Here is a 55,641-nt window from a genome sequence, read left to right as displayed (position 1 = left end):
GGCGTTGGCGCTACAGGTGAGCCTGGGCCTGGCCAATGTGGTACTGCACCTGCCACTGGCCGTCGCCGTGGCTCACAACGCTGGCGGGGCGCTGCTGCTGCTGACCATGGTTTTCCTGAACTACCGCATCCGGGTGGCTGACCAAATTCATATCAGCCATGGCTGGCGCCTGACGCCGATGGCCGGCGCGGGCGTCGCCCCACACCCGAGGAATGCACTGTGGCGACGCTTCTGAAAGCACAGGGACAACGTGCCGGCTGGCGCGACTACCTGGAACTGACCAAGCCCAAGGTGGTGGTGCTGATGCTGATCACCTCGCTGGTGGGCATGTTGCTCGCCACCCGTGCCGGGGTGGCCTGGCAGGTGCTGATGTTCGGCAACCTGGGTATCGGCTTGTGCGCGGGCGGGGCGGCGGTGGTCAATCACGTCGTGGACCGGCGTATCGATGCCCTGATGGCGCGCACCCACAAGCGCCCTCTGGCCCAAGGGCGCGTCGAGCCGCTACCGGCGCTGCTGTTTGCCTTGGGCCTGGCGCTGGCGGGCATGGCCTTGTTGCTGGTGTTCACCAACCCCCTCACGGCCTGGCTGACCCTGGCTTCGCTGGTGGGCTATGCGGTGATCTATACCGGCTTTCTCAAGCGTGCCACGCCCCAGAACATCGTCATCGGCGGCCTGGCCGGGGCCGCCCCGCCGCTGCTTGGCTGGGTCGCGGTCACCGGGCATGTCAGTGCCGAACCGCTGTTGCTGGTGCTGATCATCTTTGCCTGGACGCCACCGCATTTCTGGGCCCTGGCCATTCACCGCAAGGCGGAATACGCCAAGGCCGACATCCCGATGCTGCCGGTGACCCACGGCGAGCGCTACACCAAGCTGCATATCCTGCTCTACACCCTGGTGCTGCTGGCGATCACCCTGCTGCCCTACGTCATTCACATGAGTGGCCCGCTGTACCTGGCCTGTGCCGTCCTGCTGGGTGCGCGCTTCCTGCAATGGGCCTGGGTGTTGTACCGTGGCAGCCGGCCGCACGCAGCGATCGGCACCTTCAAGTACTCTATCGGCTACCTGTTCGCGCTGTTCATCGCGTTGCTCGTTGACCACTACCTGTTGCTGAACCTATGACCCGAACCCAGAAAACCGTCTTCATCCTCGTTGCCCTGGTCGCGCTGATTCTGGGCCTGACCGTCAACAAGGTGCTCAATGGCCGCGGCCAGCCCAACCCGACCGAGCTGATCGATGCCGGCATCATCCTGCTGCCGCAAAGCCGTGCCGTGGCCGACGTCACCATGACCAACCAGGAAGGCCAGCCGGTGCGCCTGGATGACCTGAAGGGCAAATGGTCGCTGCTGTTCTTTGGCTACACGTATTGCCCGGATATCTGCCCGACCACCTTGGCACAGCTGCGCCAGGTCAAGAGCGAGCTGCCCAAGGAGGCGGTCGATCGGCTGCAGGTGGTGCTGGTGAGCGTGGACCCGAACCGTGACACACCGAACCAGCTGAAACAGTACCTGGGTTATTTCGACAGGGACTTCGTCGGCGTGGCGGGGTCGATCGAGGATACCCAGAAGCTGGCCAATGCCTTGAGCATTCCGTTCATTCCGGCGGATACCAGCAAGCCAGGCTACACCGTGGACCACAGCGGCAACCTGGCGGTAGTGGGGCCGGACGGGCGCCAGCGCGGGTTCATTCGGGCACCGTTCAACAACCAGAAGCTGGTGGCGCAGTTGCCGGGGCTGGTCAAGCGGGATTGAGTTGGCCCCAAAAGCTCCGCGGGTAAACCCGCTTCCACAGGTACAGCGTAGGCCGTGAGCCTTGCGCTATCCCTGTGGGAGCGGGTTTACCCGCGAAAAGTCCAGCGCGATGTGACGGCTTAGAACGCCGGTACCACAGCGCCCTTGTACTTCTCGTTGATGAACTGCTTGACCTCAGGCGAGTGCAGCGCCGCGGCCAGCTTCTTCATCGCATCCGAGTCCTTGTTGTCCGGGCGGGCGACCAGGATGTTCACGTACGGCGAGTCGCTGCCTTCGATCACCAGCGCGTCTTTTTCCGGGTTCAGCTTGGCTTCCAGCGCATAGTTGGTGTTGATCAGGGCAGCATCGACCTGGGTCAGCACGCGTGGGATGGTGGCGGCTTCCAGCTCACGGAATTTCAGGCCTTTCGGGTTCTCGGCAACATCCTTCACGGTGGACAGGATGTTCTTGTTGTCCTTGAGCTTGATCACGCCGGCCTTGTCCAGCAGCAGCAGGGCGCGGCCACCATTGGTAGCGTCGTTGGGGATGACCACGGTGGCGCCGGCGGACAGCTCGTCCAGCTTCTTGACCTTGGCCGAGTACACGCCCAGTGGTTCGATGTGCACGCCAGTCACGCTGACCAGCTGGGTGCCCTTGGCCTTGTTGAATTCATCCAGGTACGGCTGGTGCTGGAAGAAGTTGGCATCCAGGCGCTTTTCCGCCACTTGCACGTTGGGCTGGATGTAATCGGTGAATTCCTTGACCTTCAGCTCCACGCCCTCTTTTGCCAGGGCAGGTTTGACGAAGTTGAGGATCTCGGCGTGTGGCACCGGGGTGGCGGCGACGGTCAGGGTCTCGGCGTGGGCCGAGAAGGCCGCGACAGCGGCGACAACAGCAAGCAGCTTCTTCATGGAGCACTCCTTGTGAGGGCCGCGACGGCCCCCGAACGGGTCGGCCTGGCCGACCCCTGGGGTTATTTACGGGAAAAATGCACGACCAGTTTGTCGCCCACGCTTTGCAGTACTTGAACCAGTACCAGCAGCAGGATCACGGTTACCACCATCACATCGGTCTGGAAACGCTGGTAACCGAAGCGGATGGCCAGGTCGCCCAGGCCGCCGGCACCCACCACACCGGCCATGGCGGTGTACGACACCAAGGTGATGGCGGTCACGGTAATGGCCGCGAAGATGCCTGGGCGGGCCTCCGGCAGCAATGCGTTGGTGATGATCTGGCGGGTGGTGGCGCCCATCGACTGGGTGGCTTCGATGATGCCGCGGTCTACTTCACGCAGGGCGGTTTCCACCAGGCGCGCGAAGAACGGTGTGGCACCGACGACCAGCGGCGGGATGGCACCCGCGACGCCCAGCGAAGTGCCGGTGATCAGCACGGTGATCGGGATCATCACGATCAACAGGATGATGAAGGGCAGCGAACGCAGGATGTTCACGACCAGCGACAGCAACGCATAAACGCCCTTCTGTTCGAACATCTGCCTGGGCCCGCAGAGGAACAGCAGCACGCCCAGCGGCAAGCCCAGCAGCACGGTGAAGAACAGCGAGCCGAACAGCATGATCAGGGTATCGACGGTGGCCAGCCAGATTTCGGCCCAGTCGACGTTGGCGAAGAAATTCAGGGCGTCCATCAACGCAGTACCTCCATATGTACGTCAGCTGCCTTGAAGCGGGTGAACGCCGCTTCCATGTCACCGCCGATCAGGGCGAGGGTCAGCTGGCCATAGGGCACGTCCTTGATGCGGTCGATGCGCCCGGCGAGGATGCTGTAGTCCACGCCGGTCTTGCGGGCGACGGTGCCCAGCAGCGGCGCGTAGGTAGCGTCGCCCTGGAAGGTCAGGCGTACGATGCGTCCTGGCACATGGGCGAAGTCGTCGCGTTGCTCGCCCTCGTCGACCTGCTCGTCTTCCTGGACGAAACGCTTGGTGGTGGGGTGCTGCGGGTGCAGGAACACCTCGGCTACCGGGCCTTGCTCGACGATCTGGCCGGCATCCATCACCGCCACGCGGTCGCAGACCCGGCGGATCACGTCCATTTCGTGGGTGATCAGTACGATGGTCAGCTTCAGCTCGCGGTTGATCTCGGCCAGCAATTGCAGGACCGAGGCCGTGGTCTGGGGGTCGAGGGCGCTGGTGGCCTCGTCGCACAACAAGATCTTCGGGTTGGTGGACAAGGCGCGGGCGATGCCGACGCGTTGCTTCTGGCCGCCGGATAACTGCGCCGGGTACTTCCTGGCGTGGTCGGAAAGGCCGACCCGGGCCAGCAGCTCGGTGACCCGCTTGTCGATCTCGCTGCGCGACAGTTCGCCCGCCAGGGTCAGCGGCAGGCCGACGTTGTCGGCGACAGTCTTGGAGGCCAGCAGGTTGAAGTGCTGGAAAATCATCCCGACCTGCTGGCGGAAGCCGCGCAACTGGCTGGCGTTGAACGCGGTGACGTCTTCGCCGTCGACGATGATCTTGCCGCCGGAAGGCTCTTCCAGGCGGTTGATCAGGCGCAGCATAGTGCTCTTGCCGGCGCCGGAATGGCCGATCAGGCCGAACACCTGGCCATTCTCGATGGTCAGGGTGGTCGGATTCAGTGCGGGAATTTCCCTACCGGCAACGCGGTAGGTCTTGTGTACCTGTTGGAACTCGATCACGTAGCGAACCTTGTGGGGCGCATGGAATTTGGGGTCAGCGGTTGGCTGGGGTCGCGCATTTTAGCCTTTTCCAATAACTGTTCTTAGCATTTATTTCGTATTGCACCAATCCTTCGGGCATATCGCGACAACCGGTAAAGTCAATTGAACGCAACCAAGCGGCCTCCAGTCACTACTTGAACATGCCCTGAAGGGCGGCCTGAAGACGGATGAGGAGAGCCAACGATGCCCAGCAAGAAGACGGATTCGCCAAGACACAGCCAGCTCGCCGGCACCGACACGCCTGACCGTGCCAATACCAATGCCAAGCTGCAAAGCCTGGAAGACGTGCGCAGCGACGCCACTGGCCAGGCGCTGCGTACCAACCAGGGCGTGCGCATCGCCGACAACCAGAACACCCTGAAGGCTGGCGACCGTGGCCCCTCGCTGCTCGAAGATTTCATCATGCGCGAGAAGATCACCCACTTCGACCACGAGCGTATTCCGGAGCGTATCGTGCATGCCCGGGGCACCGGTGCGCATGGCTATTTCCAGAGCTATGGCGATCACGCAGCGCTGACCAAGGCAGGCTTCTTGCGCGACCCAGCAAGAATCACCCCCGTTTTCGTGCGCTTTTCCACGGTACAGGGCCCGCGGGGGTCGGCCGACACGGTGCGTGACGTGCGCGGTTTTGCGGTGAAGTTTTACACCGATGAAGGCAACTTCGACCTGGTAGGCAACAACATGCCGGTGTTCTTCATCCAGGATGCGATCAAGTTCCCGGATTTCGTTCACGCCGTGAAGCCGGAGCCGCACAACGAGATTCCCACCGGAGCCTCGGCCCACGACACCTTCTGGGATTTCGTCTCGCTGGTACCGGAGTCGGCCCATATGGTGATGTGGGCAATGTCGGACCGCGCGATTCCGCGCAGCCTGCGGATGATGGAAGGGTTCGGCGTGCATACCTTCCGCCTGATCAATGACCAGGGCGTGGCCAGTTTCGTCAAGTTCCACTGGAAACCGCGTCAGGGCGTGCATTCGCTGCTCTGGGACGAAGCGCAGAAGCTGGCCGGGAAAGACCCCGACTTCCAGCGCCGCGACCTGTGGGAAGCCATCGAGACGGGCGACTACCCGGAGTGGGAACTGGGCGTGCAGATCGTGCCGGAGGCCGACGAGCACAAGTTCGACTTCGACTTGTTGGATCCGACCAAGATCATCCCGGAAGAACTGGTCCCGGTTACGCCGCTGGGCAAGATGGTGCTGAACCGCAACCCGGACAACTTCTTTGCCGAGGTGGAACAGGTGGCGTTCTGCCCGGGCCATATCGTGCCTGGTATCGACTTCACCAATGACCCATTGCTGCAGGGCCGGCTGTTCTCCTACACCGACACCCAGCTCAGCCGCCTGGGCGGGCCGAATTTCCACCAGATCCCGATCAACCGCCCGGTTGCCCCCAACCACAACAACCAGCGCGATGCCTTGCACCAGCATGTGGTGCACAAGGGGCGCGCCTCGTACGAGCCAAACTCCATCGATGGCGGCTGGCCGAAAGAAACCCCGCCTGCTGCGCAGGATGGCGGCTTCGAGAGTTACCAGGAGCGCATTGACGCCCACAAGATTCGCCAGCGCAGCGAATCGTTCGGCGACCATTTTTCCCAGGCGCGGCTGTTCTTCCAGAGCATGAGCCCGACCGAGCAGCAGCACATCATCAAGGCCTACAGCTTCGAGCTGGGCAAGGTCGAGCGTGAGGCGATCCGGGCGCGGGAAGTGAACGAAATCCTGGCCAACATCGACCTGAAACTGGCGGCGGCGGTGGCGGCAAACCTCGGCCTGCCCGCACCGACGGCGGGTACCGTGCAGGTGAAGGGCAGCCAGCTGGCTCAGTCGCCCGCGCTGAGCCAGCTGAATCACCCCGGTGTGGTCGGTATCAAGGGGCGCAAGATCGCAGTACTGGTGGCGGATGGCGTGGACGCCGGTAGTGTCGACCGGCTGGTGAAGGCGCTGGAGGCGCACAGTGCCCGGCCGCTGCTGCTGGGGCCGACTTCCGCGCCGGTGAAAGCGGCGGATGGCACGCAGTTGCCGGTTGCAGCTTCGATGGAAGGCATGCCATCGATCATGTTCGATGGGATTGTCGTACCGGGTGGCAAAGCCTCGACCGATGCGCTTGCGGCCAGCGGGCTGGCCAAGCATTTCCTGCTCGAGGGTTACAAGCATCTGAAGGCCATGGTGCTGACCAGGGAGCTTTCTGGCAGCCTGGGCCTCAAGGTAGACAAGGGCTTGCTGCTAGGGGATGACCAGAGCGCGGTGGACGCCTTTGTCAAAGCGGTCGAGGGGCATCGGGTGTGGGAGCGAGAGGCGGCTGCAGAGGCTGTACCGGCCTGACGCTGTGCAGACTATCGCGGCACAAGGCCGGTCCTTATAGAGGATCGCGTTGCTCTGCAGGAGCGGCCTTGTGTCGCGAAAGGGGCGTGAAGCGCCCCTGCTTTTCAACGCTGATGTGGAACCAGAACCACTTGCGCCGGCAGCGCGCGCTGGATTTCATGCTTCTGCTTCAGCTCGAACCCGCTGTCGATCTTGCGTACGCGCTTCTCCAGCAGGGTCTTCAGCCAAGGCCCATCCTCGGTACGCGGCACCTGGAACACCACGTCACACTGGTAGCTGACCACGTCGGCGGCGATATCATCCAGCTGGCGGCGCATGGCGCGGCTGTCGGTCGTCTTCAAGGCCACTACAGTGCTGGGGGCGGCCGGGTCGATGATGCGTGCCTTGGGCTTGGCTTCGGCGGCCTTCAACGCTGCCTCGGCTTTCTCCAGCTCGGCTTTGCGGGCCTGGGTAACGGCATCGCCACCGGTGACTGCCGGGGCCTGCGGCATCAGCGCGCGGGCGCGGGCCAGGGCGGTGGCCGCAGCGTTCACATCGCCTTTTTGCAGGAACACCTGGCTGCGCTGCAGGTAGGCTTCGGCCAACTGGCGCTGGTATTGCTCCAGGCGCGCGTCATTCGGCGACTGGGCCTGCAAAGCGGCCAGCTGGTCTTCGGCGGTTGCCAGCTCGTTGCTGGCGATGTTCTGTTGCAACTGCTGCCAGGCATCGGCTTGGGCAGGTACGGCGGCCTGTTCGACCGGCGCGCTGGAACAGGCAGCCAGGAACAGGGAAAACGCGGCAACAAGCAGATAACGGGAGGCGAACGGCTTCATTCCTGCGACTCTCTATTTGCGCAAAAAGCGAGCAAGTCTACACCCAGGTGCGCACGCTCGAAAACAAGTCTTACAGACCCTTTACGTGCGAAAAGGTTGCAGGGCGCGCCTATACACGCCCTGTTTTTCAGCGTTTAGGCAGGGCCAGGCTCAGCAAGAATAGCACCGCCGCACAAACCACGATCGACGGGCCGGCAGGGGTATCCTTGAACCAGGACATGGCCAGGCCACCGCATACCGCAGTCACGCCCAGCAGGCTCGCGCCGAGGGCCATCTGCTCCGGGGAGCGGGCGTGGCGCTGTGCCGCAGCGGCGGGAATGATCAGCAGCGAGGTGATCAGCAACACGCCGACGATCTTCATGGCCACGGCGATCACTACCGCGATCAGCAGCATCAGCGCCATGCGCAGACCGGCTACGGGCAGGCCTTCGACCATGGCCAGCTCTTCGTGCACGGTGATGGCCAGTAGCGGCCGCCAGAGCATGGCGAGCAGCGCCAGGACCAGCACGCTGCCGCCGAGGATCCAGGCCAGGTCGGTGGTGCTGATGGCCAGCAGGTCGCCGAACAGGTAGGCCATCAGGTCGATGCGCACGTCATGCATGAAGCTCAGCACCACAAGGCCCAGCGACAGGGTGCTGGGGGCGAGGATGCCGAGCAGGGTGTCGGAGGCCAGCGGCTGGCGTTGCTGCAAGGTGACCAGCAGGATCGCCAGCAACAGGCAGCCCACGGTCACCGCCAGCGCCGGGCTGACGTCAAGGGCAAAGCCGAGGGCTACACCGAGCAGGGCGGCGTGGGACAGTGTGTCGCCAAAATAGGCCATGCGCCGCCACACCACGAAGGAGCCCAGCGGGCCGGCCACCAGCGCCAGGGACAAACCGGCAAGCAGGGCGTAGAGAAGAAAATCAGCCATGCTTGCAGTGCGCTCCGTGAACATGGGTGCCAGGGGCGACCACCGAGCCGTGCAGGTCGTGGCTGTGGTCGTGATGATGGTGGTAGATGGCCAGGCTGGGTGCTGCGGCCTGGCCGAACAGCTCGACGAATGCCGGGTCGCCGCTGACTTGCTCGGGGTGGCCTGAACAGCAGACGTGGCGGTTCAGGCACACCACCTGGTCGGTGGCGCTCATGACCAGGTGCAGGTCGTGGGAAACCATCAGCACGCCACAGCCGTGGCGGTCGCGCAAGCGGGTAATGAGGTTGTACAGCTCGGCCTGGCCGACCACGTCGACGCCCTGCACCGGCTCGTCGAGCACCAGTAACTGGGGTTCGCGCAGCAAGGCACGGGCCAGCAGCACGCGCTGCATCTCACCGCCCGAAATGGTCTGGATCGGGCTGTCGATGACCTGCTCGGCGCCCACTTCCTGCAGTGCCGACAAGGCGGCCGCGCGGTCTACCCCGGGAACCAGGCGCAGGAAGCGCAGCACCGACAGCGGCAATGTGGCATCCACCTGAATCTTCTGCGGCATGTAGCCGATGCGCAGCTTCGGCTTGCGCCATACCTTGCCATGATGCGGCTTGAGCAAACCGAGCACGGCACGCACCAGGGTGGTCTTGCCCGCGCCGTTCGGGCCGATCAGGGTAACGATCTGGCCGGGCGCGACCGACAGGTCGATGCTGTCGAGCACCGCCTCGCCGCCGAAGGTGACGCCGACCTGCTCCAGGCGGATCAGTGCATCGCTCATGCCGCGCTCCGGCAGTTGCCGCACAGGCCGACCACTTCCACGGTCTGGCTCTCGACCGTGAAGCTTACGCCTTTGGCGCTGTCGACGATGGCTTGGCTGATGCTGTCCTGCTCCAGCTCGATGGCCACATGGCAAGCCCTACAGATCAGGAACTGGCCCTGATGCACGTGCTCGGGGTGGCTGCAGCCGATGAAGGCGTTGAGCGAGGCTATGCGGTGCACCAGGCCGTTTTCCAAGAGGAAATCCAGCGCACGGTACACCGTGGGTGGTGCGGCGCGGCGGCCATCCTGCTCGCTGAGCACGGCGAGGATGTCGTAGGCACCCAGCGGCTTGTGGCTTTGCCACACCAGTTCCAGCACGCGGCGGCGCAGCGCGGTCAGGCGCAGGCCCTGGCGGGTGCACAAGGCATCGGCTTCAGCCAGTGCGCTGTGGACGCAATGGGAGTGGTCGTGAGGACGGTTGGCCAGCGGCGTGATGGACATGGGCAGCGACGGTTCTGGATGGAGACGTTATTATGTTACCTGTTTCTGACGAATCGAGTACTCACCGTGTCCCGATTACTAGCCCTGTTTGTCGCTTTCATCGCATTTTCCGCCCAGGCCGACGTGCGCGTGCTGACCACGATCAAGCCGCTGCAGCAGATTGCCGCCGCGGTGCAGGAGGGGCTCGGCAGCCCTGAGGCTTTGCTGCCGCCGGGGGCATCGCCGCACCACTATGCACTGCGCCCTTCGGATGTTCGACGGGTGGCGGACGCCGACCTGCTGTACTGGATCGGCCCGGACATGGAGAACTTCCTGCCACGGGTGTTGGGCAATCGCAGCAAGCCCACAGTGGCCGTACAGTCGCTGCCGGGCATGAAGCTGCGTCATTTTGGCGAGGACAGCCAGTCTCATGAAGAGGAAGACCACGACGACCATGACCACGACCACCGCCCAGGCAGCCTGGACGCGCACTTGTGGCTATCGTCGGTCAACGCACGGGTAATCGCTGCGAAAATGGCTGCGGATTTGGCGCAGGTCGACCCGGCCAATGCCGCGCGCTACCAAAGCAACCTGAAGGCCTTCGATGAACGCCTGGACGCTCTGGACGGGCGGATCAAGGCGCGGGTGGCCGGTATTGCCGGCAAGCCGTACTTCGTGTTCCACGAAGCGTTCGATTATTTCGAAGCCGAGTACGGCCTGAAGCACACCGGGGTGTTCACCGTGGCAGCCGAGGTGCAGCCCGGCGCGCAGCACGTGGCCGCCATGCGCAAGCGCCTGCAGGAAGTAGGCAAGACCTGTGTGTTCAGCGAACCGCCGTTGCGGCCACGCCTGGCCGAGACGCTGGTTGCCGGCCTGCCGGTGCGCCTGGCCGAGCTGGATGCCCTGGGCGGTAGCGACCCGGTGGATGGCAAGGGTTATGAGCGTTTGCTGGAAAAGCTGGGGGGCGACCTGGCCGGGTGCCTGGAACAGCTGTAAGCCTGCGCCGGCTGCTTCGCGAGCATGCCCGCGAAGCAGCCGGCGCGGTCTAGAGGGCGAATGGCAGGTGCAAGGTCACTTGCTGGCGCTGCGCGAGGCGCACTTCGAACTCGCTCGGGTCGTGAATCATCACATCCATTCCGGCAAACGACTCGGCGGCAATCAGGCGCGACAGCCAGAAGCGCACGCACCCTACCCGCAACATTTCCGGCCACAGCTCAGCCTCGGCAGCGGTAAACGGCCGCAACGCCGCGTATGCGGCCAGCAGCGCCTGGGCGCGCGGTACATCCACAGCGCCGTGCTCATCCAGGCACCAGTCGTTCACGGTGATGGCGATGTCGTACAGCATCGGCCCGGAACAGGCATTGTAGAAGTCGATCACACCAGTCAGGTGGGTGCCTTCGAACATCACGTTGTCGCGGAACAGGTCGGCATGCAGGTTGGCGCGTGGCAAGGCCAGAATCTGCGCCTTGTGTGCACGGATTTCAGCCAGTGCCGGTTGCAGCAGCGCGGCTTGCTCGGCGGTCAGGCGCGGCAGCAGTTCGGCACCTGAGGCCAGCATCCAGTCCAGGCCACGGTCGGTACGGCGCTCGATGATGTGCTCGCGGGTAGCCAGGTGAATGTGCGCCAGCAATTCGCCTACCTGGGCGCAGTGCTGGGCATTCGGTACCTTGATGTGCTTGCCCGACAGCCGTGGCTGCAGCAGTGCCGGCTTGCCACACAGTTCACGCAGGCCGTTGCCGTGGCGGTCCCGTATCGCATAGGGCACAGGCATGTCGGCGGCGTGCAGGGTGTCGAGCAGCTCGATGAAGAACGGCATGTCCTCGCTGGGCCCGCGCTCGATCAGCGTCAGGACGAACTCCCCCTGTTCGAGGCTGACGAAGAAATTGCTGTTCTCGGTGCCGGCGGCGATGCCCTGGAAGTCGAGCAGGCGGCCCAGCTCGTACGGCGCCAGAAAGGTTTCCAGCTCAGGCCGGGTCACGGGGGTGAAGACTGACATGATGAAAGGTTGCCCATACGGGCACTTCCGCCGGGAAGTGCCAGGTTGATGTGAACGGTGCGCGTCAGATTACCACTCGAAGATCTTCCAGGACGGAATCAGCATGTCCGGCTGGTCGGATCGAATGAAATTGCCATCAGAGCCATCGGCGCGTACCAGGAAATAAGGCTTGCCGTTTTTCGGCGTGATCTTGATCGCATACAGGAACCCGTTCTGCCGGTACTCCTGGATGGTTTTGTCGCCTTCCGTGCGAATGGTCACCTCGGGATCGGCCGAGGGGGCGTCTTCCGCCGCCAGGGTGACGACAGGCATGGTTGCCAACAGACCGAGCAGTAACAGGCGATTGAGTGTACGCATGATAACCTTGTCCCTTTGTCGTCAATGATTCTGGCTATTCTAGCGCCGGACCCGTCGAAAAGGTTGATTCTGCTCATGAGCCAAGCGCCCCTCGTCCTGGTGGACGGTTCCTCCTACCTGTACCGCGCCTTCCATGCGCTGCCGCCGTTGACCACCTCCAAGGGCATGCCGACCGGCGCGGTGAAAGGGGTGCTGAACATGCTCAAGAGCCTGCGCAAGCAATACCCCGACAGCCCGTTCGCGGTGGTATTCGACGCCAAGGGCGGCACCTTCCGTGACGCCATGTTCGCCGAATACAAGGCCAACCGCCCGAGCATGCCGGACGACCTGCGCTTGCAGATCGAGCCGTTGCACGCCAGCGTCAAGGCGCTGGGCTACCCGCTGCTGTGCGTCGAGGGTGTCGAGGCCGACGACGTGATCGGTACTCTGGCGCGCAGCAGTGCGGCCCTCGGGCGCCCGGTGATCATCTCGACCGGTGACAAGGACATGGCGCAGCTGGTGGACGGGCACATTACCCTGGTCAACACCATGACCGGAAGCGTGCTGGACGTCGCTGGCGTGCACGAGAAGTTTGGCGTCGGCCCGGAACACATCATCGATTTCCTGGCGTTGATGGGTGACAAGGTCGACAACATTCCCGGCGTACCGGGCGTGGGCGAAAAAACCGCTGTGGGCTTGCTGACCGGCATCGGTGGTGGCCTCAGCGACCTCTATGCCAACCTGGACAAGGTACCGACGCTGGCCATTCGCGGCGCCAAGACCCTGCCGGCCAAGCTCGAGGAGCACCGCGACGCAGCGTTCCTTTCGTATGAACTGGCCACCATCAAGGTCGACGTACCGCTGGATATCGAAGTCGATGCCCTGGTATGCGGCGAGCCTGACCGCGAAGCGCTGCTGGCGCTGTACACCGAAATGGAGTTCAAGAGCTGGATTGCCGAAGTGCAGCGCGACGCGGCCGAGGCCGGTGACGACATCGCATCGATCGCCGAACCGGCGGCCAAGGTCGAGGCCAGGTACGAAACCATCCTCGACCCGGCCCGTTTCGAATTCTGGCTGGAGAAGCTGCGCCAGGCACCGCTGTTCGCGTTCGACACCGAGACCACCAGCCTGGATGCCCAGCAGGCGCAACTGGTTGGCCTGTCGTTCGCCGTCGAGCCGCATGAAGCAGCCTACGTACCGCTGGCCCATGATTACGAGGGTGCGCCAGCGCAGTTGGACCGCAACACCGTGCTGCAGGCACTCAAGCCATTGCTCGAAGACCCGGCCAAGGCCAAGGTCGGGCAGAACGCCAAGTACGATATCAACATCCTCGCCAACGGCTCGCCGGCCATCGAGATGCGCGGTGTGGCCTACGACACCATGCTCGAGTCGTATGTGCTGAACTCCACGGCTACCCGCCACGACATGGATAGCCTGGCGCAGAAGTACCTCGACCACACCACCATCGCCTTCGAGGACATCGCTGGCAAAGGCGCCAAGCAGCTGACCTTCAACCAGATCCACCTGGACAAGGCCGGCCCCTACGCCGCCGAGGACGCCGACATCACCCTGCGCCTGCACCACGCGTTGCAGGCGCGCCTGGCGCAGACACCCAGCGTGCAGCCGGTACTGATGGACATCGAGATGCCGCTGGTGCCGGTGCTGGCCAAGATCGAGCGCCAGGGGGCGCTGGTCGATGCTGCGCTGTTGCGGGTGCAGAGCGGCGAGCTGGGGGTGAAGATGGCCGAACTGGAGCAGCGCGCCTACGAGCTGGCGGGTGAGGAATTCAACCTCGGCTCGCCCAAGCAGCTGGGTGCGATCCTCTATGACAAGCTGGGCATGCCGGTGCTGAGCAAGACCACCAAGGGCCAGCCGTCCACTGCAGAAGCGGTGCTCGACGAACTGGCCGAACAAGGCTATCCGCTGCCCGAGGTATTGATGCAATACCGCAGCCTGAGCAAGCTCAAGAGCACCTATACGGACAAGCTGCCGGGGCAGATCAACCCGCGTACCGGGCGTATCCACACTTCGTACCAGCAGGCGGTGGCGGCTACTGGCCGGTTGTCCTCGAGCGACCCGAACCTGCAGAACATCCCGATTCGTACGGCCGAAGGGCGGCGCATCCGCCAGGCCTTCGTCGCCAGCCCGGGCTACAAGTTGCTGGCGGCTGACTACTCGCAGATCGAGCTGCGCATCATGGCCCATCTGGCCAAGGACGAAGGCTTGCTGCATGCCTTCCGCAACAACCTGGACGTGCACCGCGCCACGGCGGCGGAAGTGTTCGGCGTGGCCCTGGAAGACGTCACCAACGACCAGCGCCGCAGTGCCAAGGCCATTAACTTCGGCCTGATCTATGGCATGAGCGCGTTTGGCCTGGCCAAGCAGATCGGTGTCGATCGCAAGCAGTCGCAGGACTATATCGACCGCTATTTCACTCGCTACCCTGGCGTATTGGCCTACATGGAGCGCACCCGCGCCCAGGCTGCCGAGCAAGGCTTCGTCGAAACCCTGTTTGGCCGCCGCCTGTACCTGCCAGATATCAATGCCAAGAACCCGGCCTTGCGCAAAGGTGCCGAGCGCACCGCGATCAACGCGCCAATGCAGGGCACTGCGGCGGACATCATCAAGCGGGCCATGGTCAATGTGGATAACTGGCTGGGCCAAAGCGACCTGGATGCGCGAGTGATCCTTCAGGTCCACGACGAACTGGTGCTGGAAGTGCGCGAGGACCTGGTAGACCAGGTGAAAGATGAAATTCGCCAGCACATGAGCCAGGCGGCGCAGCTGGATGTGCCGCTGCTGGTCGAGGCAGGCGTTGGCGCGAATTGGGACGAAGCTCACTGATCACGCAGGCAAGGCTGGGCAGGATCTGCGCTGTAGTGTCGCGGATCCTGGCACCGCTCAGCGCCGTTGATGCTGAAGCTTCATGAAACTATCGCAAATAGTTTCCAGGGCTCCGGAACTAAACCGGTGAAGCGCAACTCAGAGTAACTGAATGGCTGGTGAAGCCCTTCGATGCTCCTATGTTGTGTTAAGTGTTGGCAGATATCTGGACCCCGCCCTAGCGGTCCGGACTTGGACCCCGAACTTCCCCCTCCCCATACGAAGTCCGGGGTTTTTTTTGCCCGAAATTTGGCCTGGGTCTGGTGAAGAACACTGTGGGAGCGGGCGGGCCCGCGAACCTGGGCGAAGCCCAGGCCATGCTCCGCGCTGAATTCTTCGCAGGCTCGCCCGCTCCCACGTTAATGTCCCCCAGAGGGGACGAAGCAGGCCTCAAGCTACTGGCTTGTCTTCCAGCTCCATCCAGTCTGCGAGCACCCGATAGGCGTCTTCCACGCCCAGCCGCTTGGGTGCCGAGAACAGCTGGATGGTCACACCATCGCCCCAGCCCTTGCGAATTTCCGACTGCACCTTGAGCAGAGTGTTCTTGCCCGCGCCGTGGGTCAGCTTGTCGGCCTTGGTCAGCAGGATGTGCATCGGCATGCTGCTGGCCTTGGCCCAGTCGAGCATCATCTTGTCGAAGTCGGTCATCGGGTGGCGTACGTCCATCATCAGGATGACGCCACGCAGGCATTCACGGCTGCCCAGGTAGGCTTCCAGGTGTTTCTGCCAATGTTGCTTCAGCGGAATCGGCACTTTTGCATAACCGTAGCCCGGCAGGTCGACCAAACGCCGTTCATCGTCCAGACTGAAGAAATTCAACAGCTGGGTGCGCCCGGGGGTTTTCGAGGTACGCGCCAGGCTGGCATGAGTCAGGGTGTTGAGGGCGCTGGATTTGCCGGCGTTGGAGCGGCCGGCGAAAGCCACCTCGTAACCCTGGTCGTCCGGGCATTGTTCGACCTTGGCTGCGCTGAGGGCGAATTTGGCTTTCTGGCAGAGGCCGAGGATGGGGTTCTTGACTTGCATGGGATATCCGATGTGGGTGTTGCCTGACTCTGTAGGCCCGAGCCGGGCAAGCGGTGTCGTTTCCGTTTGGATGGCGGAAGTATATAATGCCCCAGTTTTTGTGTGCTCATTCTCCCAGCGAAGGGGAACGAGCATGGGGTGTCGAACAATAGCTCGCGCAACAGAACGCAGCGCGGCCCCCAACCCTGAAGGTCGTTCCGCATGGCGAAATGGCTGCTTGCTGTCGGTATGTTCCTGCCGTTTTTCAGCGCACAGGCTACACAGGATCCCGAGGTGTTGTACAACCGCACGTGTGCGGCCTGTCACGCCGGGCAGTTGCCACAGGCACCCAGGCAGGGTGACCGGGCAGCATGGGAGCCAAGGCTGGCGCAAGGCATGGATGTACTGGTGACGCACGTGACCCAGGGTTTCAAGGCTATGCCGCCGCGTGGATTGTGCATGGACTGCAGTGCCGAGGACTACCGTTTGGTCATCCTTTGGATGAGCGGCAGTCCCGATACATAACATTTCACCCTTAGCCGTGTTGGATTAGCTGATGAACAAACTAGTCGTGAGTCTGCTGTTGACCCTGGGTGTCGCAGGTGCGGCCACTGCTGCGCAACCCATCAAAGGCGATGCTGCCGCCGGCCAGGCCAAGACCGCCGTCTGTGGCGCCTGCCACAACCCCGACGGCAACAGCCTGGCACCGAACTTCCCGAAACTGGCCGGCCAGGGCCAGCGCTACCTCGAAAAGCAGCTGCACGATATCAAGTCGGGCAAGCGCACCGTGCTGGAAATGACCGGCATGCTGGCCAACTTCAATGACCAGGACCTGGCCGACATCGCCGCGTACTTCTCCAGCCAGAAAGGCAGCGTGGGCGCCGCTGATCCCAAGTTGGTCGAACGTGGCCGTGCGCTGTTCAACGGCGGTGACCTGGAGAAAGGCATGCCTGCCTGCACCGGCTGCCACTCGCCCAACGGCGCAGGCATCGCCCTGGCCGGCTTCCCGCACCTCGGCGGCCAGCATGCGCAATATGTAACCAAGCAGCTCACTGATTTCCGTGAAGGCAACCGTACCAACGATGGCGATGCGATGACCATGCGTACCATTGCCGGCAAGCTGAGCAACCACGACATCGAGGCGTTGGCCAGCTACATCCAGGGCCTGCATTGAGGTGCGGGGCGGCCTTGTGTCGTGATGGCGCAAGGCCGCTGCCGCCCGGCGCACCGTTAACCTGCCGTTAATGTTATAGGCCAATGCTGAAAGGGCGGCCGGACCGCCCTTTTTTCAGTCCGCAGCCGTTACACTACAGAACTCGAGCCCTTCCCGGCCTGTCACAGTGCAGGTCGCGCCGGGGCGACCCATGACTGCTCAGGAGTAAAGCATGCGTAAACTGATTCTCAGCGCTGCGCTGGTCGCCGCCAGCGTGTTTGGTATGACTGCCGTTCAGGCCGCCGAGCCTGTAGCCGGCAAGGAATACATCGAGCTGAGCAACCCTGTTCCGGTTTCCGTGCCTGGCAAGATCGAAGTGGTCGAGTTGTTCTGGTACGGCTGTCCACACTGCTATCACTTCGAACCAACCATCAACCCTTGGGCCGAAAAACTGCCCAAGGATGTCAACTTCAAGCGCGTACCCGCCATGTTCGGTGGCCCATGGGATGCGCACGGCCAGATGTTCCTGACCCTCGAAGCCATGGGCGTCGAGCACAAGGTGCACGCGGCAGTGTTCGACGCTATCCAGAACCAGCGCAAGCGCCTGACCGATCCGCAGGATATGGCCGACTTCCTCGCCACACAGGGCGTGGACAAGGACAAGTTCCTCGCCACCTTCAACTCGTTCGCCATCAAGGGCCAGGTCAACCAGGCCAAGGAACTGGCCAAGAAGTACGAAATCACCGGTGTACCGAGCATGGTGGTCAACGGCAAATACCGCTTTGACCTGGGTACCGCCGGCGGGCCGGAAGGCGTACTGAACGTTGCCGACCAGTTGATCGCCAAGGAGCGCGCCGCCAAGTAGGCGGCGTAACCATGCCCCGCTTCAGATCCACGCGTGGCATTGGCCTGCACCAGCCGCAGGTCAACGAACATCACTTGCACGCCCCTGGCCTGCCGGAAGATGGTCGCTTGCGGCTACTCAGTTTCAACATCCAGGTGGGCATCAGCACCGAGCGCTATCGGCATTACCTGACCCGCAGCTGGCAGCACCTGCTGCCGCACCACGGCCGTGCTGGCAATTTGCAGAAGATCGGCAAGCTGCTGGGCGACTTCGACCTGGTGGCGTTGCAGGAGGCTGATGGTGGCAGCCTGCGTTCGGGCTATGTCAACCAGGTCGAGCACCTCGCCCACCTGGGCGCCTTCCCCTACTGGTATCAGCAACTCAACCGCAACCTTGGGCGTTTTGCCCAGCACAGCAATGGCGTGCTCAGTCGTCTGAAGCCACAGTTGCTCGAGGATCATCCATTACCTGGCCCGGCCGGGCGCGGTGCGATCCTGGTGCGTTTTGGCGAAGGTGAAGACGCGCTGATCGTGGTGATGATGCATCTGGCCCTCGGCGCCAAGACTCGCGCGTTACAGCTGGGCTACATTCGCGAGCTGATCGGCGGCTATCGTCACCAGGTCCTGATGGGCGACATGAATACCCATGCCACCGACCTGCTGGAGCACTCGCCGCTGCGCGACCTGGGCCTGGTTGCACCGCAAGTCGAGGCCACCTTTCCGAGCTGGCGGCCACAGCGTTGCCTGGATCACATCCTGCTCAGCCCAAGCCTCACGCTGGAGCGTGTCGAGGTGCTGGCGCAGCCGATTTCAGATCACCTTCCCGTTGCAGTCGAGATTCGATTGCCTGATGCATTGACTGTGGATACGCTGCCGGTCCCGAGCTAATTGCCATCACCGTTTGCGGACCCGGGCATGACTGAAGACGCTGAGCGCTGGAAAGAAAAATACCTGAAAAGCATCGAGCAGCAGGAAAAGCTCGAGCGCCGTTGGGAGGCCCGTCTCGACTTGCTGCGTCGCGGCCTGGTCCGCAGCACCCTGGCTGCCGAGGGCAGTGACAAGGTGGTGGACCAGTGCATGAAGGAAATGCGCGAGGTCATCCGCAGCGACAACATGGACGCTGGCCTTGCCGGCCTGATTCCGCGCCTGGAGAAAGCGGTACTGGATTCCGAGCAACGTCGGGAAACCCGCATGAACCAGGTCGGTGACGCGCTGACCGCTCTGGTTGGCCAGCTGCAAGGCCTGCCGTTGCCAAACGATGTCTCCAGGCCGCTGAAGAAACTGGCGAAGAAGCTCGAAGGTGGGGTTGCCCAGTCACGCGATCTGCCACCGTTGCTGGGCGAACTGAGCGGCCTGCAGGGCCGTGCGCTGTCCGCCCTGGGCAAGCGCGGTGAAGAGTCCCGGCCGGGGCTGCTGCAGCGCTTGTTCGGCAGCCGTGAGGACGACGCGCAAGGCGAGCCGACGCCCGTTTCGACGGTGCCACCTGTTGCAGCCACGCAGCCCCAGGCGTCTAGTGGCGATCTTCAAGCCCCGCAGGCCGATGACGTGGATGCGTTGCAGCCGCTGCAAAACCCTTCAGCCGCTGTTGACGAGGCGTCTGCAACGCCCGAACCGCTGCTGGAGGTAGCTGGCCCGGCGCTGATCGAAACGGCTGAAATAGCCCCGGCCCCGCTACCGCAGCCAGCGACGGATGACGCACCTGTAGCGCAAGCTGTCGACAGCGAGCCCCAGGCTGAAGCGCAATCGCCACAGACAGTTGAGGCTGCCTTCGAAGAAGACGGCCCTTATGCCCTGCCCTACGCGGTAGAGCCGCCGTACAGCCAGGTGGCGGCGCACATCGAGCAAACCCTGATCGGCTTGCTCGATGACCTCAGCCTGCCCGAGCGGCACAAGGCGCAGGCGCTGGAGATGCGCGAACGGGTTGCCCGCGGCTTGAACTGGTATGAGTTGATCCCGGTGCTGGATGACCTGGCCGTGCTCATGTTGGCGATCACCGACAGTGGCCAGCATGAATTCGAAACCTACCTGCAGCAGCTCAACGAACGCCTGGAAGGCTTCCAGAGCCACCTGCACGAAGCCAGCGTCGGCCACGCCGACAACAGTTCCGCGGCCCGCGAGCTGGATACCCAGCTGCGGGAGCACGTCGACGGGCTGCAGAGCAGTGTGCTGGGCGCCGCTGACGTCGACAGCCTCAAGCACATCCTGGATAACCGCCTCGAAGGCCTGTTGGTGACCATGGACCAGCACAAGCTCGAGCGCGATCGCCGCGAGCAAGAATTGGCAGGGCGCCTGCAAGGGCTGTCGGAGCGGGTGGCGAACATGGAGCAGGAGGCGCTCGGCTACCGCGAGCACCTGGAGGAGCAGCGGCAGAAAGCCTTGCTCGACCCGCTTACCGGCCTGCCCAACCGTGCGGCCTGGAGCGAGCGGGTCGAACGTGCAACGATCGACTGGCAGGAAAACGGCGGCCACCTGGCGATGGCAATCCTCGACCTGGACCATTTCAAGCGCATCAACGACAGCTACGGGCACCTGGCAGGGGACAAGGTATTGAAGATTGTCGCCGACCAGTTGCGCAAACGCTTGAGCGACCACGAGTTCATCGCCCGTTTTGGTGGCGAGGAGTTTGTTCTGTTGCTACCGCATGCCTCGCCGGCAGCGGCAGCCAAGGTGGCCGAGGTGCTGCGTGGCACGGTTGAGGCCTGCCCGTTCCACTTCAAGGGCGAACGGGTGGTGATCACCACCTCCATCGGCCTCAGTGCGTTCCGCGCCGGGGAGCGTGGCGACCAGGTGCTCAAGCGCGCCGATGCGGCGCTGTACCGGGCCAAGGAACTGGGGCGCAATCGGGTCGAGCAGGCTTAGCCGTCTGCTGACTCGCGGCAAGCACGGCGCTCGGGGAGCACGTTATACTGTAGCGCTCATTCGCTGAGGCCACTGACGTGCTTTCCACGCTTAAAAGAACGCTGATCTCCTTCTTGCTGTTGTCTGTTGCCGGTTGCTCAACGGGCTTGCGCATCGACCGTAGCCATCCTTCGGCCAATCAGGACAACCGTATCCAGTTCGTTGTCCTGCACTACACCAATGCCTCGCTGGAGCGGTCCCTGGCCTTGCTGACCCATGGCGAAGTCAGCAGCCACTACCTGATTGGTGACGGCCCGGGCACGGTTTACCAGCTGGTGGACGAGAGCCGACGCGCCTGGCATGCAGGGGACAGCCAGTGGCAGGGCCGCACCTGGCTGAATTCGTCTTCCATTGGTATCGAAATCGTCAACCCGGGTTTCACCGATACGCCGAATGGCCGGGTCTGGCACCCCTACAGCGAAGCGCAGATCCAGTCGTTGATCGCGCTGCTCAAGGACATCGTCAAACGTAACAACATCGAGCCACGACACATCATTGGCCACAGCGACATCGCACCGCTGCGCAAACTGGACCCAGGGCCGCTGTTCCCCTGGAAACGCCTGGCCGATGCCGGTTTGGGTATCTGGCCGGATGCCAATGCAGTGGCGCGGCAGCAGGCCTATTTCAACGTCAACCCACCGAGCATCGGCTGGTATCAGCAGGAACTGGCGCGGTTCGGCTACGCGATCGAGCAGACCGGGGTCCTCGATGTCGCCACCCGCCATGTGATCGCCGCCTTCCAGATGCGTTTCCGCCCGCAGCGTTTCGATGGCATGCCCGACGCCCAGACGGCGGCGATGTTGCAGGTGCTCAACCGCATGCGTTAAGGCTGCGCGAGGGATGTTGCCGGTTTGATCGAGGCGCCAAACGGCAAGGGTGATTCCTGATCCAGTTGCTATACCTTAGTAATCAACTGGATGCCTTCGATGCCAGCCTTCATCGTCTTGCTGCGCCAAATTTTTTACCATCCCTGGATGCTGGCCATAATGGCCGCATTGGCCAGTGCCGCACTGTTGCTGTCCGCCAGCATCGGCATTGCCTTGCAGCAGATGAAGCAAAGCGAGAGCGCACAGATGAATGCCCAGGGCGAGCGCTTTCTCGAGCGTCTCGAGCAGGTGTTCGGCCAGTTGCGTGAAGGGGTTGACCTGTTGCAGGCGCAGCCTTTGCGCGGTTGCAGCCCGGCGATGCTCACGGCATTGCAGCAGGTCAGTCTGGGTTCGCGGTTCATTTATGAGGCAGCATACGTGGACGGTGACATCGCCTGCTCCAGCCGCGGTGACGAGCGGGCCTTCGAACCCTTGCGCGCGCCCGACATCCAGGGGCCGACCTACAGTTATTGGCTGAACACCACGACCGAGCCGAACGAGAACCTGGCCGCGCTGATGCTGGGGCGAGGCAAGTTCGTAGTGTCTACCTCGCGTGGGCACCTCACCGATGTGGTCGACCTGCCCCCGGGCGGCAGCCTGGTGGTCGTGCTGGACAATGGCGCCCGGGCCATCCCGGTATTGGGGCCGCCACAGGTATGGCCGCCACCCTCGGCCTGGTCGGCAAGCCACAAGTCCCTGCTGGAACTCAGCGACCGGCTGATCTATCGCATGCCGACCAAGTCACCGGACTACCAACTGGTGCTGATCGCCCCACGGGCAAAACTGCCATTGAAGATGAACGGCATGCTCTGGCTGCTGTTTCCCGGCAGCGTACTGGCCGCCTGCTGCATCGGCTGGCTGGTGCTGCAACTGATCCTGCAAAAGCGGTCAATGAGTTCGGAGCTGCAGAATGCCTTGCGTCGTGGCGAGCTGCAGGTGCTCTACCAGCCGATCTTCGAGCTCGATACCCGCCGTTGCGTGGGGGCCGAGGCGCTGGTGCGCTGGCGCCGCCCGGACGGGACGCTGACCAGCCCGGACCTGTTCATTCCGCTGGCGGAGAACACCGGGCAGATTCGCCAGATTACCGACTTTGTCCTGCAACGCGTGCTGGAGCAGCTAGGGCAACTGCTGCGCTCGCACCCCAACTTGTACATTTCGGTAAACCTGGCGGCCTGCGATGTGATGGTGCCGCGGATTGGCCGGGTGGCGGCACGCCTGTTGGCCTTGCACAAAGTGGCGGCCAGCCAGATCGCTTTCGAGGTGACCGAACGCGGCCTGATCGATGTGGTGGTGGCCCGCGATAACCTGCAGGCGCTGCGGGCGGTGGGGCATCAGGTGCTGATCGACGATTTTGGCACCGGTTATTCCAGCCTGGCCTATCTGCAGACCCTGCCGGTGGACTGCCTGAAGATCGACAAGGCGTTCATCGATGCCCTGGGGCATGATGCTGCCAGCAGTGGCGTTGCCCCGCATATCATCCGCATGGCTCATGACCTGCATCTGCGGGTGATTGCCGAAGGTATCGAGTGTGAAGACCAGGCGGTGCTGCTTAGCAGCGAAGGGGTCCATTATGGCCAGGGCTGGCTGTTCGCACGGCCGTTGAATGCCCGGCAGTTCGCCGAGTTGGTGGCCCGAGGGCATCAGACCGGCAGTGCCATGTAGAACTGGGTGCCCTGCCCCGGCCTGGAAAATACCCCCATGCGCCCGCCATGCAGTTGCACGATTTCCTTGCACAACGCCAGCCCCAGCCCCGCGCCGCCTTTCTTGCGGCCTACCTGCACGAAGGGCTCGAAGATGCGCCCCTGCTGCCCATAGGCAATGCCTTCGCCGTTATCCTCGACACTGACGATCACCCGTTCCGCGTGGCGTCGCGCATGCAGGCGGATTCGCCCGCCACTGGCGGTATGGCGGATGGCGTTGTGCAGCAGGTTGTCCAGCACCCGGTCAAGCTGGGCGACGTCCGCCTGAATGCGTGGTAGTGGCGGTTCCAGCTCCCTGATCAGCTCGATCTGTTTGTGTGCCGCCTGCTCGGCAAAGCGCAGCTGGGCGCGTTCGAGCAGTTCATCGATGGCGCACGGGGCCAGTTCGAGCTTTTGCAGCCCGCTCTGGTAGCGGCTGAAATTGAGCAGATCGTTTATCAACTGGGTCAGGCGCTGCATTTCCTCGCCAATGGTTTCCAGCAAGTCATGCTCCCGCGCCTCTGGCGGAAACTTGAGGCGCTCGCGCAACAGGCCGAACGCCATGTGCATGCCGGTTACCGGGGTACGTAACTCGTGCGAGGCGCGCAGTACGAACTCGCTGCGTACGCGCTCGAAGGCCCGCTGCTCGGTCACATCATGCAACACCATTACCGCGCCAAGGATCGGCCCTTGCGGGTGGCTGACCGGGGTCAGGCTGTAAGTGAGCAGACGGGTTTCGTCATCGACCTCAATGTTCAGGTCGTCTGGCGGGCGGTCGAGGTTGCCCCCGCGCAATACCTGGCGTAGCTGTTGTTCCAGTTCCGGGCGTTGCAAGGCCTCGGCCAGGCTGCTTCCGACCCGGCTGTCAGCCCAGCCCAGCTGGCGCTGGGCCACAGGGTTGAGGTGCTCCAGGCGGCCTTGGCGGTCAATGATCAACAGGCCATCGTCGATGCTGTCCAGGACGGCCTGCAGGCGCTGCTGGCCGGCCAGCAGCTCATCGACGTTGGTGGCCTGGTGTTTGCGCAAGGCTTCGGCCATCAGGCCGAAGCGGCGGGTCAGCTGGATCAGTTCGGCGGCCTGGGTAACTGGCAGGGTCACGTCGAAATTGCCCTTGCCAAGCTGGTCGGCCGCTTGGGCCAGGGCTTCGATCGGCTGGCCGAAGCGCCGTGCGATGTTATGCGCGGTGACGAAACCGAGAGCCAGCACGACCAGCCCCATCATGCCCATCATGCCGCTGATCAGCAGGGCGTGGTCGCGGGTGCGTTCTTCGCTGCGGGTGATATGTTCCAGGGCCTGTTTGTGGGAGTCGATCAGGTCGCTGCGCACCTGGTTGAAGGCGGCACCCAACGGTTGCTCCGCTCCCATGCTGCGGGCAGGTGCGGTGCTTTCTCGGTAGGCCTGGAGAAAGGCCTGGTAGTTGCTGCTGGCCTTGCTGAAGCTGGTACGCTCGCCGCCTTGCTCCAAGGCCTGGTTGAGCAGGGTCTGGAAGTCCTCCTGCAGCAACCGCAGGCTCTCTGGGGTGGTGTCCTCATCAAGGATCAGGGTCAGCTGTTCGCCGAGGTTCTGGCGCAACTTCAGCCCGACTTCCAGGACATGGGTGGTGTCGCGCACCAGTTGCTGTTGCACCGTAGCCATCTGCAGTACGCTGATCAACCCCAGCAGCAGGCCCAGCAGCGCCACGGTAACCAGCGCCGAGATACTGAGAAAGAGCCGCGTGCGCAGCTTCATGGGCGGCCACTTCATAGGTTGTACTGCTTGCGCTTACGATACAGGGTGGAGGCATCGATCCCGAGGGTCTTGGCAGCTTGGTCCAAGGTATCGCTGGCCGCCAGCACTGCGCCGATGTGAGCGCGCTCCAGCTCATCCAGGCTCAGGGCGGCGCCAACTCGCGGGGTGTTGCCTGCAGGCTGCTCGGCCATGCCCAGGTGGCTGACTTCCACGCGTTCCTGCGGGCAGATGATGCTGGCCCGCTCTACCACGTTGCGCAGTTCACGAATGTTGCCAGGCCAGCGGTAGTTGAGCAGCGCCGCCCGGGCTTCGTCACTGAAGCCTCGGGCGGGTCGGGAGTACTCCTTGACGAAGCGGGCGAGGAAGCGGTCGGCCAGGGTCAGGATGTCTTCACTGCGCTCGCGCAGCGGCGGCAGGTGCAGGGTGATGACGTTCAGGCGGTACAGCAGGTCTTCGCGGAAGCGGCTTTCGCGCACCATCTCTTCGAGGTTGAGGTTGGTGGCGGCCAGGATACGCACATCGGCACGGCGGGTGACCGGGTCGCCGACGCGTTCGTATTCCTTGTCCTGGATGAAGCGCAGCAGTTTGGGCTGCAAGGTCAGCGGGAAATCGCCGATCTCGTCGAGGAACAAAGTACCGCCGTCGGCCTGGTTGACCCGCCCGAGGGTGCTCTCGCTGGCACCGGTGAACGCGCCGCGAGTGTGACCGAACAGCTCGCTCTCCATCAACTCGGCATTCAGCGACGGGCAATTGATGGTCACGCAGGCTTTGCGGGCCCGCTTGCTCCAACCATGGATGGCTCGGGCAAGTTCGCCCTTGCCGGTACCGGACTCACCCAGGATGAGAATGTTGGCGTCGGTGGTGGCAACCTGCCGGGCGGTTTCCAGCACTGCCATCATGGCCGGGCTGTGCGAGTCGAGGCCGTCCTTGGGCTTGCGCACTTCGCCCTCAAGGGCCTCGAGGCGGGCCGACAGTTGGCGCACTTCCAGCTGCTTGGCAGTAGCCAGGCGCAGCTGGTCGGGGCTGCACGGTTTCACCAGATAGTCGGCAGCACCGGCCTGGATCGCGTCCACCGCCGTATCGATCGCCGAGTGTGCGGTCACGATCACCACTCGCATCCAAGGGGCCTGGATACGCATCTGGGCCAGCACGTCGAGGCCGTTGTCTTCGCCCAGGCGCAAATCGAGGAAGCACAGGTCGAATACCTGCCGCTGCAGCAGGCTTTCGGCCTGCGCCGCGCTGTTGGCCGTGGCCACGCTGTAGCCTTCGTCCTCCAGGCAGTAGCGGAAGGTGCGCAGGATCGCCGACTCGTCATCCACCAGCAGAATGCGGCCTTGATTGTCCTGAGCTGATTCCATGTCCTGCGCTCCTTAGGGATAGGTCTTCAAATTAGTGTGGGAAAAATCGGGCAAGTTGCATGGTCAATTCTGAAGGAATCGGACCTTTGCATGCTAGCCAATGGCCAATCAATGCCCAGAGGCCCCGCTATTCCAATGATTTGCTTAGAGGTCGCGGATGGCACATTGGTTGCGATGATTTTCAGTATTTGCCTACAGAAAGGAGGTCGCCATGACTTTTTACCTGCGGACCGCCGTGTTGGCAGCCGTCTTGCTGCCAACATTCACCCCGGCATTTGCCGACCCCGTTCAGGACGCGCGTCTCGAAGGCGCGCTACAAACGGCGCTGTCGCTGAACCGCATGCTCGACCTGTTCCGTATCGAGGTCGAGGTGGATGGCAAGCAGGCGCGGCTTTCTGGTGAGGTGGAGAACGATGTCGAACGCCAGCTGGCCGAGCATATCGCCCTGGCCACGCGCGGTATTGAAAAGGTGGACAACCAGCTGCGGGTCAACGCCCAGTTGGTGGAGCGCCCGCTTGAATTGCGTGCCTACGCCCAGCGTCTGGAGGACGCCACACTGGCGGCAGTGATCCGTGCCCGGCTACTGTGGAGCCGCATCACCGAGGACGCCCCTATAGATGTGCAAAGCAGTGAAGGGGTGGTCACCCTGCGGGGCCGGGTCGACAGTGCCGAAGCCAAGGAACTCGCCGGCGTGGTGGCGCGCACCACCGACGGCGTGCAACTGGTCAACAACCTGGTCAGTCTTGATTCCGCAGCCATGGCCAAGGCCGGGGAAGCCCCCGTAGGCCTGCCGACGGGGCCACAACCGAGCGACAGCTGGATCATCGACAAGATCCAGAACAGCTACCGCTTCAGCCGCAACCTGGACGGCCTGAACCTCAAGGTGGCCAGTGAAGAGGGCCTGGTGCGGCTGGCGGGCGAGGTGGTCAGCAGCGAGCAGAAAACCATTGCCGTGGAGATAGCCCGGCAGATCGTGGGTGTGCGTGGCGTGGACGCAGACCTGCTCAAGGTGGCCACCAAGGTAGAAGGCTGAACGATCGTGCAATTCGCACGACGGCAAGGTAGGCATCGTGCAGGATACGTGCTTGGCAGGCGCGCACGATGTCTGTAACCGCTTGAATTAAAAGGATTTTATCGAATATTGAAAGCTGGCATGCGGGCTGCAATTACCTGTTCAGGTTTGAACAAAAATTACAGCAGGAGGAGCCGGCATGAACCGTCAATCCGTCAATCGCTCGCAGAACGCCGCACTGCCCCTGCGCCAGGTGCTGACACTTGGTATGGCGCTGCTGCTGACCCTGGCTGCCGGTCTCTTCTATTACAGCTGGCAAACCGCGCGTCTGGCCGAGCAAGTGGCGGCCCAGACCGCCCTGTTGACCCAGATCCAGGCGACCCGTGCCAATACCCTGGTCAGGGCCACCGACCCGGTGGCTGGTGGCCAGGACAAGGCTTCACCGGCCACAGTGGAAACTGTCGTGCCGCAGGATCGCTGGGTGTTCTGACCCAGAGTCGGACCGATTTCGAAAAAGAAAGGAGAACCATCATGCTGAGCTGGGCTATCACTTTCCTCATCATCGCCATTGTCGCCGCAGTACTGGGCTTCGGTGGTATCGCAGGCGCTGCCACGGGTATCGCGAAGATTCTGTTCATCGTCTTCCTGGTGCTGTTCGTAGCCTCCTTCTTCTTTGGACGTGGACGAGGTTAAAGATGGGCGGGAAGCGTTGGACAGCCCTGGCTGCCGCCTTGTTACTAGGCGGCAGTGCAGCGGCGATGGCGGCCAATGACGGCCAGGTGCGGGTCGACCAGCTGCTCGGTTCGGACCCTGAGTACCGGGAAACCTGGCAGGACGCAATCAAAGGCGAGGAACGCCTGCCCGATTGGGTGGTCAATCTGACCGGCAGTTCCCAGCAGCAGATGTCGGCCGTGACCGAGGATGGCGACAAGTATCTGGTCGGTCCGTTGTGTGAACGGCAGGACAATTGCACCTACAAGCGCCTGATCGTGGCGTTCAGCTGGGACAAGGACGATGCCTACGGGATGCTTGTCGAAGTGCCCGAGGGCTTGCCCAAGGACAAGTCGCCTACCCGCCACGCCCAGTATCGCTGGCTGGGCAAGCCGGATGACGGCATGAAGGCGATGCTGCAAGAGCAGCTCAAGCGTGACCCGAACTGGTACTGAGCTTGCTGCGGTACGGGGTGCGAGGTCATGCACTGTCACGTAACGGAAGCCGAACCTTTCTATAGTTCGGCCTTCCAAGATGCGCCGCCCCGAGGAGGGGCAGCACATGACCAGGGGGCCGGGCTGTTCTGATTGCTACTGGATCGGAGTGGCCTAGGGGTACAGGGAGTGCCTCCAGCAATGGGCCGGGTCAGGAAAGGCGGAATCGGAAGCATCAGGTCGGCGGTGCCACAGGGTAACTGGCCAGACCTGACTTCCGAGGAGCCATGCCATCCCCTTCCCTGCACGAACAGCCGTTCGAGACACATTTTGTTTCGACCGTACATCATTTTTTCTCGGCCAGTCTGGCTTTCGCCCAGGTGGCATTTACGCCATTCGGATAGTCGAACAAGCCATTCTTTCGGCACTTTAGACCCTGCCAAATCTGCCGAAATATGGCGGTTTGGTCTTGTTCGGAATTCCGAACGTTATAAATCAAGCACTTGCGAACCCATCCTGACAGCCAGAAATCATATGCGTAAACGGTATAGGCCATGCGTTTCCGGCATTAGATTTCCCCCTTTGCCATCGCAATAGTTGCCGCCTTTTTCGCTGGCCGAGCGTTCTATCGCCCGCCTGCGGTGTCCTTACATGAACTCGCCGGACGGAACATCTGCTGCCCATGAGCTGGGCAACGGCTCTGTTACAAGCGTTTCCGTTGGGTGCCCATGACCACTAGAACAAAGGGTAAAGACATGAAGAAGGCAAAACTGAGCCTCGCCTGGCAGATCGTCATCGGTCTGGTCCTGGGTGTTGCAATCGGCGCGCTACTGAATCACTTCAGTGCGGAAAAGGCATGGTGGATCAGCAACGTCCTCCAGCCCGCTGGTGACATCTTCATTCGCCTGATCAAGATGATCGTCGTCCCGATCGTGATTTCGTCGCTGATCGTGGGCATCGCCGGGGTTGGCGACGCGAAAAAACTCGGCAGTATCGGCCTGAAGACCATCATCTACTTCGAAGTGGTCACCACCATCGCCATTCTCGTGGGCCTGGTGCTGGCGAACCTATTCCACCCTGGTGCCGGCATCGACATGAGCACCCTGGGCACCGTCGACATCTCCAAGTACCAGGCTACCGCCGCCGAGGTACAACATGAGCACGCGTTCATCGAGACCCTGCTCAACCTGATCCCGTCGAACATCTTTGCAGCGCTGATGCGCGGCGAGATGCTGCCGATCATCTTCTTCTCGGTGATGTTCGGCCTGGGCCTGTCGAGCCTGCAGGCAGAGCTGCGCGACCCGCTGGTGCGCACCTTCCAGGCGGTTTCCGAGACCATGTTCAAGGTCACCCACATGATCATGAACTACGCCCCGATCGGCGTGTTCGCCCTGATCGCGGTGACTGTGGCCAACTTCGGCTTCAGCTCGCTGCTGCCGCTGGCCAAGCTGGTGCTGCTGGTGTACTTCGCCATCGCCTTCTTCGCCTTCATGGTGCTGGGCCTGGTCGCCCGCCTGTTTGGTTTCTCGGTGATCAAGATCATGCGCATCATGAAAGATGAGCTGATCCTCGCCTACTCCACCTCCAGCTCGGAAACCGTGCTGCCGCGCGTGATCGAGAAGATGGAGAAGTACGGTGCACCGAAGTCGATCTGCTCGTTCGTGGTACCGACCGGCTACTCCTTCAACCTCGACGGTTCGACCCTGTACCAGAGCATCGCAGCCATCTTCATCGCCCAGCTGTACGGTATCGACCTGTCGTGGAGCCAACAGCTGCTGCTGGTCCTGACCCTGATGGTTACCTCCAAAGGTATCGCGGGCGTACCGGGCGTGTCCTTCGTGGTCCTGCTGGCTACCTTGGGCAGCGTGGGCATTCCGCTCGAAGGCCTGGCCTTCATCGCCGGTGTCGACCGCATCATGGACATGGCCCGTACCGCCTTGAACGTCGTGGGCAACGCCCTGGCAGCCCTGGTCATCGCGCGTTGGGAAGGCATGTACGATGCCGCCAAGGGCGAGAAGTACTACGCCTCGTTGATGGCCGACAAACAGGAAGCCGCGGTGGTTGGCGAAGCTGCCAAGCGCTAAGCCTCACTCACGTTTGACCAGAAGCCCCGACTTGTCGGGGCTTTTTGTTTTACGCAGTGTTCGCGGCTTCCGGTAGGAGCGGTCGCGAGGGGCCCGATACGCTATCATTCGGGCATTTTTCAGGGGGATACACGGATGCTCAACGGCCTTTGGCTTGGTTTTTTCCTGGTGGCGGCCGTGTCCGCGCTGGCGCAATGGCTGGTTGGCGGCAACCCCGGTATCTTCGCGGCCATGGTCGAGAGCATCTTTGCCATGGCCAAGCTGTCGGTCGAAGTCATGGTGCTGTTGTTCGGCACACTGACCCTTTGGCTGGGCTTCCTCAAGGTTGCCGAAAAGGCTGGCATCGTCGAATGGCTGGCCCGGGTGCTTGGCCCGCTATTCGCGCGGCTGATGCCCGAGGTCCCGCCCGGCCACCCCGCCCTAGGCCTGATCACCATGAACTTTGCCGCCAACGGCCTGGGGCTGGATAACGCCGCCACCCCGATCGGCCTAAAGGCCATGCGTGCGTTGCAGGAGCTGAACCCCAGCAGCACCACGGCGAGCAATGCACAGATCCTGTTTCTGGTACTCAACGCCTCGTCGTTGACCCTGCTGCCGGTAACCATCTTCATGTACCGCGCCCAGCAGGGCGCAGCGGACCCGACCATGGTGTTCCTGCCCATCCTGCTGGCCACCAGTGTCTCGACCCTGGTCGGCCTGTTGTCGGTGGCGGTGATGCAGCGCTTGCGCCTGTGGGACCCGGTGGTGCTCGCCTACCTGATTCCGGGTGCCTTGCTGCTGGGTGGCTTCATGGCATTCCTCGGCACCCTGTCGGCGGCTGCACTGGCCAGCCTGTCGTCGATCCTGGGCAATCTCACCTTGTTTGGCGTGATCATTCTGTTCCTGGTAATTGGCGCCCTGAGGCGGGTACAGGTTTACGAAGCGTTCGTGGAAGGCGCCAAGGAAGGGTTCGATGTGGCCAAAGGGCTTTTGCCCTATCTGGTGGCGATGCTGGTGGCGGTGGGTGTGCTGCGCGCGTCTGGCGCCTTGGAGATGGCTCTGGACGGCATCCGCCATCTGGTCACCTGGATGGGCCTGGACACCCGTTTCGTCGAGGGCTTGCCCACGGCGCTGGTCAAGCCGTTCTCCGGCAGTGCCGCGCGGGCGATGCTGATCGAGACCATGCAGACCCATGGCGTCGACAGCTTCCCCGCGCTGGTGGCAGCAACTATCCAGGGCAGTACCGAAACCACCTTCTATGTGCTGGCGGTGTACTTCGGTGCCGTGGGTATCCAGCGGGTGCGCCATGCGGTCGGCTGCGCATTGCTGGCGGAATTGAGCGGTGTGATTGCGGCGATCTTCGTCTGCTACTGGTTCTTCGCCTGAGTCATCTGCGCTATGGTCCGCGCTTACTCGACGCGGACAGGCTTTCACTCGCGGGAACGCTACCTGCCTGGGCAATGGTCCAGCTCACCACTTGCCCTGCCAGTTGGTCACAAGCCTGGCCAAAGCCTGCGACGACCGCTGGCACCTGCCGGTCGGCCAACGGTTTGCGGATTTCGAAGCGCTTGCTGGCGAGGATGCGCTGCGTGCGCCCCTGTACCAGCCGTGCGTCATAGCGGATCACCACTTCCACCACCCCATCCGCCCGGTATTCACTCTGGAACGCCAGCAGCTCGCCAGCCAGCTCAAAGTCGGCCTGCAGGTTGCTGTCGTCAGCGCTCAGCCGCTGTACCCGGCCGTCACGCTGAAAACCGTCCAGCAAGCGGTTGCGCAGCAGTACCGGCACCGCATCGCTCCAGCGCGCGCCCTTGTAGCTGCTGATCACATTGCCCTGGGGAACCACGGCAATCCGCGGGCCGGCCAGCACCTCGCTGGCCAGCGGCTTGTTCAGGCGCAGTGACCAGTCCAGCGCTGGCACCATACGGCTGGGTTGGTTGACCGGCAGGCGATAGAGGTCGACGGGTTCGCTCTGCGGCAGAATCGAGCAGGCACTGGCCAGGCTCAGCGCGGCCGCCAGGGCCAGCAGGCGCAGCGACGGTTTCATGGCTGGAACTCCTTGTTGTTGTCGCGGCCTAGCAGGTAACCGCTGGGGTCGGCCTCCAGTTGCCGGGAAATACCCTTGAGTGCGTTAAGCGTTTCGCGCAGTTCGCGAATCGCCGGGCTGAGCTGGTTCAGGCCCTGGGCGCCGTCGCCGATCGCTTCGCGATTGTCTTCGAGCAGGCGGTTGATGGTTGCGGTGCTCTCGGCCAGCGATTGCATGGCCTGCTCGGCACTGCCGATCGCCTGCTTGCCCTCGCTGCCCAGCAGGCCGTTGGCATTGCGCATCAACGCCTGGGTCTCGGCCAGGGTGGCGCTGGCTTGTTTGCCCACCTCCACCAGTTGCTCGATGGCCTGGGCGATGCCGCCGTGCTCGCCGGCGAAGGCACCGGTGGTCTTGTCGAGGTTGGCCAGGGTGTTGCTCAGGTGGCCGATGTTGTCCTCGGAGAACATCTGGTTGGCGTTGTGCAGCAGCAGGTTGATGTTGGTGACCAGGTCGCTGCTGTCATTGAGCAGGCGCGAGATCGGCGAGGGCGAAGCGATGATCACTGGCAGCTTGCCGTCCTTGCCTCTCAGTTCCGGGCTTTGTGGGGTACCGCCGCTGAGCTGGATGAACGAGTTGCCGGTTACCCCGGCCAGGGTCAGCTTGGCCTGGGTGTCTTCCTTCACCGGGGTGTCGGCGCTCAGGCGCACCCGCGCCAGTACCCGGCGCGGGTCTTTCGGGTCCAGACGCAGGGTGGACACATCACCCACCTTGATGCCGTTGTATTGCACCGGGCTGCCGCGCGACAGGCCGGAGACAGCTTCGTTGAACACCACCTCGTAGTCTTTGAAAGCGTCGTCGACACTGGATTTGGTCAGCCACAGGCCGAACAGCATGGCGCCGGCCACCACCAGGACGGTGACCAGGCCGATGAGGACGTGATGGGCTCGGGTTTCCATTGTTCAGCGCTCCTGCCCGGCACGGACGGCGGCCTGTTCGGCTGCGCGCCCGCGCGGGCCATGAAAGTATTCTTGGATCCAGGTGTCGCTGGCCTGCGCGACCTCGGCCAGCGGGCCGGCGACCAGGACCTTCTTCTGCGACAGCACGGCGATGCGGTCGGTGATGGTGTACAGGGTGTCGAGGTCATGGGTGATGAGGAACACCGACAGGCCCAGCGCGTCACGCAGGGTCAGGATCAACTGGTCGAAGGCGGCTGCGCCAATCGGGTCCAGGCCGGCGGTGGGTTCGTCGAGGAACAGGATGTCAGGGTCCAGTGCTAGCGCGCGGGCCAGTGCCGCGCGCTTGATCATGCCGCCGGACAGCGAGGCCGGGTACTTGTCGGCGGCCGAGATCGGCAGGCCGGCCAGGGCCAGCTTCACCCCGGCCAGATGCTCGGCATCGGCGCGGGAGAGCCCGGCGTGTTCGATCAGCGGCAAGGCCACGTTCTCGGTCACGGTCAGCGAGGAAAACAGTGCGCCCTTCTGAAACAGCACGCCGAAGCGCCGTTCGACCAGTGAGCGTTGCTCTTCGCGCAAGCCGGCGAGATCCTGGCCGAATACCTTGATCTGCCCCTCATTGGGCCGCCGCAGGCCGATGATACTGCGCAGCAACACCGATTTGCCGCTGCCCGAGCCGCCGACCACGGCAAGGATCTCGCCGCGGTACAAGTCGAGATCGAGGTTCTCGTGCACGCTCTGGCGGCCAAAGCGGTTGCAGATGCCACGCGCCTCGATCACGCTTTCCTGGCCACTCACCAGCTCATCTCCATGAAGAACAGGGCGGCCACGGCGTCCAGCACGATGACCACGAATATGGACTGCACCACCGCCGACGTGGTGTGCGCCCCCACCGATTCGGCACTGCCGCTGACCTTGAAGCCTTCCAGGCAACCGATGGCGGCAATCAGGAAGGCGAAGAACGGCGCCTTGGCCAGGCCGACCAGGAAATGTTGCACGCCAATGTCGCTTTGCAGCAGCGACAGGAACATGGCTGGCGAAATGTCCAGCGACAGCGCACATACCACCGCGCCGCCGACGATCCCGCAGATCATCGCGACAAAGGTGAGCAAGGGCAGCGATATCAGCAAGGCCAGCACCCGCGGCACTACCAGCAGCTCCATGGGGTTCAGGCCCAGGGTGCGGATGGCGTCGATTTCCTCGTTGGCCTTCATCGAGCCGATCTGTGCGGTAAATGCGCTGGCGGTACGGCCGGCCATGAGGATGGCGGTCAGCAGCACGGCGAACTCCCGCAGGAACGAGAATGCCACCAGGTCGACCGTGAACACGGTCGCACCGAAATCGGCCAGCACCGTGGCACCAAGAAAGGCCACCACCGCGCCCACCAGGAAGGTCAGCAAGGCGACGATGGGCGCGGCATCCAGGCCGGTCTGTTCGATGTGCGCCACGACCGGGGTCCAGCGCCAGCGATGCGGTTGCAAGGCGCGGCGCAGCAGGGTTTCGAGGATCACGCCAACGAAGCCGAGCAACTGCAGGCTGTCTTGCCACAAGGCACCGACGGCGCAGCCGATGCGTTCCAGCAGCAACAGCAGCACGTTGCGCTCGGGTTCCTTGACCGGAATGCAGTAGTCCTGCACGGAGCAATAGACGTTCCTGAGCAGTGCGCGGCTGGCTTCGGGCAGTCCGTCGGTGCAGAGCGACAGGCGCTCTGCACCGAGCAGTTCGGCCAGCAGCGAGGCCCCGGCAGTATCCAGGCGCCCGAGCTGGCTGAGGTCGGCAACGGCGTCGGCGGCATACTGTGTGCGCAGGCGCTCGCTGTCACGCTTGAGGCTGGCGTAATGTGCCAGCGTCCAGTCACCGGTAATGCGCAGGCAGGCCGGTTGGCTACTGGTGTCCAGTGTGGCGCTGGGTAGGGTCATCGGCTCCATGCTCCTGACTCGGCAGTGAGGCTCAGGGGCTGATCATAGCGCAGCGGGCCAGGGCTGTTTGGTGATTATGTGCTGTCTGGGGCACGGGGGCCGCTCTGCGGCCCATCGCGACGCAAGGCTGCTGCTACAGGCGGTGCGAAGTTATCCTCAATCACTGCGCCGGCGTATCGTCCACCACTTTGAAGCGCAGTACGCCGATCACCTGCCCATCTTCGGTCAGCACCCTCACCTGCCACTTGCCTGCCGGGTTGGGTGGGAAGTTCTGCTTGTGCGTCCACGCCCGGTAGCCTTCCTTGCGGCCACCATGGATATCCAGGGCGATGCGGTCGACTTCCTTGCCGTCCTTTTGCCACACGTGGTAGATCCGTTCGTTCAGGCCGCGTGGTGCGTTGATTGCCGTGTAGGCATACAGGCCTTCGCTGCTGATGCGGCTGGCAGCGATTTCCTTCAGCGAAGCGCCTGGCTGGCGATTCTGCACCTCAGTGCTCACCGCGACGTCGGTCATCCACAGGGTCGCCGGTGGCACCCATGAGCGCAGCAGCCAACCGCCGCCGCCAACCGACAGGGTAACCAGCACCAGCGCAACGGCACGCCGCCAGTTGTTGATCGGGAAGCTGCTGGCCAGGCTGGGGAACGACAGCGCCATGGCGATGATCAGGGCGAGCTTGAAGCTTTGCGCGGTGGTCAGGTGCAGGATGATCGGCAGCGCGGTGAGCAGTGCGGCGAACAGGGTCAGGGTATGCAGCGCCAGGAACAGCCAGCGCCGCGGTGCCAGCCACTTGTAATAAAGCGGGTCGATGATCGAGATCAGGCCGGCAGCGCCGAGCAAACCGGTGAACACCAGTTGGCTGCTGTTCCAGGTGGTGGTGACAAAGAAGAAAGGCAGCACGAAGAACAGCGATTCCTGGTGAATCATCTGCGTCGCGTAGCGCAACAGCGGTTGCGGGATTTCGCGGTTGAAGATGCGCGCGAACAGGCCGGTTAGGGTGTTTTCCAGCATCAGCCAGACCCAGCTGATCAGCATCAGCACGGCCACCCAGCTGGCCAGGCTGGCCTGACGGTCAACCAGGATGAAGCTGCCGATGCCGGATAGGAAACCGCCAAGCGCAATGATGCCGGGGTAGCGTTTAAGCAAATCGATGATGCGCTGGACGATGCGGGGTATTTGAGGCATTGGCTCTACAACAGGGAAGATGAGGGGGCGGTAGTGGCAAAAGAATACCGCCGATTCACCGCTAGCGTGTAGCGTCGTCCGGTTTTTCCGGGGCATGCCGACGCCAGCGTAACAGCCCTCCTGCAAGGATCAGCCCCAACAGCAAGGCCGCCAGACCATACAGATCATCATAGCCAAGCAAAGGCTTCTCGATGCGCAGGTAGCCATCCTCCTCGAGCAATGCCTTGAGCGCTTCATCGGCCTGCTCCAGGCTCACCTGGCGCAGTTTGCGCGCAGGGTCGCTGAAGCGCCCGTCGTTATAGTCGTTCAGCGCCCCCCAGTAGTAGTCGGCCAAGGCACTGTTGCCCTGAGTGCTCCAGCTTTCCTTGGCGATACTGGCAGCCTTGATGCGGGCAAAGGTGTCCGGGTCGAGGCCTTCCTTGCGCAGGTGGTCGAACAACGCTTGCATCACCTTGACCGCCTTGTCGATATCCTCGCGCTCCAGGTCAGCGTTGAGACTGAGCAGGCCGGTGTCGCCGAAGCTTTCACGTTGTGCCGAAGGGCCGTAGGACAGTTCGTTGCGCAGGCGCAGTTGGTCATACAGCGCCCATTCCAGGTAATGCGACAGCAGGTCAAGGGTGGCCTGGTGGTCGTTGTCCAGCACCGGCTCGACGAACAGCCAGTGCAGTTTGACGTTGTCGCCCAGCCAGCCACGGGCCAGGTCGCGGCGCTGCTCGGCCGGCTGGCTGATACTTTCCAGGGTGCGGCGCTCCTCCGGCTCGCTGGCGGGCAGTTCGCCAAAAGTACGTTCAAGGTAGGCCGGCAGCAGGCGGTCGAGGCCGCCGACCATGATCAGGGTCATGTTGTTGGCCGCGTACCAGTGGTCACGCAAGGTTTGCACCTGCTCCAGGGTCATGTCGTCGAGGTCGGAGCGCTCGGGGCACTTCAGGCCCAGTTCGGTGGCCAACTGGTCGCTGGCGGGGTGGCCGATGTCCTGGCGGTCGAGCCAGCGCTGCAGGTGGCCATAATGGCCGCCATCTTCGCGTTCGATGATGCGCTTGGCGGTGGCCAGGGTCCTGGCGTCGATCCGAGTGTCACGGATTACCGCCATGAGCAGGTCGAGGACTTTGCGTTGGTTGCGCGCCGGCGCTTCGATGACGAACGTGGTGTCGGCGCTGCTGGTGTAGGCATTCCACTCGCCGCCCAGCGACTGCAGGCGCTCTTCCAGGCCACCTTCGCCGGTTTCATCGATACCGCTGAACAACAGGTGCTCAAGCAAGTGCGGCAGCTCTTTCTGCTCGCAATTGAAATCGTCAAGGCCTACGCCTACCACCAGGCGGATCGCCACATGGTCCCGTTCATAGCCGTTTTTCAAGATGACCTGCAGGCCATTGGGCAGCAGGTAGCCTTCAACCCGCGAGCGGTCAAGGGCAAATGAGGGCAGGCTGCAGATCAGCAGGCAAATGAACATCAGGCAACGCATGGGCGAGCTTGGGTCCTCAGGTAGGAGTCACGGCAGGCGGGCTTCGTCCGGCACGCTGTCGAGCATCAGCCCGCCCGTGTCCGAGCCGCCCAGTACCACATAGGCACTGCTACAGAACAAAGAGTTCAACCGCTTCATGTCGGCGATCAGTTCCAAGTGTAGCGAACTGGTCTCGATACTTTGCACTACCTTGCGCTGCAGGCGGCTGACATGGGCGTGCGCCAGGCGCCGTTCCTGGGCGCGGAAGCGGCGTTTTTCCCGCAGCAGCAAGCGGGCGCTTTCCGGGTCTGCACTGAGGAATACCGACAGGCCCAGACGCAGGTTGGCCAGCAGCTGTTCCTGCAGACCGGTCAGCTCTTCCAGGCCCACCTGGGAAAACTCCCGGCGCTGGCTGGTCTTCTGCTGCTGGACCTTGCGCAGCATGCGCTCGATCAGGTCGCAAGCCAGCTTGAGGTTGATCGCCAGCTCGATGATTTCTGCCCAGCGACGGTTGTCCTGCTCACTGAGGTCTTCACGCGACATCTGCGCCAGGTACAGCTTGATCGCGTTGTACAAGGCGTCGGCGTCCTCACCGAGGGCCCGGACCTGCTGGGGCAAGGCGGTCTGGGTACCGCGCAGGGCACCGAGCATGGCTTCGAGCAGGCTGTCGACGATGTCACCGAGGCGCAGGGTTTCGCGGGCAGCGTTGGCCAGGGCGAGGCTGGGGGTGTCCAGCGCCGAGGTGTCGAGGTGGCGCGGACGCACCTGGCCATTGCCGTTTTCCCGGTCGGGTAGCAAGGTGTTGCACAACCGGCCCATCGGTTTGACCGTGGGCAGCATGATCAGGCAGCGCAGGGTGTTGTAGAGCAGGTGGAAGCCGATGACCAGCTCCTGCGCGCTGAAGCTCAGGGAGTCCATCCAGGCGACCAGCGGGTGCAGCACCGGGATGATCAGCAACAGGCCAATCAGCTTGTACAACAGGCTGCCCAGGGCCACCCTACGGCCCGCAGCGTTCTGCATGCTGGTGCTGATGAAGGCCAGCATGCCGCTGCCGATGTTGGCGCCGACCACCAGGCCGATGGCCACCGGCAGGCTGATCACTTCGGCGCCGGCCAGTGTCGCGGTGAGCAGCACGGCGGCCAGGCTGGAATAGGAAATCATGGCGAACAGCGCACCGACCAGGGCATCCAGCATGATGTCGCCGGTCAGCGAGGCGAACAGCACTTTCACACCCTGGGCGTGGGTGATCGGCGTGGCGGCCTGCACGATCAGCTCGAGTGCCAGGATGATCAGGCCAAGCCCGATGCCTACCCTGCCCAGCTGGCCGGCCCGCGTCTGTTTGCGCGAGAGGAAGAAGATCACGCCCAGGAAGATCAGCAGCGGCGACAGCCAGGACAGGTCCAGTGTCAGTACCCGGGCCATCAACGCGGTCCCGACGTCAGCTCCGAGCATGATCGCCAGGGCCGGGGTCATGGCCATCAGGCCCTGGCCGACGAACGAGGTGACCAGCATGGCGGTGGCGTTACTGCTTTGCACCATCGCAGTGACCAGAATACCGGCAATGAACGCCAACGGCCGTTTGTTCATGTTCTGGCCGATGATGCGACGCAGGCTCGAGCCGAATACCCGAAGGATGCCGGTACGTACGATGTGGGTGCCCCAGACCAGAAGCGTTACGGCCGAGAGCAGGTTGAGCAGGGTCAGCATGGCGACGGCCCCCTGGTACATTGGCCCAGCGGGCCAAGAGATGAAGCGCGAGCATTTGAAGAATTTTCAGTGCTCACTCAAAGCTTTAGTCGTTTTGCGTAGCTGTCGCCAGCTTCGCATGGCTGCCATTTATTTGAAACACGTTGGAAATGAATGATTGCCGGCATGAAAAAAAGGGCCCCGAAGGGCCCTTTGTGTACTGCGCTTCCTGATCTTATTGACCCGGAATATCCTTGCGCAGTTTCACCGGCTCATGCTCTTTGCCTTGCTTGCGGGCCAGTGCGGTACGCATGCGAATGTTGATGGCTTCCACCGCCAGCGAAAACGCCATGGCGAAGTAGACGTAGCCCTTCGGCACGTGCACGTCGAAAGATTCGGCGATCAGCACGGTACCGACCACGATCAGGAACGACAGCGCAAGCATCTTCAACGACGGGTGCTTGTCGATGAACTCGCTGATGGTGCCGGCGCACAGCATCATCACCAGCACCGCGACGACGATGGCGGCGATCATCACCGGTACGTGGGACACCATGCCCACTGCGGTAATGACCGAGTCCAGCGAGAACACGATGTCGATGATGGCGATCTGGATGATGGTATAGAAGAACTTGCCACCCGCGCCTTTCGGCTCTTCAGCGTTCTCATCCTCGCCTTCCAGGCCGTGGTAGATCTCTTGCGAGCTTTTCCACAGCAGGAACAGGCCACCGAAGAACAGAATCAGGTCACGCCCGGAAATGCCTTGGCCGAACACCACGAACAGGTCGGCGGTAAGGCGCATGACCCAGGTGATCGACAGCAGCAGCATGATGCGGGTGACCATGGCCAGGGCAAGGCCGAAGATCCGGGTGCGCGGCTGCATGTGCTTGGGCATGCGGCTGACCAGGATCGAGATCATGATGATGTTGTCGATACCGAGGACGATCTCAAGCGCGGTAAGGGTGAAAAAGGCAACCCAGATTTCCGGGCTGGTCAGCCATTCCATGTGTTTTCCTTCGAGCGGTAAAGGCGACATGCCCACACCAGGGCACGTCGCGTTAGGGTGATTCGCGTTTATTAAAGACTACTGAACAGCGGGAAAATCCCCATCAGCAGCGCGGCGAGCATTATGCACAGGCACACCAGCACTGCCCACTTCAAGGTGAAGCGCTGATGATCGCCGAACTCGATGCCGGCCAGGGCCACCAGCAGGTAGGTGGAGGGTACCAGGGGGCTGAGCAGGTGTACCGGCTGCCCGACGATCGATGCACGGGCCATTTCCACCGGGCTGATGCCGTAATGGCTGGCGGCTTCGGCCAGCACTGGCAACACGCCATAGTAGAAAGCGTCGTTCGACATGAAGAAGGTGAACGGCATGCTCACGATCGCGGTGATCACCGCCAGGTAGGGGCCGAGCGCTTCGGGGATGACCGCCAGCAGGCTCTTGGACATGGCGTCGACCATGCCGGTGCCTGACAGGATGCCGGTGAAGATACCGGCGGCAAAGATCAGCCCGGTGACAGCCAGCACGCTGCCGGCGTGGGCGGCGATGCGGTCCTTCTGCTGCTGCAGGCAAGGGTAGTTGACGATCATGGCGATGCTGAAGGCAATCATGAACAGCACCGGCAGCGGCAGCACGCCAGCGATCAGCGCCGCCATCAGCGCGGCGGTCAGGGCGCCGTTGAAGTACAGTAGTTTCGGCCGACGCGCTTCCGGGTACTGTGAAACGGTGATTTCGCTGTGGTCGATGTCGTCGGTGGGCAGGTGCAGTTCGCCCAGCCGGGCGCGTTCTCGCTTGCCGTACAGGTAGGCAATGGCCAGGATCGCCAGGACGCCGAACAGCATGGCCGGGATCATCGGCACGAAGATGTCCGATGGGTCCACATGCAGGGCGCTGGCGGCACGGGCGGTCGGGCCGCCCCACGGGGTCATGTTCATCACCCCGCCGGCCAGGATGATCAGGCCCGCCATGATTCGCGGGCTCATGCCCAGGCGGCTGTACATGGGCAGCATGGCGGCACAGCAGATCATGTAGGTGGTGGCGCCGTCACCGTCGAGCGAGACCACCAGGGCCAGCACGGCGGTGCCGACGGAGACTTTCAGCGGGTCACCCTTGACCAGCTTGAGGATCTTGCGCACGGCCGGGTCGAACAGGCCGGAGTCGATCATCAGGGCGAAGTAGAGAATGGCGAACATCAGCATCACGCCGGTTGGCGCGAGCTTGCTGATGCCTTCAAGCATCATGGGGCCGATCTTGGCGGAAAAACCGCCGAACAGGGCGAACAGGATCGGTACCAGGATCAGCGCGATCAACGCCGACAGGCGCTTGGTCATGATCAGGTACATGAAGGTGATGACCATGGCAAAGCCGAGGAAGGTCAGCATGGCAGTACTCCAGGTGTGGCGCGGCGAAAGGAAAGACGATTCGGGCGGATCAGCGCGTCGGGCGCTGCACAGGGAGCATGCGTAGAGGGACTACGGAAAGGCGGGCACAAGCGTACATCGGGATCACCATTGTTGTTGTTGATTGGGCCGGGCGCGGTGTTTACCGGCGCCTTGGCTGACCGGTCTGGTGCCGGTAGTGGTGGCTATCCTATGAGGGCAAGCTTTCAGCCAGCTTTCGCCGAAGCGAAGGCGACGAGAGGTAGCTGAACGCAGGATGTGACCGAAGGTGCGGGCCGAGTGCACCTGCAACCTCTGTGCTGTTTGTTCTGGCGCTTTCGTGGGTGAGCCCGCTCGCACAGGTACGGCGCAGATCCCATCTGCTGTATGGATCCTGTGGGAGCGGGGTCAGCGGCGAAGAGGCCGCTACTGCCAACCTTACAGCTGCAGGCCTCCGGCCGCCTTGTGCAAAGCCCGCAAATGCTCGCCGATCTGCTTTACATTGGCCTCGACGGCGGCAATTTCCCTGGCCCGCGACGGCTCCAGCAGCGCCCTCACCTCTTTGTCCAGGTTGGTGCTCAAGCGCAACAGCTGCGCCTGCCGCTCACTGCTCACGCGCTCCAGGTGCTTGCGCTCCTGGGGTTGCGGCAGCCCGTAGCCCTTGGTGTCGAGCAACTCGGCCGGGCGGCTGAGGAAGCCGCTGTTGGCGAGCATCTGCCTGAGGGTGGCGTCGGCCTTGCTGACGCTGCCGTCATTCTGCGCGGCGGCATTCAGGTAGCGCTGTTTGACCTCGTCCTGGGCCAGCAGCAATTGCCGGCGCAGGCTGGCCTGTTCAAGCAGCAGCAAGGCTGCACTGGTGCGCAGGTCGGCCTGGGCGAACCAGGCCCGCCGCTGCTCGGCGTCCAGCCCCAGCCAGTCTTCGACCTTGTCCTGCTTGATCGGCAGCTGCTTCTTCAATACCTCGAACATGGCCTGATAGCGGTCGCGGTAGGAGTCGAAGCGGTAACCGAGGCGCAGCGCTTCGCGCGGGTCGTCGAGCACGCTGGTATCAGCCAACCCCCTGCCCTTGAGCACAGCCAGCAAGCCGTTGGGCATGATGCTGTCGAGGTCGTTCAGGCGTGGGTTGGCAGTGCCGCTGCGCAGCAGTTTCAACGACTCCACCGCGCAGTTGTTGGACAGGAACCAGTAGTTGCCGTCGTAACTCCAGTGCATTTCGGCGGCCTGGCGTACCAGGTTCTCTATCTCGTCGCGGCTGAGCCGCAAGGGCACCGAGGCCAGGCTGCGCAGTTCGGTCTTGGTGTATTCGTCGATCACCTGGCCCAGCGGCAGCACGAACAGCCGTGAGGGGTAGGCGCCGACAAGGCCGTCCCAGCTCGACAGTTGCACGTCATTGACAAAGGCGCGGTACGACAGCACCAGGCTCTGGTCAAGGTCGAGACGGCAGTCCGGCCCGCGTGGGCGGCCCGGCTTGCAGATCACCAGGCGCAGCATGCTGTGGCCCCAGCGGCTGACCAGGTTCTGGTTAGCTTCGGCCAGCAGATAATCCACTTCATAGACCCGCTCAGGGTCGATCTCGCCGAGCGGCTGGCGGGCGAAATCGCTGCCGGCATTGATGAATGGCAGGCCTTTGGCGCAGGTGTCCTGTTGCGGTGCCCAGCCGAAGTGCTCGCGCAGGTACTGGTTCAGTGCCGGGCGGCGGCAGCCGTAGCTCGGGTCGAGGAGGAAATACTCCATATTGACCGCGATGTATTCCTTGGAGCTGGTCAGCTCATAGCTGTCCGGGCTGCGCACGAACTGGCCATTGTGCTGCTCTCGCTCGCCGCGTCGGCCCACGTATTGCTGCCAGCCGGCCAGGTCGAGCAGGCGCGGGTCGTCGCTGAGGGTGAAGCGACGCTCTGCCTGGCCACGGCATGCCTCAGGCAGGCCGATCTTGCCGAGCGTGCCTTGCTGGCGCTTGCAGCGGGCGATCAGCGAGCTTTCGGCGCCAGGCCACAGCCGGGCGCGGTCGTAGATATGGGTGAGCTCGTGCAGGACCGTGGCCAGCAGTTCTTCACGCACCGTGCCATGTGGGCGGTTGGTACGTTCGCTGGCAGCACTGCCGTCAGCGAGGCTGGGCAGCAGGCGACGGTTAAGCTCCAGGGTAGAGACCAGCGATGCCTGGCCATAGGCGTCGGCCGGCATGTTGTCGCTCCAGCTGACCCGCACACGGCGGTCCAGCTGTTGCTTGAAACGGGGTGGGAGCTTGCCCAGGGCCTCGTCGAGCAGGGCCTGGGTGGCTTGAGTTTGTTGCGAATCAAGGCCGGACGCCTGCAGCTCGAGCTGCAGGTCGGCCAGGGCGGGCGTGCCGAGCAGCGTCAGGGCGCAGCCAAGCAGCCAGGCGCGCACGCGGTTCACAGTGCGAGGATGGCTTCAGCCAGTACCTGGTCGCTGGCGCCGCGTGCTTCCGGCACGCGCTCGCGCAATGTATTGAAAGCTGCCTCGAGCTGGGCACCGCGGATATCACCGTTGCTTGCGACGAAGCTGGCAGCGTCGTCGTGGGCTTCGCGCACCACTTTGGAGTCGCGGATCGAGGTGGTGGTGTCAGAAGTGAAATCGATCGAGCGGCCAAAGGCACGCACGATGATATTGCTGGTGGCCACCAGGGTCTGTGCCTGGGCCAGGTCGGCCAGCAGGAGCATGCCGAGGGTAGCGGCAATCAGCGGTTTACGCATGGAACATCTCCGAAAATACAAGGAGCCAGATGAATTATTGGACGAGAATTGCTTGCGCCAGTTCCAGGTCGCCGACGGCCTTCTGCGCGCAGCGGTGGCGTAACGATTGCAGTGCTGCCTCAAGCCGCGCGCCACGGATCTGGCCGTCACTGGCAACGAAGGCAGCCGCATCGTCGCGGGCCTGACGGACCAGTTTACGGTCGAACGGTGCAGTGGTGACCTGGCTGGTGACATAGCCTGTGATGACCAGGCCTTGCGTGGTGGTGTCCATGGCATGGGCACTGGCCATGCCAACAACGGAGAACAGCAGCGGCAACAGATAACGCATGGGCTTACGACAGCTGGAAACATGGGAGCAACGGGGTACGGCCGTGCCGGCGGTAACCGGCACAGCCGCACGAATCAGTCGGCGTCAGAGCGCCAAGATGGCCTGGGCCAGTTGCGCGTCGCTGGCTTGCAGGGCTGGCATCTGCGAACGGATGTGCAGGAACGCGCTCTCCAGCTTGGCACCGCGGATATCGCCTTGGCTGCCAACGAAGCTGGCGGCGTCGTCACGGGCGGCCTGGACAATCTTGTCGTCACGGAACGAGGAAGAAATGTCGGAAGTGGCATCGGTGGACGCAGCCACTGCGCCAACGACGGCGTCAGTGGTGACAACGAAGCTGGTGGCGCTTGCGGTGCCGGCCAGGCTCAGCATCAGGGCTGCGCCAATCAGATATTTACGAGACATGATGGTGGACTCCTGGACTAGGGTCGGGTGGTTCTGCTTATCGGACGCTCGCACAGCTCGTCGCGGTACTTTTTACAGTGGGTTCTACCAGACTGTTAAGCCAAGCGTATCACGCGCCGGTGTTTCCAGATGTTAATGAAAGGTGGGATAGAAATTGTACCGCTTGATTTTCATAATTGAGAAACTGTACTGGTGTCGCCTACAAAGGCTCTAGTACGGGTCTTACAAACAAAAAACCCGTCGCAGTCTCCTGCAACGGGTTTTGAGAATTCGCGGTGCCGGCCGAAGCCGGCAAGCCGGAGCTTAGCGCCAGAAAGGCTTGCTCAGCTCTTCGTAACGCTGCGACTCGCTGATACCGGCATCGGCCAGCAGGCGGGCGTCCAGGCGAGCCAGTTGACGGCGGCTGGCCATGCGACGCTGCCAAAGCAGCAGGGTGGACAGGGCGCGCAGCGGCAGCGAAGCGTTGGATTGTTGGGCGTTGCTTTCAAAAACCAGACCGGAACTGAGGGTACGTTCCATGATGTTTCATCCTTCCGCTTATGGCGGGATTAGGTAGTGATTTAACTGATGCCAATGATCCTCCTCTGTCGTCCATAACAGTAGATACAGTTCAGTTGAAAGACGATGGCTCAGTTAACTGTGTAACCCTACTGTTGCACTCGAAATAGGCGCAACTGTACTGGCCTGCACATATATGGTGCGTTTTTGAATGAGGGCAAGGTTTTGAACGTCGAAAGCTGTCAAAAGAATAGGTACAGTAGAACAGTTTTTGCGTTTAGCATGGCTGGACTGTACAGCACAATCTTGTACAGCGGCCTTGTGTCGCGATAGGACCACAAAGCGGCCCCCGGGGGGCGATGTCAAAGCTGAGATTGAGGGGCTGCTGCGCAGCCCATCGCGACACAAGGCGGCCGCTACAGATATAGGGGCCGGAACAGCGGAAGCAGGGCCGCCATTCCGGGACCGGTGTGGTCAGCTAGCCAGCATGCGTCCGGTTTCCTCCAGGTTTTCGTGCCAGCTCAGCGCTTCGCGCAGGATATGCGGAGTATGGCCGCCCCGCTGGCAGGCGCGTTCGAAGTAATCGTTCAACGCAGCGCGATAGTCCGGGTGCACACAGTTGTCGATGATTGCCCTTGCCCGCTCACGCGGCGCCAGGCCACGCAGGTCGGCCAAGCCTTGCTCGGTAACCAGGATGTCCACGTCGTGCTCGGTGTGGTCGACATGGCTGACCATCGGTACCACGCTGGAAATCGCGCCACCTTTGGCAATCGATTTGGTGACGAACACCGCCAGGTGAGCGTTACGGGCAAAATCCCCCGAGCCACCGATACCGTTCATCATCTTGGTACCGCAAACGTGGGTAGAGTTGACGTTCCCGTAGATATCGAACTCGAGCGCGGTGTTGATACCAATGATGCCCAGGCGCCGGACCACTTCCGGGTGGTTGGAGATTTCCTGTGGGCGCAGCACCAGCTTGTCCTTGTAGCGCTCCAGGTTACCGAACACGTCGGCGTTGCGGCGGGTAGACAAGGTGATCGAGCTGCCCGAGGCGAAGCTCAGCTTGCCGGCATCGATCAGGTCGAAGGTGGAGTCCTGCAGTACTTCGGAGTACATGGTCAGTTCTTCGAACGGTGACTCGATCAGGCCGCACATCACCGCGTTGGCGATGCTGCCGATACCGGCCTGCAGCGGGCCGAGCCTGTTGGTCATGCGGCCAGCTTCGACTTCCTTCTTGAAGAAGTTGATCAGGTGGTCGGCGATGCCCTGGGTTTCGTCATCCGGCGGCAGTACGGTGGATGGCGAGTCCGGCTGGTCGCTGATGACGATGCCGACGATCTTGGCTGGGTCGATCGGGATCGCGGTGCTGCCGATTCGGTCGTCTACCTTGACCAGCGGGATAGGCGTGCGGGTCGGGCGGTAGGTGGGGATATAAATGTCGTGCAGGCCTTCGAGGTTGGTGTTGTGCGAGAGGTTGATCTCGACAATCACCTGCTTGGCGAAGATCGCGAAGCTGGCCGAGTTGCCCACCGACGTGGTTGGCACGATATGGCCTTGCTCGGTGATGGCCACGGCTTCGATGACCGCGATGTCCGGCAGCTTCAACTGCTGGTTGCGCAGTTGCTCGACGGTTTCCGACAGGTGCTGGTCAATGAACATCACCTTGCCGTCGTTGATGGCCTTGCGCAGTGTGCTGTCGACCTGGAATGGCATGCGGCGAGCCAGCACGCCGGCCTCGGTCAGTTGCTTGTCCAGGTCGTTACCCAGGCTGGCGCCGGTCATCAGGCTGATTTTCAGTGGCGACTGCTTGGCTCGCTCGGCCAGGGCATGCGGCACGGCCTTGGCTTCGCCGGCGCGAGTGAAACCGCTCATGCCGACGGTCATGCCGTCCTCGATCAGACCAGCGGCATCAGCCGCACTCATTACCTTGCTGTGCAGGGAGGACAAGCGGATACGATCACGGTACATGGATTGTTATCTCGGGCTACTGAAACTACTGCAGCGCAGTCTAGAGACTTCGCCCCCTGCCGTCCCACGACCATGGTCGTATGAGAAGCCTTGAAGTAGAGCCGTTGATCCGGATCAAGAAAAAAAGCCCCGGCAGATTCTGACCGGGGCTTTCTTTATAGCGGCAGGTTTACAGCGGCTGTTGTCACTCTACCGCTTTGACCATGTCCTCGATGACCTTCTTGGCATCGCCAAACACCATCATGGTCTTGTCGAGGTAGAACAGTTCGTTGTCCAGCCCGGCATAGCCGCTGGCCATCGAGCGCTTGTTGACGATGATGGTCTTGGCCTTGAAGGCTTCAAGGATCGGCATACCGGCAATCGGCGACTTGGGGTCGTTCTTTGCGGCCGGGTTGACCACGTCGTTGGCGCCCAGAACCAGTACCACGTCGGCCTGACCGAACTCGGCGTTGATGTCCTCCATCTCGAACACCTGGTCGTAAGGCACTTCCGCCTCGGCCAGCAACACGTTCATATGCCCGGGCATACGGCCGGCCACCGGGTGGATCGCATACTTTACGGTCACGCCGTTATGGCTCAGCTTCTCGGTCAGCTCCTTCAGCGCGTGCTGTGCGCGAGCCACCGCCAGGCCGTAGCCCGGAACGATGATAACGCTATCGGCATTGCTGAGCAGGAAGGTGGCATCGTCAGCCGAGCCGGACTTCACCGGGCGCTGTTCTTTCGAGCCTTGCGCCGCGCCAGCATCGGTATCGCCGCCGAAACCGCCGAGGATTACGTTGAAGAACGAACGGTTCATCGCCTTGCACATGATGTACGAGAGGATGGCACCGGACGAACCGACCAGCGAGCCCGCAATGATCAGCATCGAGTTGTTCAGCGAAAAGCCGATACCGGCCGCTGCCCAGCCCGAATAGCTGTTGAGCATCGACACCACCACCGGCATGTCGGCGCCGCCGATCGGAATAATGATCAGCACGCCCATGATGAAGGCCAATACCAGCATCAAGGTGAAGGCGCTGTAGTGGCCGGTGAAGGTAAACAGCAAGCCCAGGGCGATGGTGGTCAGGCCGAGGATCAGGTTCAGCTTGTGCTGGCCGGCGAACTGTACCGGTGCGCCCTGGAACAGGCGGAACTTGTACTTGCCCGAGAGCTTGCCGAAGGCGATTACCGAACCGGAGAAGGTAATGGCACCGATGGCCGCGCCGAGGAACAGCTCCAGGCGGTTACCGGTGGGAATCGGGTCGCTGATCGCAGCGACGATGCCCATCGATTGCGGCTCCAGCACGGCGGCGATGGCGATGAACACCGCAGCCAGGCCGATCATGCTGTGCATGAAGGCGACCAGCTCTGGCATCTTGGTCATCTCGACGCGCTTGGCCATGACCGAGCCAGCGCTACCGCCGACCAGCAGGCCAACCAGGACGTAGCCGATACCGGCGGTAGCCAGCTCGGCGCCAAGCTTGTAAATGAGGCCAACCGTGGTGAGGATGGCGATCCCCATGCCGATCATGCCGAACAGGTTGCCGCGCCGCGAGGTGGTCGGATGCGACAGGCCCTTGAGCGCCTGGATGAAGCAGACCGAGGCGACAAGGTAGAGAAGTGTTACCAGATTCATGCTCATGCTTACTTCTGCCCCTCGTTCTTGGCTTTCTTCTTGAACATCTCAAGCATGCGGCGGGTGACCAGGAAACCACCGAACACATTGACCGCGGCCAGGGCCACGGCGAGGGTACCCATCAGCTTGCCGGCCGGGGTCACGGTCAGCGCGGCGGCCAGCATGGCGCCGACGATGACGATGGCGGAGATGGCATTGGTGACGGCCATCAACGGGGTGTGCAGCGCCGGGGTGACGTTCCAGACCACGTGGTAGCCCACATAGATGGCCAGCACGAAGATGATCAGGTTGTAGATGCCATGGGAAATCAGCATGTCTTCCATTGTCGTGCTCCTTAGCCGTTCTTGCGGACGACCTGACCATCGCGGCACATCAGGCAGGCCGCGACGATATCGTCTTCGAGGTTGATGACTAGCGCGCCGTCCTTGTCGAACAGCAGCTTCATGAAGTCCAGCAGGTTGCGCGCATACAGTGCCGAGGCATCGGCAGCTACCTGGGCTGGCAGGTTGGTCGGGCCGACGATGATCACGCCGTTGTGCTGCACCACCTGGTCGGCGATGGTCAGTGGGCAATTGCCGCCCTGGGCTGCCGCGAGGTCGATGACCACCGAGCCGGGCTTCATCTGCGCGACGGTCTCGGCACTGAGCAGCGTTGGCGCCTTGCGTCCCGGGATAAGCGCGGTGGTGATGACGATGTCCGCTTGCCTGGCGCGCTCGTGCACGGCCTGGGCCTGGCGCTGCATCCAGCTGGCCGGCATCGGCCGGGCATACCCGCCCACGCCTTCAGCGCACTCGCGTTCCTCATCGGTCTCGTAAGGCACGTCGATGAATTTCGCACCCAGCGACTCGATCTGCTCCTTCACCGCCGGGCGTACATCCGACGCCTCGATCACTGCACCCAGGCGTTTGGCCGTGGCGATGGCCTGCAGGCCGGCTACGCCCGCCCCCAGAATCAACACGCGCGCAGCTTTAACGGTACCGGCGGCGGTCATCAACATGGGCATGAAGCGTGGATAGTGATGGGCTGCCAGCAACACTGCCTTGTAACCGGCGATGTTGGCTTGCGACGACAGCACATCGAGGCTCTGGGCCCGCGAGGTGCGTGGCGCGGCTTCCAGGGCGAAGGCGGTGATGCCGCGTTCGGCCATCTTGCCGATCAGTTCGTTGTTGAAGGGGTTGAGCATGCCGACCAGGATGCTGCCGCCGTTGATGAGGGCCAGCTCCTGGTCGTTGGGGGCGACCACCTTGAGCACCAGTTGGGCGCCGTAGGCATCGGCTGCGTTTCCCAGGGAAGCGCCCACGGCTTCATAGGCACTGTCCGGAATGCTGGCGTTGAGCCCTGCCCCCCGTTGGACGGTAACCTGATGGCCCTGGCCAATCAGTTTCTTGATGGTTTCGGGGGTCGCAGCGACCCTTGTCTCACCGGTCTGCGTCTCGAGAGGAACACCAATGTGCACGACTATTTCTCCTGCGGTGACCTTTGTCTTTGTAAAAGCCAACACACTTCGGATGGTGCGCTGGGGCGGCTGTGGAGCGCCGGTCCGCCGAATCCCGGGCGGGCGAAGCATTTTGCAGACGAAGCCAGGGGCCTTCAACCGGTTCTGAAGCGAAACAAAGTCAAAACTACAAGTCACCCTGTGACCGTATGTCGCAACGGTCAGGCTGCGAGCCGTCAAACAAGGGCTATTGGGAGATTAGGAGAAAAAATCAAAAATTTTGTGGCCTATTCGCTTACAGCTTGGTGAATGTCGCAAAATAACCCGCAAAGCCGCGCACTAAGCCGGGTTAAGCGAGATTTTTGCATCTGCATAACAGTTTATGTAATTGCGACAAATACATATATCTGTAGGTGTTTAAAATTATTGACTACCGAGTCAAGTTGTCGCCGGTTCCTAGGCTCTCGCCGTGTATGCCTGGGCCTGGCTCACCAGCCAGTCGCGGAACGCGCGCAGCGAAGCTGATTCCACCTTGCGCTCCGGAATCATCAGATAGTAGGCCTTGTCACTGCACAGGGCATGCCTGTTAGCGACCACCAACCTGCCCTCTTCCAACTCTCGCTGGATCAGGAACGGCGGAATCAGGGCGATGCCCATCTCATGCATGGCTGCTTGGGCGAGCATCGAGAATAGTTCATAGCGCGGGCCTGTCATGTCGCGTTCCACGTTCAGTCCGATGCTGTTGAACCACTGACGCCACGCGTAAGGGCGGGTGCTTTGTTGTAACAGCGGCAACTGGGCAATGCACTGGGCGTCGAGCATGCCTTGGTCGCCCAGCAGCGCCGGGCTGCATACAGGCAGCGGGTTTTCTCCCATCAGTCGATGCGACTGGGTGCCGGACCAGTCGGCATCGCCGAAATAGATGGCTGCATCGAAGGTCGTGTCGGCAAACAGGAAAGGCCGGGTGCGATTGGTGAGATTGACCGTGACCTCAGGGTGACGCTGCTGGAAATCCTTGAGCCTCGGTAGCAACCATTGGGTGCCGAAGGTAGGCACCACGGCCAGCTCGATGACGTTCGCGCCTTGCTGACGCATTACCGACAAGGTGTCGCGTTCGACGGCGTCCAGTTGAGCGGCCACCTGGCGGCTGTAGGAAAGGCCGGCCTCAGTCAGTTTTACGCCGCGTCGCGAGCGGCGGAACAGTTCCACATTGAGGAAGGCTTCCAGGCTACCTATCTGCCGACATACGGCACCTTGGGTCAGGGCGAGTTCCTGGGCCGCCTTGGTAAAGCTTTCATTGCGCGCGGCGGCTTCGAAGCAAACCAGGGCGGCAGTACTCGGGATTTTGCGACGCATGTACGTCAACCTCACTTGTAAGGCTGTCAATGTAGCGTTGGAACCATTTACGAAGTGACAAAATATCACTAATTGGTGCGCAATCCTCGTTTGTCCCGACAGCCGATCCGTCCTAGGCTCAAGGCACAAGAAACTGTCCCAATTTCGAGGAATCGCTCATGGCCGGTAAAGCAAGCTTCAACTGGATCGACCCGCTGCTGCTTGATCAGCAGCTCACTGAAGAAGAGCGCATGGTGCGTGACAGCGCTTATCAGTTCGCCCAGGACAAGCTGGCACCGCGTGTGCTCGAAGCCTTTCGTCATGAGCAGACCGACCCGGCGATCTTCCGTGAGATGGGTGAGGTCGGGCTGCTGGGTGCCACTATTCCCGAGCAATACGGTGGCAGCGGCCTGAACTATGTGTGCTACGGCCTCATCGCCCGCGAGGTGGAGCGTATCGATTCGGGTTACCGCTCGATGATGAGCGTACAGTCGTCCTTGGTGATGGTGCCGATCAATGAATTCGGTACCGAGGCACAGAAGCAGAAGTACCTGCCCAAGCTGGCCAGCGGCGAATGGATCGGCTGCTTCGGCCTGACCGAGCCTAACCACGGCTCCGACCCGGGTTCGATGATTACCCGTGCACGCAAGGTCGACGGCGGCTACCGCCTGACCGGCAGCAAGATGTGGATCACCAACAGTCCGATCGCTGACATTTTCGTGGTCTGGGCCAAGGATGACGAGGGTGACATTCGCGGCTTCGTCCTGGAGAAGGGCTGGGAAGGCCTCAGTGCCCCGGCAATCCATGGCAAGGTCGGCCTGCGCGCCTCGATCACCGGCGAAATCGTCATGGACAATGTGTTCGTGCCGGAAGAGAACATTTTCCCCGATGTGCGGGGCCTGAAAGGCCCGTTCACCTGCCTGAACTCGGCGCGCTACGGCATCTCCTGGGGTGCTCTGGGGGCCGCCGAGGCCTGCTGGCACACTGCGCGGCAGTACACCATGGACCGGCAGCAGTTCGGCCGCCCGTTGGCGGCAAACCAGCTGATCCAGAAGAAGCTGGCCGACATGCAGACCGAAATCACCCTGGCGCTGCAGGGCTGCCTGCGCCTCGGGCGGATGAAAGACGAAGGCACCGCTGCAGTGGAAATCACCTCGATCATGAAGCGCAACTCCTGTGGCAAGGCACTGGATATTGCCCGCATGGCGCGTGACATGCTGGGTGGCAATGGCATTTCCGATGAGTTCGGGGTGGCCCGCCACTTGGTCAACCTCGAAGTGGTCAACACCTATGAAGGTACCCATGACGTGCATGCGCTGATCCTGGGGCGTGCGCAAACCGGTATCCAGGCTTTCTATTGATAAGGAGCCAGCCCATGGGCGCGCTATCACATCTGCGGGTGCTGGACCTTTCGCGCGTGTTGGCCGGCCCATGGTCTGGCCAGATTCTTGCTGACCTGGGCGCTGATGTGATCAAGGTCGAGCGCCCTGGCAGTGGCGACGACACGCGCTCATGGGGGCCGCCCTTCCTCAAGGATGCCGAGGGGCAGAATACCAGCGAGGCTGCTTATTACCTGTCGGCCAACCGCAACAAGCGCTCGGTGACCATCGATTTCACCCAGCCCGAGGGGCAGCGCCTGGTGCGTGAGTTGGCGGCGAAGTCCGATATTGTCATCGAGAACTTCAAGGTAGGTGGGTTGGCTGCCTATGGCCTCGACTACCAAAGCCTGAAAGTCATCAACCCGCGGCTTATCTACTGTTCCATCACCGGATTCGGCCAGACCGGGCCTTATGCCAAGCGCGCTGGCTATGACTTCATGATCCAGGGGTTGGGTGGGCTGATGAGCCTGACCGGCCGCCCGGAGGGTGAGCAAGGCGCAGGGCCGGTCAAGGTGGGAGTGGCGCTGACGGACATCCTGACTGGGCTGTATTCCACCGTGGCGGTTCTCGCAGCCCTTGCCCACCGGGAGCAGACCGGGGTCGGTCAGCACGTCGACATGGCATTGCTCGATGTTCAAGTCGCCTGCCTGGCCAACCAGGCGATGAACTACCTGACTACGGGTGTACCGCCTCGTCGCCTGGGAAATGCACATCCGAATATCGTACCGTATCAGGATTTCCCGACGGCAGATGGCGATTTCATCCTTACCGTGGGTAACGACAGCCAGTTCCGCAAGTTTGCCGAGGTGGCCGGGCAACCACAATGGGCCGACGATCCGCGCTTCATTACCAATAAAATGCGGGTGGCCAACCGGGCGGAACTGATCCCTTTGATCCGTCAGGCCACGGTGTTCAAGACCACGGCCGAATGGGTGAGCCAGCTGGAGGCCGCCGGGGTGCCGTGTGGGCCTATCAATGACCTGGCGCAGATGTTCCAGGACCCGCAGGTGCTCGCGCGTGGGCTGGCAGTGCACATTCCACACCCACTGGCGGGTAGCGTGCCGCAGGTGGCGAGCCCTATTCGCCTGTCGGAGACCCCGGTGGAATACCGACGGGCGCCGCCGCTGCTGGGTGAGCATACCGATGCGGTGCTGGTTGACGTGCTGGGAATGGGTGTAGATGAGGTGCGACGGCTTCGCGATAGCGGCGTGCTGTGAAGACGTACGGTGCTGATCAAAAGCGGGGGTGGCCGTCAGGCCGCCCCGCTTTGCTTTTTAGCGATATTCAGCGTTCTTCGAATTAAGGGTTGACGCGGTCTGGGATGCCCTTATAATGCGCACCACTTCCGAGGTGGTCGAAGCGCAAAACTCCTTGATAATCAAAGAGTTGAGTAATTCAGGTAGTGTCGGAAGTGCTTCGATCGAATGATCGGCAGCGGTCGAGATGAAGGTTGACAGCGGTTTTAAACGCTGTATGATTCGCCTCCCGCTACGAGAGATCGCAGTGAGTCAAGTGTTTGAAGCTAAACGAGTTTCTCGCAAAAAACTTCAAAATAAACGCTTGACAGCCAATGAGGAAAGCGTAGAATGCGCGCCTCGGTTGAGACGAAACGCTCTTAACCAAACGCTCTTTAACAAATCGAATCAAGCAATTCGTGTGGGTGCTTGTGAGTACGGACTGATAGTCACAAAGATTATCAGCATCACAAGTGGCCATGCGAGAAATC

At 62.4% G+C, this 55,641-nt stretch carries 53 protein-coding genes (1 of these 53 only partly in view); 22 read left to right on the top strand and 31 right to left on the bottom strand.

The genetic code is table 11. The features are described from left to right. The 3 genes in view from QSV36_RS00495 to QSV36_RS00485 are tightly spaced (each overlapping or abutting the next) and all read left to right on the top strand, a layout consistent with a single transcriptional unit that may run on beyond the window. Positions 1 to 235: the 3' end of a COX15/CtaA family protein gene (locus QSV36_RS00495; protein ID WP_289128890.1), read on the top strand. The gene continues 839 nt to the left of window position 1, outside the view; only the last 235 of its 1,074 coding nucleotides appear in the window; its start codon lies beyond the left edge, outside the window; its stop codon occupies positions 233 to 235. After that, positions 220 to 1,119: a heme o synthase gene (cyoE, locus tag QSV36_RS00490; protein ID WP_289128888.1), complete on the top strand. Its 900-nt coding sequence runs from the start codon at positions 220 to 222 to the stop codon at positions 1,117 to 1,119. The genes QSV36_RS00495 and cyoE overlap by 16 nt, the downstream gene beginning before the upstream one ends. After that, on the top strand, positions 1,116 to 1,748 hold the full coding sequence (locus tag QSV36_RS00485) for an SCO family protein (protein ID WP_289128886.1): 633 nt from the start codon (positions 1,116 to 1,118) through the stop codon (positions 1,746 to 1,748). The genes cyoE and QSV36_RS00485 overlap by 4 nt, the downstream gene beginning before the upstream one ends. Before the next feature lie 119 nt (positions 1,749 to 1,867). Here the strand turns inward: QSV36_RS00485 and QSV36_RS00480 are convergent, their stop codons facing one another. The 3 genes from QSV36_RS00480 to QSV36_RS00470 all read right to left on the bottom strand — a co-directional run bounded on the left by QSV36_RS00480 (position 1,868) and on the right by QSV36_RS00470 (position 4,379). Further along, complete coding sequence (locus QSV36_RS00480) at positions 1,868 to 2,638, bottom strand: MetQ/NlpA family ABC transporter substrate-binding protein (protein WP_289128885.1); 771 nt, start codon at positions 2,636 to 2,638, stop codon at positions 1,868 to 1,870. A gap of 62 nt (positions 2,639 to 2,700) precedes the next feature. Next, complete coding sequence (locus QSV36_RS00475; RefSeq protein WP_289128884.1) at positions 2,701 to 3,372, bottom strand: methionine ABC transporter permease; 672 nt, start codon at positions 3,370 to 3,372, stop codon at positions 2,701 to 2,703. Continuing rightward, a complete protein-coding gene (locus QSV36_RS00470; protein ID WP_289128882.1) occupies positions 3,372 to 4,379 on the bottom strand; it encodes a methionine ABC transporter ATP-binding protein in 1,008 nt (335 codons plus the stop codon). Before QSV36_RS00470 ends, QSV36_RS00475 begins: the two co-directional genes overlap by 1 nt. A gap of 225 nt (positions 4,380 to 4,604) precedes the next feature. On the opposite strand from QSV36_RS00470, the gene katE reads away from it, so the two are divergent. Continuing rightward, positions 4,605 to 6,740 carry a catalase HPII gene (gene katE / locus QSV36_RS00465; RefSeq protein WP_289128880.1) on the top strand — a complete coding sequence of 712 codons (2,136 nt, stop codon included), beginning with the start codon at positions 4,605 to 4,607 and terminating at the stop codon, positions 6,738 to 6,740. Positions 6,741 to 6,844: 104 nt separating this feature from the next. Here the strand turns inward: katE and QSV36_RS00460 are convergent, their stop codons facing one another. The 4 genes from QSV36_RS00460 to zur all read right to left on the bottom strand — a co-directional run bounded on the left by QSV36_RS00460 (position 6,845) and on the right by zur (position 9,713). After that, positions 6,845 to 7,552, bottom strand: coding sequence for a PA5502 family lipoprotein (locus QSV36_RS00460; protein WP_289128878.1), 708 nt, complete (start codon positions 7,550 to 7,552; stop codon positions 6,845 to 6,847). A 127-nt stretch (positions 7,553 to 7,679) separates the two neighbouring features. Beyond that, positions 7,680 to 8,462 carry a zinc ABC transporter permease subunit ZnuB gene (znuB, locus tag QSV36_RS00455; RefSeq protein ID WP_225779889.1) on the bottom strand — a complete coding sequence of 261 codons (783 nt, stop codon included), beginning with the start codon at positions 8,460 to 8,462 and terminating at the stop codon, positions 7,680 to 7,682. After that, positions 8,455 to 9,231 carry a zinc ABC transporter ATP-binding protein ZnuC gene (znuC, locus tag QSV36_RS00450; protein ID WP_170027669.1) on the bottom strand — a complete coding sequence of 259 codons (777 nt, stop codon included), beginning with the start codon at positions 9,229 to 9,231 and terminating at the stop codon, positions 8,455 to 8,457. Before znuC ends, znuB begins: the two co-directional genes overlap by 8 nt. Then, positions 9,228 to 9,713 carry a zinc uptake transcriptional repressor Zur gene (gene zur, locus QSV36_RS00445; protein ID WP_289128873.1) on the bottom strand — a complete coding sequence of 162 codons (486 nt, stop codon included), beginning with the start codon at positions 9,711 to 9,713 and terminating at the stop codon, positions 9,228 to 9,230. Before zur ends, znuC begins: the two co-directional genes overlap by 4 nt. Positions 9,714 to 9,731: 18 nt before the next feature. Here zur and QSV36_RS00440 point away from each other — a divergent pair, with 18 nt between their 5' ends. Beyond that, positions 9,732 to 10,688: a zinc ABC transporter substrate-binding protein gene (locus QSV36_RS00440; protein WP_289128871.1), complete on the top strand. Its 957-nt coding sequence runs from the start codon at positions 9,732 to 9,734 to the stop codon at positions 10,686 to 10,688. A gap of 49 nt (positions 10,689 to 10,737) precedes the next feature. Here QSV36_RS00440 and QSV36_RS00435 read toward each other — a convergent pair whose 3' ends face one another. Then, positions 10,738 to 11,688: a homoserine kinase gene (locus tag QSV36_RS00435; protein WP_289128869.1), complete on the bottom strand. Its 951-nt coding sequence runs from the start codon at positions 11,686 to 11,688 to the stop codon at positions 10,738 to 10,740. Positions 11,689 to 11,757: 69 nt separating this feature from the next. Further along, on the bottom strand, positions 11,758 to 12,045 hold the full coding sequence (locus tag QSV36_RS00430) for a DUF2782 domain-containing protein (RefSeq protein WP_015268476.1): 288 nt from the start codon (positions 12,043 to 12,045) through the stop codon (positions 11,758 to 11,760). Between the two features lie 75 nt (positions 12,046 to 12,120). Here QSV36_RS00430 and polA point away from each other — a divergent pair, with 75 nt between their 5' ends. Then, entirely contained in the window at positions 12,121 to 14,868 is a 2,748-nt protein-coding gene (polA, locus tag QSV36_RS00425; RefSeq protein WP_289128867.1) for a DNA polymerase I, read from the top strand. A gap of 429 nt (positions 14,869 to 15,297) precedes the next feature. On the opposite strand, the gene yihA is transcribed toward polA, so the two are convergent. Then, a complete protein-coding gene (gene yihA / locus QSV36_RS00420; RefSeq protein ID WP_019099202.1) occupies positions 15,298 to 15,930 on the bottom strand; it encodes a ribosome biogenesis GTP-binding protein YihA/YsxC in 633 nt (210 codons plus the stop codon). Positions 15,931 to 16,131: 201 nt separating this feature from the next. On the opposite strand from yihA, the gene QSV36_RS00415 reads away from it, so the two are divergent. From QSV36_RS00415 to QSV36_RS00385, 7 genes are all read left to right on the top strand, one after another. Next, positions 16,132 to 16,434, top strand: a complete 303-nt coding sequence (locus tag QSV36_RS00415; RefSeq protein WP_225779895.1) for a c-type cytochrome — start codon at positions 16,132 to 16,134, stop codon at positions 16,432 to 16,434. Positions 16,435 to 16,465: 31 nt separating this feature from the next. Beyond that, on the top strand, positions 16,466 to 17,083 hold the full coding sequence (locus QSV36_RS00410) for a c-type cytochrome (RefSeq protein ID WP_170027685.1): 618 nt from the start codon (positions 16,466 to 16,468) through the stop codon (positions 17,081 to 17,083). Between the two features lie 211 nt (positions 17,084 to 17,294). Next, complete coding sequence (gene dsbA, locus QSV36_RS00405) at positions 17,295 to 17,927, top strand: thiol:disulfide interchange protein DsbA (RefSeq protein ID WP_225779897.1); 633 nt, start codon at positions 17,295 to 17,297, stop codon at positions 17,925 to 17,927. Between the two features lie 11 nt (positions 17,928 to 17,938). Further along, on the top strand, positions 17,939 to 18,793 hold the full coding sequence (locus QSV36_RS00400) for an endonuclease/exonuclease/phosphatase family protein (RefSeq protein ID WP_289128858.1): 855 nt from the start codon (positions 17,939 to 17,941) through the stop codon (positions 18,791 to 18,793). Between the two features lie 27 nt (positions 18,794 to 18,820). Further along, positions 18,821 to 20,764 carry a GGDEF domain-containing protein gene (locus QSV36_RS00395; RefSeq protein WP_289128856.1) on the top strand — a complete coding sequence of 648 codons (1,944 nt, stop codon included), beginning with the start codon at positions 18,821 to 18,823 and terminating at the stop codon, positions 20,762 to 20,764. A gap of 77 nt (positions 20,765 to 20,841) precedes the next feature. Beyond that, positions 20,842 to 21,630 carry an N-acetylmuramoyl-L-alanine amidase gene (locus tag QSV36_RS00390; protein ID WP_289128853.1) on the top strand — a complete coding sequence of 263 codons (789 nt, stop codon included), beginning with the start codon at positions 20,842 to 20,844 and terminating at the stop codon, positions 21,628 to 21,630. A 99-nt stretch (positions 21,631 to 21,729) separates the two neighbouring features. Next, entirely contained in the window at positions 21,730 to 23,331 is a 1,602-nt protein-coding gene (locus QSV36_RS00385; RefSeq protein WP_289128849.1) for an EAL domain-containing protein, read from the top strand. Here the strand turns inward: QSV36_RS00385 and QSV36_RS00380 are convergent. Together QSV36_RS00380 and algB are read right to left on the bottom strand one after the other, a co-directional pair. Beyond that, positions 23,310 to 25,091: a KinB sensor domain-containing domain gene (locus QSV36_RS00380; RefSeq protein WP_289128846.1), complete on the bottom strand. Its 1,782-nt coding sequence runs from the start codon at positions 25,089 to 25,091 to the stop codon at positions 23,310 to 23,312. The two genes, QSV36_RS00385 and QSV36_RS00380, sit on opposite strands and share 22 nt — an antisense overlap. Further along, on the bottom strand, positions 25,088 to 26,434 hold the full coding sequence (gene algB / locus QSV36_RS00375; protein WP_289128844.1) for a sigma-54-dependent response regulator transcription factor AlgB: 1,347 nt from the start codon (positions 26,432 to 26,434) through the stop codon (positions 25,088 to 25,090). Before algB ends, QSV36_RS00380 begins: the two co-directional genes overlap by 4 nt. Positions 26,435 to 26,645: 211 nt before the next feature. Between algB and QSV36_RS00370 the strand changes: the two genes are divergently transcribed. The 6 genes from QSV36_RS00370 to QSV36_RS00345 all read left to right on the top strand — a co-directional run bounded on the left by QSV36_RS00370 (position 26,646) and on the right by QSV36_RS00345 (position 32,040). After that, positions 26,646 to 27,467 carry a BON domain-containing protein gene (locus tag QSV36_RS00370; RefSeq protein WP_289128841.1) on the top strand — a complete coding sequence of 274 codons (822 nt, stop codon included), beginning with the start codon at positions 26,646 to 26,648 and terminating at the stop codon, positions 27,465 to 27,467. Between the two features lie 178 nt (positions 27,468 to 27,645). Next, positions 27,646 to 27,936, top strand: coding sequence for a hypothetical protein (locus QSV36_RS00365; RefSeq protein ID WP_289128838.1), 291 nt, complete (start codon positions 27,646 to 27,648; stop codon positions 27,934 to 27,936). 41 nt (positions 27,937 to 27,977) lie between these two features. Continuing rightward, positions 27,978 to 28,139 carry a DUF1328 domain-containing protein gene (locus QSV36_RS00360; protein ID WP_003252966.1) on the top strand — a complete coding sequence of 54 codons (162 nt, stop codon included), beginning with the start codon at positions 27,978 to 27,980 and terminating at the stop codon, positions 28,137 to 28,139. Positions 28,140 to 28,141: 2 nt separating this feature from the next. Further along, positions 28,142 to 28,612 (top strand): inhibitor of vertebrate lysozyme family protein, encoded by a 471-nt coding sequence (locus tag QSV36_RS00355; RefSeq protein WP_289128835.1) that lies wholly within the window; start codon positions 28,142 to 28,144, stop codon positions 28,610 to 28,612. Positions 28,613 to 29,346: 734 nt separating this feature from the next. Beyond that, a complete protein-coding gene (gene gltP, locus QSV36_RS00350) occupies positions 29,347 to 30,675 on the top strand; it encodes a glutamate/aspartate:proton symporter GltP (protein ID WP_289128832.1) in 1,329 nt (442 codons plus the stop codon). Between the two features lie 135 nt (positions 30,676 to 30,810). Further along, complete coding sequence (locus QSV36_RS00345; RefSeq protein ID WP_289128829.1) at positions 30,811 to 32,040, top strand: spore maturation protein; 1,230 nt, start codon at positions 30,811 to 30,813, stop codon at positions 32,038 to 32,040. Positions 32,041 to 32,050: 10 nt separating this feature from the next. On the opposite strand, the gene QSV36_RS00340 is transcribed toward QSV36_RS00345, so the two are convergent. The 19 genes from QSV36_RS00340 to QSV36_RS00250 form a co-directional block, all read right to left on the bottom strand. Continuing rightward, entirely contained in the window at positions 32,051 to 32,701 is a 651-nt protein-coding gene (locus QSV36_RS00340) for an ABC-type transport auxiliary lipoprotein family protein (RefSeq protein WP_289128826.1), read from the bottom strand. After that, the gene (locus QSV36_RS00335) at positions 32,698 to 33,636 is read right to left on the bottom strand and encodes an MlaD family protein (protein ID WP_289128825.1); all 939 of its coding nucleotides are present in this window, start codon (positions 33,634 to 33,636) and stop codon (positions 32,698 to 32,700) included. Before QSV36_RS00335 ends, QSV36_RS00340 begins: the two co-directional genes overlap by 4 nt. Positions 33,637 to 33,639: 3 nt before the next feature. After that, positions 33,640 to 34,431, bottom strand: coding sequence for an ABC transporter ATP-binding protein (locus tag QSV36_RS00330; RefSeq protein WP_289128824.1), 792 nt, complete (start codon positions 34,429 to 34,431; stop codon positions 33,640 to 33,642). After that, complete coding sequence (locus QSV36_RS00325; protein WP_289128822.1) at positions 34,428 to 35,561, bottom strand: ABC transporter permease; 1,134 nt, start codon at positions 35,559 to 35,561, stop codon at positions 34,428 to 34,430. Before QSV36_RS00325 ends, QSV36_RS00330 begins: the two co-directional genes overlap by 4 nt. Before the next feature lie 151 nt (positions 35,562 to 35,712). After that, a complete protein-coding gene (locus QSV36_RS00320) occupies positions 35,713 to 36,735 on the bottom strand; it encodes a DUF5924 family protein (protein ID WP_289128821.1) in 1,023 nt (340 codons plus the stop codon). A gap of 61 nt (positions 36,736 to 36,796) precedes the next feature. Continuing rightward, positions 36,797 to 38,197, bottom strand: a complete 1,401-nt coding sequence (locus QSV36_RS00315; RefSeq protein WP_289128819.1) for a M16 family metallopeptidase — start codon at positions 38,195 to 38,197, stop codon at positions 36,797 to 36,799. A 27-nt stretch (positions 38,198 to 38,224) separates the two neighbouring features. Then, positions 38,225 to 39,883: a Na/Pi cotransporter family protein gene (locus QSV36_RS00310; RefSeq protein ID WP_289128818.1), complete on the bottom strand. Its 1,659-nt coding sequence runs from the start codon at positions 39,881 to 39,883 to the stop codon at positions 38,225 to 38,227. Positions 39,884 to 40,097: 214 nt separating this feature from the next. Next, positions 40,098 to 40,868, bottom strand: a complete 771-nt coding sequence (locus QSV36_RS00305) for a TerC family protein (RefSeq protein ID WP_225779915.1) — start codon at positions 40,866 to 40,868, stop codon at positions 40,098 to 40,100. A gap of 71 nt (positions 40,869 to 40,939) precedes the next feature. After that, positions 40,940 to 42,247, bottom strand: coding sequence for a CitMHS family transporter (locus QSV36_RS00300; protein ID WP_289128814.1), 1,308 nt, complete (start codon positions 42,245 to 42,247; stop codon positions 40,940 to 40,942). A 435-nt stretch (positions 42,248 to 42,682) separates the two neighbouring features. Further along, the gene (locus QSV36_RS00295) at positions 42,683 to 44,638 is read right to left on the bottom strand and encodes a DUF7844 domain-containing protein (protein WP_289128812.1); all 1,956 of its coding nucleotides are present in this window, start codon (positions 44,636 to 44,638) and stop codon (positions 42,683 to 42,685) included. Then, the gene (locus QSV36_RS00290) at positions 44,635 to 44,955 is read right to left on the bottom strand and encodes a DUF2388 domain-containing protein (RefSeq protein WP_012316830.1); all 321 of its coding nucleotides are present in this window, start codon (positions 44,953 to 44,955) and stop codon (positions 44,635 to 44,637) included. The genes QSV36_RS00295 and QSV36_RS00290 overlap by 4 nt, the downstream gene beginning before the upstream one ends. Positions 44,956 to 44,989: 34 nt before the next feature. Then, on the bottom strand, positions 44,990 to 45,283 hold the full coding sequence (locus QSV36_RS00285) for a DUF2388 domain-containing protein (protein ID WP_289128809.1): 294 nt from the start codon (positions 45,281 to 45,283) through the stop codon (positions 44,990 to 44,992). Positions 45,284 to 45,367: 84 nt separating this feature from the next. Further along, on the bottom strand, positions 45,368 to 45,685 hold the full coding sequence (locus QSV36_RS00280) for a DUF2388 domain-containing protein (RefSeq protein ID WP_170027713.1): 318 nt from the start codon (positions 45,683 to 45,685) through the stop codon (positions 45,368 to 45,370). A gap of 303 nt (positions 45,686 to 45,988) precedes the next feature. Continuing rightward, positions 45,989 to 46,204, bottom strand: a complete 216-nt coding sequence (locus QSV36_RS00275) for a DUF1127 domain-containing protein (protein WP_003256968.1) — start codon at positions 46,202 to 46,204, stop codon at positions 45,989 to 45,991. Positions 46,205 to 46,657: 453 nt separating this feature from the next. Then, on the bottom strand, positions 46,658 to 48,151 hold the full coding sequence (gene scpC, locus QSV36_RS00270) for a succinyl-CoA:acetate CoA-transferase ScpC (protein ID WP_289128803.1): 1,494 nt from the start codon (positions 48,149 to 48,151) through the stop codon (positions 46,658 to 46,660). A gap of 184 nt (positions 48,152 to 48,335) precedes the next feature. Further along, a complete protein-coding gene (locus QSV36_RS00265; protein ID WP_289128800.1) occupies positions 48,336 to 49,772 on the bottom strand; it encodes an NAD(P)(+) transhydrogenase (Re/Si-specific) subunit beta in 1,437 nt (478 codons plus the stop codon). 2 nt (positions 49,773 to 49,774) lie between these two features. Continuing rightward, positions 49,775 to 50,089 (bottom strand): NAD(P) transhydrogenase subunit alpha part 2, encoded by a 315-nt coding sequence (locus QSV36_RS00260; protein ID WP_016484308.1) that lies wholly within the window; start codon positions 50,087 to 50,089, stop codon positions 49,775 to 49,777. A gap of 11 nt (positions 50,090 to 50,100) precedes the next feature. After that, positions 50,101 to 51,222, bottom strand: coding sequence for a Re/Si-specific NAD(P)(+) transhydrogenase subunit alpha (locus tag QSV36_RS00255; RefSeq protein ID WP_289128796.1), 1,122 nt, complete (start codon positions 51,220 to 51,222; stop codon positions 50,101 to 50,103). A 435-nt stretch (positions 51,223 to 51,657) separates the two neighbouring features. After that, positions 51,658 to 52,557, bottom strand: coding sequence for a LysR family transcriptional regulator (locus tag QSV36_RS00250; protein WP_289128794.1), 900 nt, complete (start codon positions 52,555 to 52,557; stop codon positions 51,658 to 51,660). Between the two features lie 158 nt (positions 52,558 to 52,715). Here QSV36_RS00250 and QSV36_RS00245 point away from each other — a divergent pair, with 158 nt between their 5' ends. The 3 genes from QSV36_RS00245 to QSV36_RS00235 all read left to right on the top strand — a co-directional run. Then, on the top strand, positions 52,716 to 53,897 hold the full coding sequence (locus QSV36_RS00245; RefSeq protein WP_289128792.1) for an acyl-CoA dehydrogenase: 1,182 nt from the start codon (positions 52,716 to 52,718) through the stop codon (positions 53,895 to 53,897). A 14-nt stretch (positions 53,898 to 53,911) separates the two neighbouring features. After that, a complete protein-coding gene (locus QSV36_RS00240) occupies positions 53,912 to 55,132 on the top strand; it encodes a CaiB/BaiF CoA transferase family protein (RefSeq protein ID WP_289128789.1) in 1,221 nt (406 codons plus the stop codon). A gap of 286 nt (positions 55,133 to 55,418) precedes the next feature. After that, positions 55,419 to 55,641 (top strand): hypothetical protein (locus QSV36_RS00235; RefSeq protein ID WP_289128787.1); only part of this gene is annotated, 223 nt, incomplete at its 3' end.

The sequence above is a fragment of the Pseudomonas sp. BCRC 81390 genome, assembly GCF_030341915.1.
In the GTDB taxonomy this organism is placed as follows: Bacteria; Pseudomonadota; Gammaproteobacteria; order Pseudomonadales; family Pseudomonadaceae; genus Aquipseudomonas.
Note: the sequence above shows the minus strand (reverse complement) of the source record. Positions and strands in the feature narration are given on the sequence as shown.

What these genes read in the sequence shown, in the direction of transcription:
- QSV36_RS00315 (WP_289128819.1), bottom strand. Translation starts at nt 38,197, where the DNA reads ATGCGTTGCCTGATGTTCATTTGCCTGCTGATCTGCAGCCTGCCCTCA.
- QSV36_RS00365 (WP_289128838.1), top strand. Translation starts at nt 27,646, where the DNA reads ATGAACCGTCAATCCGTCAATCGCTCGCAGAACGCCGCACTGCCCCTG.
- dsbA (WP_225779897.1), top strand. Translation starts at nt 17,295, where the DNA reads ATGCGTAAACTGATTCTCAGCGCTGCGCTGGTCGCCGCCAGCGTGTTT.
- QSV36_RS00250 (WP_289128794.1), bottom strand. Translation starts at nt 52,557, where the DNA reads ATGCGTCGCAAAATCCCGAGTACTGCCGCCCTGGTTTGCTTCGAAGCC.
- QSV36_RS00340 (WP_289128826.1), bottom strand. Translation starts at nt 32,701, where the DNA reads ATGAAACCGTCGCTGCGCCTGCTGGCCCTGGCGGCCGCGCTGAGCCTG.
- QSV36_RS00475 (WP_289128884.1), bottom strand. Translation starts at nt 3,372, where the DNA reads ATGGACGCCCTGAATTTCTTCGCCAACGTCGACTGGGCCGAAATCTGG.
- znuB (WP_225779889.1), bottom strand. Translation starts at nt 8,462, where the DNA reads ATGGCTGATTTTCTTCTCTACGCCCTGCTTGCCGGTTTGTCCCTGGCG.
- yihA (WP_019099202.1), bottom strand. Translation starts at nt 15,930, where the DNA reads ATGCAAGTCAAGAACCCCATCCTCGGCCTCTGCCAGAAAGCCAAATTC.
- QSV36_RS00435 (WP_289128869.1), bottom strand. Translation starts at nt 11,688, where the DNA reads ATGTCAGTCTTCACCCCCGTGACCCGGCCTGAGCTGGAAACCTTTCTG.
- QSV36_RS00325 (WP_289128822.1), bottom strand. Translation starts at nt 35,561, where the DNA reads ATGGAGCCGATGACCCTACCCAGCGCCACACTGGACACCAGTAGCCAA.
- QSV36_RS00400 (WP_289128858.1), top strand. Translation starts at nt 17,939, where the DNA reads ATGCCCCGCTTCAGATCCACGCGTGGCATTGGCCTGCACCAGCCGCAG.
- QSV36_RS00300 (WP_289128814.1), bottom strand. Translation starts at nt 42,247, where the DNA reads ATGCTGACCTTCCTCGGCTTTGCCATGGTCATCACCTTCATGTACCTG.
- QSV36_RS00415 (WP_225779895.1), top strand. Translation starts at nt 16,132, where the DNA reads ATGGCGAAATGGCTGCTTGCTGTCGGTATGTTCCTGCCGTTTTTCAGC.
- QSV36_RS00290 (WP_012316830.1), bottom strand. Translation starts at nt 44,955, where the DNA reads ATGCGTAAACCGCTGATTGCCGCTACCCTCGGCATGCTCCTGCTGGCC.
- QSV36_RS00260 (WP_016484308.1), bottom strand. Translation starts at nt 50,089, where the DNA reads ATGGAAGACATGCTGATTTCCCATGGCATCTACAACCTGATCATCTTC.
- QSV36_RS00265 (WP_289128800.1), bottom strand. Translation starts at nt 49,772, where the DNA reads ATGAGCATGAATCTGGTAACACTTCTCTACCTTGTCGCCTCGGTCTGC.
- QSV36_RS00380 (WP_289128846.1), bottom strand. Translation starts at nt 25,091, where the DNA reads ATGAAGTGGCCGCCCATGAAGCTGCGCACGCGGCTCTTTCTCAGTATC.
- QSV36_RS00320 (WP_289128821.1), bottom strand. Translation starts at nt 36,735, where the DNA reads ATGCCTCAAATACCCCGCATCGTCCAGCGCATCATCGATTTGCTTAAA.
- gltP (WP_289128832.1), top strand. Translation starts at nt 29,347, where the DNA reads ATGAAGAAGGCAAAACTGAGCCTCGCCTGGCAGATCGTCATCGGTCTG.
- QSV36_RS00460 (WP_289128878.1), bottom strand. Translation starts at nt 7,552, where the DNA reads ATGAAGCCGTTCGCCTCCCGTTATCTGCTTGTTGCCGCGTTTTCCCTG.
- QSV36_RS00485 (WP_289128886.1), top strand. Translation starts at nt 1,116, where the DNA reads ATGACCCGAACCCAGAAAACCGTCTTCATCCTCGTTGCCCTGGTCGCG.
- QSV36_RS00395 (WP_289128856.1), top strand. Translation starts at nt 18,821, where the DNA reads ATGACTGAAGACGCTGAGCGCTGGAAAGAAAAATACCTGAAAAGCATC.
- QSV36_RS00345 (WP_289128829.1), top strand. Translation starts at nt 30,811, where the DNA reads ATGCTCAACGGCCTTTGGCTTGGTTTTTTCCTGGTGGCGGCCGTGTCC.
- QSV36_RS00480 (WP_289128885.1), bottom strand. Translation starts at nt 2,638, where the DNA reads ATGAAGAAGCTGCTTGCTGTTGTCGCCGCTGTCGCGGCCTTCTCGGCC.
- QSV36_RS00370 (WP_289128841.1), top strand. Translation starts at nt 26,646, where the DNA reads ATGACTTTTTACCTGCGGACCGCCGTGTTGGCAGCCGTCTTGCTGCCA.
- znuC (WP_170027669.1), bottom strand. Translation starts at nt 9,231, where the DNA reads ATGAGCGATGCACTGATCCGCCTGGAGCAGGTCGGCGTCACCTTCGGC.
- polA (WP_289128867.1), top strand. Translation starts at nt 12,121, where the DNA reads ATGAGCCAAGCGCCCCTCGTCCTGGTGGACGGTTCCTCCTACCTGTAC.
- katE (WP_289128880.1), top strand. Translation starts at nt 4,605, where the DNA reads ATGCCCAGCAAGAAGACGGATTCGCCAAGACACAGCCAGCTCGCCGGC.
- QSV36_RS00310 (WP_289128818.1), bottom strand. Translation starts at nt 39,883, where the DNA reads ATGCTGACCCTGCTCAACCTGCTCTCGGCCGTAACGCTTCTGGTCTGG.
- QSV36_RS00275 (WP_003256968.1), bottom strand. Translation starts at nt 46,204, where the DNA reads ATGGAACGTACCCTCAGTTCCGGTCTGGTTTTTGAAAGCAACGCCCAA.
- QSV36_RS00240 (WP_289128789.1), top strand. Translation starts at nt 53,912, where the DNA reads ATGGGCGCGCTATCACATCTGCGGGTGCTGGACCTTTCGCGCGTGTTG.
- QSV36_RS00280 (WP_170027713.1), bottom strand. Translation starts at nt 45,685, where the DNA reads ATGTCTCGTAAATATCTGATTGGCGCAGCCCTGATGCTGAGCCTGGCC.
- QSV36_RS00335 (WP_289128825.1), bottom strand. Translation starts at nt 33,636, where the DNA reads ATGGAAACCCGAGCCCATCACGTCCTCATCGGCCTGGTCACCGTCCTG.
- QSV36_RS00360 (WP_003252966.1), top strand. Translation starts at nt 27,978, where the DNA reads ATGCTGAGCTGGGCTATCACTTTCCTCATCATCGCCATTGTCGCCGCA.
- QSV36_RS00355 (WP_289128835.1), top strand. Translation starts at nt 28,142, where the DNA reads ATGGGCGGGAAGCGTTGGACAGCCCTGGCTGCCGCCTTGTTACTAGGC.
- QSV36_RS00440 (WP_289128871.1), top strand. Translation starts at nt 9,732, where the DNA reads ATGGAGACGTTATTATGTTACCTGTTTCTGACGAATCGAGTACTCACC.
- QSV36_RS00385 (WP_289128849.1), top strand. Translation starts at nt 21,730, where the DNA reads ATGCCAGCCTTCATCGTCTTGCTGCGCCAAATTTTTTACCATCCCTGG.
- algB (WP_289128844.1), bottom strand. Translation starts at nt 26,434, where the DNA reads ATGGAATCAGCTCAGGACAATCAAGGCCGCATTCTGCTGGTGGATGAC.
- QSV36_RS00410 (WP_170027685.1), top strand. Translation starts at nt 16,466, where the DNA reads ATGAACAAACTAGTCGTGAGTCTGCTGTTGACCCTGGGTGTCGCAGGT.
- scpC (WP_289128803.1), bottom strand. Translation starts at nt 48,151, where the DNA reads ATGTACCGTGATCGTATCCGCTTGTCCTCCCTGCACAGCAAGGTAATG.
- QSV36_RS00430 (WP_015268476.1), bottom strand. Translation starts at nt 12,045, where the DNA reads ATGCGTACACTCAATCGCCTGTTACTGCTCGGTCTGTTGGCAACCATG.
- QSV36_RS00285 (WP_289128809.1), bottom strand. Translation starts at nt 45,283, where the DNA reads ATGCGTTATCTGTTGCCGCTGCTGTTCTCCGTTGTTGGCATGGCCAGT.
- QSV36_RS00245 (WP_289128792.1), top strand. Translation starts at nt 52,716, where the DNA reads ATGGCCGGTAAAGCAAGCTTCAACTGGATCGACCCGCTGCTGCTTGAT.
- QSV36_RS00305 (WP_225779915.1), bottom strand. Translation starts at nt 40,868, where the DNA reads ATGGAATGGCTGACCAGCCCGGAAATCTGGGTTGCCTTTTTCACCCTT.
- zur (WP_289128873.1), bottom strand. Translation starts at nt 9,713, where the DNA reads ATGTCCATCACGCCGCTGGCCAACCGTCCTCACGACCACTCCCATTGC.